The organism is Turicibacter faecis (genome assembly GCF_037076425.1).
Lineage (GTDB): Bacteria > Bacillota_I > Bacilli_A > MOL361 > Turicibacteraceae > Turicibacter > Turicibacter faecis.
In genome coordinates this window covers 1,800,172-1,857,842 of the sequence record NZ_AP028127.1, presented here as the reverse complement: position 1 = coordinate 1,857,842, position 57,671 = coordinate 1,800,172, and the positions used below count along the sequence as shown (strand labels likewise).

The 57,671-nt window shown below is 37.7% G+C and carries 41 protein-coding genes and 1 riboswitch (2 of these 42 only partly in view); of the genes, 34 read left to right on the top strand and 7 right to left on the bottom strand.

Annotated elements, in window-relative coordinates:
- The 8 genes from AACH31_RS09100 to AACH31_RS09065 form a co-directional block, all read left to right on the top strand.
- On the top strand, positions 1-821 hold the 3' portion of the coding sequence (locus AACH31_RS09100; protein ID WP_237658993.1) for an AAA family ATPase. Its footprint begins 466 nt before the window's first position; the window shows 821 of its 1,287 coding nt (coding positions 467-1,287); its start codon lies off the left edge, out of view; its stop codon occupies positions 819-821.
- A gap of 4 nt (positions 822-825) precedes the next feature.
- Positions 826-1,458 carry a hypothetical protein gene (locus tag AACH31_RS09095; RefSeq protein WP_262950134.1) on the top strand — a complete coding sequence of 211 codons (633 nt, stop codon included), beginning with the start codon at positions 826-828 and terminating at the stop codon, positions 1,456-1,458.
- Between the two features lie 199 nt (positions 1,459-1,657).
- On the top strand, positions 1,658-2,737 hold the full coding sequence (locus AACH31_RS09090) for a Fic family protein (protein ID WP_161832817.1): 1,080 nt from the start codon (positions 1,658-1,660) through the stop codon (positions 2,735-2,737).
- Positions 2,738-2,919: 182 nt separating this feature from the next.
- Positions 2,920-6,159, top strand: coding sequence for a DEAD/DEAH box helicase (locus AACH31_RS09085; RefSeq protein WP_338617434.1), 3,240 nt, complete (start codon positions 2,920-2,922; stop codon positions 6,157-6,159).
- A gap of 801 nt (positions 6,160-6,960) precedes the next feature.
- Positions 6,961-11,586, top strand: a complete 4,626-nt coding sequence (locus tag AACH31_RS09080) for an NPCBM/NEW2 domain-containing protein (protein ID WP_338617432.1) — start codon at positions 6,961-6,963, stop codon at positions 11,584-11,586.
- Positions 11,587-11,882: 296 nt separating this feature from the next.
- Positions 11,883-13,022, top strand: a complete 1,140-nt coding sequence (locus tag AACH31_RS09075) for a YibE/F family protein (protein ID WP_161832776.1) — start codon at positions 11,883-11,885, stop codon at positions 13,020-13,022.
- 143 nt (positions 13,023-13,165) lie between these two features.
- Entirely contained in the window at positions 13,166-18,199 is a 5,034-nt protein-coding gene (locus AACH31_RS09070) for a CehA/McbA family metallohydrolase (RefSeq protein WP_338617430.1), read from the top strand.
- Between the two features lie 325 nt (positions 18,200-18,524).
- The gene (locus AACH31_RS09065; RefSeq protein WP_161832778.1) at positions 18,525-18,929 is read left to right on the top strand and encodes a hypothetical protein; all 405 of its coding nucleotides are present in this window, start codon (positions 18,525-18,527) and stop codon (positions 18,927-18,929) included.
- Positions 18,930-18,997: 68 nt separating this feature from the next.
- On the opposite strand, the gene galU is transcribed toward AACH31_RS09065, so the two are convergent.
- Entirely contained in the window at positions 18,998-19,882 is an 885-nt protein-coding gene (galU, locus tag AACH31_RS09060) for a UTP--glucose-1-phosphate uridylyltransferase GalU (RefSeq protein ID WP_161832125.1), read from the bottom strand.
- Between the two features lie 464 nt (positions 19,883-20,346).
- Between galU and AACH31_RS09055 the strand changes: the two genes are divergently transcribed.
- The 14 genes from AACH31_RS09055 to AACH31_RS08990 all read left to right on the top strand — a co-directional run bounded on the left by AACH31_RS09055 (position 20,347) and on the right by AACH31_RS08990 (position 37,994).
- Positions 20,347-22,629, top strand: a complete 2,283-nt coding sequence (locus AACH31_RS09055; RefSeq protein ID WP_338617429.1) for a bifunctional diguanylate cyclase/phosphodiesterase — start codon at positions 20,347-20,349, stop codon at positions 22,627-22,629.
- Positions 22,630-23,064: 435 nt separating this feature from the next.
- Positions 23,065-23,853 carry a hypothetical protein gene (locus AACH31_RS09050; RefSeq protein WP_338617428.1) on the top strand — a complete coding sequence of 263 codons (789 nt, stop codon included), beginning with the start codon at positions 23,065-23,067 and terminating at the stop codon, positions 23,851-23,853.
- A 24-nt stretch (positions 23,854-23,877) separates the two neighbouring features.
- Positions 23,878-24,573: a polyphosphate polymerase domain-containing protein gene (locus tag AACH31_RS09045; RefSeq protein ID WP_262953540.1), complete on the top strand. Its 696-nt coding sequence runs from the start codon at positions 23,878-23,880 to the stop codon at positions 24,571-24,573.
- A gap of 18 nt (positions 24,574-24,591) precedes the next feature.
- A complete protein-coding gene (locus AACH31_RS09040; RefSeq protein ID WP_262953539.1) occupies positions 24,592-25,260 on the top strand; it encodes a DUF4956 domain-containing protein in 669 nt (222 codons plus the stop codon).
- Between the two features lie 10 nt (positions 25,261-25,270).
- On the top strand, positions 25,271-26,767 hold the full coding sequence (locus AACH31_RS09035) for a CotH kinase family protein (RefSeq protein ID WP_262953538.1): 1,497 nt from the start codon (positions 25,271-25,273) through the stop codon (positions 26,765-26,767).
- A 16-nt stretch (positions 26,768-26,783) separates the two neighbouring features.
- Positions 26,784-28,862, top strand: a complete 2,079-nt coding sequence (locus AACH31_RS09030) for a hypothetical protein (protein WP_161832096.1) — start codon at positions 26,784-26,786, stop codon at positions 28,860-28,862.
- Between the two features lie 15 nt (positions 28,863-28,877).
- Positions 28,878-29,969, top strand: coding sequence for a HEAT repeat domain-containing protein (locus AACH31_RS09025; protein ID WP_262953536.1), 1,092 nt, complete (start codon positions 28,878-28,880; stop codon positions 29,967-29,969).
- Positions 29,970-29,981: 12 nt separating this feature from the next.
- The gene (locus AACH31_RS09020; RefSeq protein ID WP_161832098.1) at positions 29,982-31,391 is read left to right on the top strand and encodes a glycosyltransferase family 2 protein; all 1,410 of its coding nucleotides are present in this window, start codon (positions 29,982-29,984) and stop codon (positions 31,389-31,391) included.
- Positions 31,392-31,629: 238 nt separating this feature from the next.
- Positions 31,630-32,139 (top strand): hypothetical protein, encoded by a 510-nt coding sequence (locus AACH31_RS09015; RefSeq protein ID WP_161832099.1) that lies wholly within the window; start codon positions 31,630-31,632, stop codon positions 32,137-32,139.
- The gene (locus AACH31_RS09010) at positions 32,136-32,690 is read left to right on the top strand and encodes a hypothetical protein (RefSeq protein WP_161832100.1); all 555 of its coding nucleotides are present in this window, start codon (positions 32,136-32,138) and stop codon (positions 32,688-32,690) included. Before AACH31_RS09015 ends, AACH31_RS09010 begins: the two co-directional genes overlap by 4 nt.
- Before the next feature lie 244 nt (positions 32,691-32,934).
- Positions 32,935-34,605: an FAD-dependent oxidoreductase gene (locus AACH31_RS09005; protein WP_262953535.1), complete on the top strand. Its 1,671-nt coding sequence runs from the start codon at positions 32,935-32,937 to the stop codon at positions 34,603-34,605.
- A 147-nt stretch (positions 34,606-34,752) separates the two neighbouring features.
- Entirely contained in the window at positions 34,753-35,397 is a 645-nt protein-coding gene (locus tag AACH31_RS09000; RefSeq protein ID WP_338617424.1) for a thioredoxin family protein, read from the top strand.
- A 169-nt stretch (positions 35,398-35,566) separates the two neighbouring features.
- On the top strand, positions 35,567-37,045 hold the full coding sequence (locus tag AACH31_RS08995; protein ID WP_338617421.1) for a glycosyltransferase family 39 protein: 1,479 nt from the start codon (positions 35,567-35,569) through the stop codon (positions 37,043-37,045).
- Positions 37,038-37,994, top strand: a complete 957-nt coding sequence (locus AACH31_RS08990) for a glycosyltransferase family 2 protein (RefSeq protein WP_161832104.1) — start codon at positions 37,038-37,040, stop codon at positions 37,992-37,994. The genes AACH31_RS08995 and AACH31_RS08990 overlap by 8 nt, the downstream gene beginning before the upstream one ends.
- A gap of 51 nt (positions 37,995-38,045) precedes the next feature.
- On the opposite strand, the gene AACH31_RS08985 is transcribed toward AACH31_RS08990, so the two are convergent.
- From AACH31_RS08985 to AACH31_RS08975, 3 genes are all read right to left on the bottom strand, one after another.
- The gene (locus AACH31_RS08985; protein ID WP_161832105.1) at positions 38,046-38,435 is read right to left on the bottom strand and encodes a GtrA family protein; all 390 of its coding nucleotides are present in this window, start codon (positions 38,433-38,435) and stop codon (positions 38,046-38,048) included.
- Positions 38,436-38,553: 118 nt separating this feature from the next.
- Positions 38,554-39,561, bottom strand: coding sequence for a hypothetical protein (locus AACH31_RS08980; protein ID WP_262950155.1), 1,008 nt, complete (start codon positions 39,559-39,561; stop codon positions 38,554-38,556).
- 68 nt (positions 39,562-39,629) lie between these two features.
- On the bottom strand, positions 39,630-41,183 hold the full coding sequence (locus tag AACH31_RS08975; protein ID WP_262950156.1) for a ClC family H(+)/Cl(-) exchange transporter: 1,554 nt from the start codon (positions 41,181-41,183) through the stop codon (positions 39,630-39,632).
- Between the two features lie 148 nt (positions 41,184-41,331).
- Between AACH31_RS08975 and AACH31_RS08970 the strand changes: the two genes are divergently transcribed.
- The 4 genes from AACH31_RS08970 (at position 41,332) to tnpA (ending at position 45,843) form a co-directional block, all read left to right on the top strand.
- The gene (locus AACH31_RS08970) at positions 41,332-42,900 is read left to right on the top strand and encodes a spore germination protein (protein WP_262950157.1); all 1,569 of its coding nucleotides are present in this window, start codon (positions 41,332-41,334) and stop codon (positions 42,898-42,900) included.
- A 2-nt stretch (positions 42,901-42,902) separates the two neighbouring features.
- A complete protein-coding gene (locus AACH31_RS08965) occupies positions 42,903-44,072 on the top strand; it encodes a Ger(x)C family spore germination protein (protein WP_338617416.1) in 1,170 nt (389 codons plus the stop codon).
- 17 nt (positions 44,073-44,089) lie between these two features.
- Positions 44,090-45,214, top strand: coding sequence for a GerAB/ArcD/ProY family transporter (locus tag AACH31_RS08960; RefSeq protein ID WP_262950159.1), 1,125 nt, complete (start codon positions 44,090-44,092; stop codon positions 45,212-45,214).
- 173 nt (positions 45,215-45,387) lie between these two features.
- Positions 45,388-45,843, top strand: coding sequence for an IS200/IS605 family transposase (gene tnpA, locus AACH31_RS08955; protein ID WP_161832950.1), 456 nt, complete (start codon positions 45,388-45,390; stop codon positions 45,841-45,843).
- A gap of 144 nt (positions 45,844-45,987) precedes the next feature.
- Here tnpA and AACH31_RS08950 read toward each other — a convergent pair whose 3' ends face one another.
- Positions 45,988-46,644, bottom strand: coding sequence for a hypothetical protein (locus tag AACH31_RS08950; protein ID WP_161832110.1), 657 nt, complete (start codon positions 46,642-46,644; stop codon positions 45,988-45,990).
- Between the two features lie 64 nt (positions 46,645-46,708).
- Entirely contained in the window at positions 46,709-47,647 is a 939-nt protein-coding gene (locus AACH31_RS08945) for a YihY/virulence factor BrkB family protein (protein ID WP_262950161.1), read from the bottom strand.
- Between the two features lie 155 nt (positions 47,648-47,802).
- Between AACH31_RS08945 and pdaA the strand changes: the two genes are divergently transcribed.
- Positions 47,803-48,600: a delta-lactam-biosynthetic de-N-acetylase gene (gene pdaA, locus AACH31_RS08940; protein WP_338617413.1), complete on the top strand. Its 798-nt coding sequence runs from the start codon at positions 47,803-47,805 to the stop codon at positions 48,598-48,600.
- 532 nt (positions 48,601-49,132) lie between these two features.
- On the opposite strand, the gene AACH31_RS08935 is transcribed toward pdaA, so the two are convergent.
- Entirely contained in the window at positions 49,133-50,719 is a 1,587-nt protein-coding gene (locus AACH31_RS08935) for a Na+/H+ antiporter NhaC family protein (protein ID WP_338617410.1), read from the bottom strand.
- Positions 50,720-50,858: 139 nt separating this feature from the next.
- Positions 50,859-51,031: riboswitch (Lysine riboswitch) on the bottom strand.
- 189 nt (positions 51,032-51,220) lie between these two features.
- Here AACH31_RS08935 and rlmD point away from each other — a divergent pair.
- From rlmD to AACH31_RS08900, 7 genes are all read left to right on the top strand, one after another.
- A complete protein-coding gene (gene rlmD, locus AACH31_RS08930) occupies positions 51,221-52,612 on the top strand; it encodes a 23S rRNA (uracil(1939)-C(5))-methyltransferase RlmD (RefSeq protein ID WP_262950163.1) in 1,392 nt (463 codons plus the stop codon).
- Between the two features lie 161 nt (positions 52,613-52,773).
- Complete coding sequence (locus AACH31_RS08925; RefSeq protein WP_338617408.1) at positions 52,774-53,286, top strand: GNAT family N-acetyltransferase; 513 nt, start codon at positions 52,774-52,776, stop codon at positions 53,284-53,286.
- 339 nt (positions 53,287-53,625) lie between these two features.
- Positions 53,626-54,576, top strand: coding sequence for an ABC transporter substrate-binding protein (locus tag AACH31_RS08920; RefSeq protein WP_161832116.1), 951 nt, complete (start codon positions 53,626-53,628; stop codon positions 54,574-54,576).
- The gene (locus AACH31_RS08915) at positions 54,569-55,552 is read left to right on the top strand and encodes a FecCD family ABC transporter permease (RefSeq protein ID WP_161832117.1); all 984 of its coding nucleotides are present in this window, start codon (positions 54,569-54,571) and stop codon (positions 55,550-55,552) included. The genes AACH31_RS08920 and AACH31_RS08915 overlap by 8 nt, the downstream gene beginning before the upstream one ends.
- Positions 55,552-56,553: a FecCD family ABC transporter permease gene (locus AACH31_RS08910; RefSeq protein ID WP_161832118.1), complete on the top strand. Its 1,002-nt coding sequence runs from the start codon at positions 55,552-55,554 to the stop codon at positions 56,551-56,553. Before AACH31_RS08915 ends, AACH31_RS08910 begins: the two co-directional genes overlap by 1 nt.
- Positions 56,554-56,572: 19 nt before the next feature.
- Entirely contained in the window at positions 56,573-57,358 is a 786-nt protein-coding gene (locus AACH31_RS08905) for an ABC transporter ATP-binding protein (RefSeq protein WP_262950168.1), read from the top strand.
- 22 nt (positions 57,359-57,380) lie between these two features.
- Positions 57,381-57,671, top strand: the 5' portion of a protein-coding gene (locus AACH31_RS08900; protein WP_161832120.1) for an MFS transporter. Its footprint extends 978 nt past the window's final position; 291 of the gene's 1,269 nt are visible here — the first part of the coding sequence; it begins with the start codon at positions 57,381-57,383; its stop codon lies beyond the right edge, outside the window.

Below are 57,671 nucleotides of genomic sequence, written 5' to 3'. Positions count from 1 at the left end.
GACAGAAAAAAAATAATACCCAAGATATAAGATTAACGAGGCAAAATGGATATGTGGATTGTTTATCTTCAGCGGCAAATGAAAAGTTTATGTTAAAGTGGTTTGAGGAAATGACCTATTATCAGTTAGAGGAAGGAAGAGAGATTGCTGAACTTTCAGCCGTTAAACGTGCACTAGAGTGTTGTTGCAAAAGGGTATACCCCGATGCACAGAAAATTACCTTTAATTTTAATATTAAAACTAAAGACTTAGAGATTTTTATTCGACGAGAGAACGGAGAAGAGGAAATCCTACCGACACGATTATTAAGTGATGGAATCAAGGGAGTTTTAGGGTTAGTTGCTGATATAGCTTATCGAATGGCGTTATTAAACCCTCAATTATTACATCGTATTAACGAAACACCTGGGGTTGTTCTAATCGATGAAATTGATATGCATTTACATCCATCATGGCAAAAAACAATTATTAACGATTTAAAAGATGCGTTTCCAAATGTTCAGTTTATTTTTACAACACACTCGCCAAGTATTCTAAGTAATGTTTATCAAGAGCATATTCTTATCCTCGATGAGTATAAAGTTTATCATCCAACGGATAAGACATATGGACGTGATGTGGATTCTATATTAAAACAACTTATGGAAGTTGATGTTCGTCCAGATGGGGTGGTTCAAAAACTAAGAGATTTTTCAGATTCTCTTGAAGAAGGAAACCTATCGTTAGCACGTCGCCTACTCGACGAACTAGAACTCATATTAGGAAGCAATGACAGTGAGATTATTAGTGCGAAAGTAGCCTTAGACTTGGAGGAACTTTAATTCAATGATAGAGATTAAGAAAGGGAAGTCACCTAATTTTTTAATTAAGTATGGGAAAGAGCCATTATTCGAGACGTTAACGTCAGAAGACAAGGCAACGTTACGATCGCATTTATTAAACGATCAAGGCTATCTTTGTGCCTATTGTATGTGCCGAATTAAAGGTGAAAATGATACTAAAATTGAACACTATGAACCTAGAAATCGCAAGAATCAGCTAGCTTATAGAAATCTTCTCATTGTATGTAGGGGGAACGAGGGAGAGCCGGAAAGAAAAACGACTTGTGATACTAAAAAGAAGAATAAAGCAATATATGTTGATCCCCAGAATGTGAATCATATTAGGACGCTAAGTTATACGCGAGAGGGGTTCATCAAATCAAGTGATGCCCAAATTGACGAAGATTTAAATAAAACTTTGAATTTAAATGAAGCAAGATTGTTGAGTGTTAGAAAAGCAGCAATCAGAAGATTAGAAAAATGCTTACATGGTAAAAGCGAAAAGGAAGTTATAGGAACGCTCAAAAAAGCAAAAAAGAAATACGAAACATTGAATAAAAATGGGCAATATGAGCCCTATGTAGGCACGATTCTTCACTGGATTAACAAAAAACTTAGACAAAAGGGATGCCTTTAACGGCAATTTTATTTAACCTTAACTTTTATAGAGTTAAGGTTTTTTTTATATGTTAAGCTCATTATTTCCTTAACAATGTGTTTTAAAGACTATAAAAGTTTAATTTTTAATGAAAATTGATCTATTCTTGATATATAATAGAGGTAATGTTCATTTTTATGGATAAAAGCTGTTTTAACCAATCAGAAGGAGTGGTTGTATGAATCCTTATAATGTTCCTGCTTTACCATTAAAATATAAGGTTGATCAAGAGTTATTATTTTTATTAAATGAAGCTTCTGAAAAGTATGGGGAGTATAAGGCTCTTTTAAATACGTTAGACTTTGAAGCAGAACTCTTCTTAAATTCGATTTTAATTAGTGAGAGTTATAAGTCGACGCAGATTGAAGGAACTCAGATTTCATATGAAGATATCTTTTCGTTGGAATTAATGGGGGAAAGCGACGATAGTATCGAAATAAAAAATTTAAAACAGGCGGTTGAATATGCGTATCAAGCAGTTTCGAAAAAAGGAATAAGCTTAAATTTGGTTAATGAAATGCACCGAATTATTTTAAATAGTGGCCGTGGTTCAAAAAAATCTCCTGGAATTATAAGAGATAGACAAAATTGGATTGGCCCTCGAAATGCTGGGATTGATCAGGCAACATTCATTCCACCCAAACCGGAGGATGTTATTGAATCATTAATGAATTTATATGAATATATGAATGATGCTTTTTTGGATCCAATTTTAATTAATGTTGCCATTTCTCATGCTCAGTTTGAAACGATTCATCCTTATCAGGACGGGAATGGCCGTCTAGGGAGAGCCTTAATTCCTATTCAAATGGCGTATTTAAAAGGTGATCGCCCCATGCTTTATCTTTCTGAAATTATCGAAGTGAATAAATTAGGTTATCAAAGGGCGCTTATGCAGACTAGACAGGGAAATATTGAGGCGTTTATTAAGTTCTTCTTGCAGTGTGTTATTGATCAATGTGGAAACTATATTCGCAAATTAGAAATTATTAAGAAAATTTATCGTGAAGATATGGAGGCTATTAAAGTTATCGGAGGAAGTACGATTTATCGAATTGTTCCATTAATGATGAAGGAAGTCGTCTTTACGAAAAAATATATCGAAGAACAGACAGGTGTCTCAAAAAATACCTTGACGAAAAACATTAATAGACTCATTGAATTAGGGATTTTGGAGGATATTTCAAAAGGTCGCTATAAAGAGTATAGATACAAGAGAATATACGAGGTGTTTATTGGTAATAGTTTATATTACTAAGCGAGTTAGAAATTGCTAAATAGATGATTGATTTAATGAACTGAGGGGATATTTCTTGATTAGTGTAGAGAGACCTTTAGTCTTAAGAGCCTTGAAAAGGTTCTTTTTTTATGGAATGATGTTTGAATTTGTCATGAAGGAACTATAATTGATATAATGGAGATAATTTAGGAGGAATTTGAATGAAATTAAAGATTACGGAACCCATCATTAAGCAGGTGGCAGGCAGCGAGTTGACCTATGTGGAGGGACAGATTCTCTTAGAGAATGGTGCTATTAAAGAGTTTTATGCCGTTAAAGTTAATGAGGATTCTATTTATAAATATAAAATTCTCGCGTATATCGAAGACTGGGGTCACCGTTTGGAGGTAGAGTTACAGTTTGATAAATCGGGTGATTTAAGGACGCTCTGGTGTGGTTGCCCGCTTTATGGAGAAAATGGGGAGTTTTGCCGACATACGGTTGCCGTGTTAATGTATGCTAAACAACAACAGACATCTCCAAAGAAAATAAAGTGGGAATCGTTAGAAACATTTTTACAAAAACGGCTAGTTACTGAACTATTTAATGAGTATGAAGAATCGCTTTCTAGTGTTACATCAATTAAATATTCTGATGAGGAGTTAGTTCAGTTAGTTCCAAGATTACGATTTGAGAATAATGAAGTTCATTTAGAATTACAGATTGGTCGCAAACGATTGTATGTGGTGAAAGATATCTTTAAATTTATTCAGTATGTTGAGAATCAACAAGAATTCCATTATGGGAAGGAATTAACGTTTAATCATCAGCTGGATTTATTTACGCCGGAATCATTGACCCTGTTAGAGTTTGTTCGAGGGATTGTTGAAGATCAACAATCGTATGCGGATCAATACGATTTACACTTGCCAGCCCGTCGAGGGGTCTTTTTAAGTCAAGCCAAATTAGTAGAATTTCATCAGTTATTTTTAGGAAAGCGTCTTACGTGTCTGGTTGAAAAACATGAATTTAAGTCTGTTTTGATGAGCAATGAAGCACCCAACCTAGGGTTTAAAGTGGAGGCGATTAAAGGAGGGGGCATTGTACTGTCTCCTAACCAGACAAATTTTTTATTCCATGGACTAAAAGGAATCCCATTTATTGTCACACAGGAGGTATGTGCTCCATTTAGCCGGGATTTTTCACGGGATGCATTCCCTATCCTCAAACAGGTAGTTGCTTTAGGGGGAAAATTAAAGATAATCAAAGATCAACTTCCTGAGTTTTTGTCGCTCGTATACCCCAAAATTAAACCTTATTTAACAGAAGAAAGTATTGCTTATTTAGAACAGAGGTATAGCGTTCCTCAGCTTGATAGTAAAGTTTATCTTGATTTGAATGAAGCGTTAGAGGTCGAGGCTAAAATCGAATATGATTACAACAAGCGGACGTATCACCCACTGACCGAAGATATTCCATCGAACGTGATTCGAGATAAGGTAAAAGAAGCAGATTTAATGAATACGTTGAATGCCTATGCGTTTGAGCGAGAGGAAGATAAGCTCGTGTTACGTGATGATGCCCAAATTTATCAATTTGTAAGACTTGGGGTTACGGCTTTAATGACGCGTCATGAGGTGAATGTCACGGATAAATTTAAAGGGATGAGCGCAAAAACAACCTCTAACATTTCGGTGGGGGTTCGTTTACAGAGTGATTTGATGACATTTAAGCTAGAAGATTTATCTTTTGATTTAGCAGAGTACAACGATGTGTTGGCCCAATATCGATTGAAAAAGAAATATCATCGCTTAAAGGATGGAAGTTTCTTACAATTAGATTCAGAATCGATGCAATCTTTCTTTAATTTAGTAGAAGATTTAGAGTTAACTGAGGAGGATTTAAAACAAGAGGAAATTAAGCTCTCAAAATATCGTGCCCTTTATTTAGAACGAATTCTTGAAAAAAATGGGATTAAGTCGAAGAAAAATAAGGCCTTTCGACAACTAGTCAATGATTTTGAACAAATAGATGAAATGGAATATGAGTTTCCTAGTGGATTAAAGGCAACGCTAAGACCGTATCAAGAAACAGGATATCGATGGTTGAAAACACTGGCGGACTATGGAATGGGCGGTATTTTAGCAGATGATATGGGGCTTGGAAAGACGCTTCAGGTTATTGCTATGTTGTGTGCGGAGTATGAGGGCGGTCAAGAGAAACCGAGTTTAATCGTGATGCCAAGCTCGCTTGTGTTTAACTGGGCTGCAGAGTTTGAACGATTTGCGCCGGATATGCGAGTGCTAACACTTACGGGAACCGCTACGCAACGGAGTGAAAAATTACAGAATTTAAATGATTATGATGTTGTTTTAACGTCATACGATTTATTAAGACGAGACATTAAGGAATATCAATCCGCCTTCCGTTACGTCATTTTAGATGAGGCCCATTATATTAAAAATCAAGTGACCCAAAACGCCAAAGCGGTGAAAAAGTTAGAAGGTGACGTTCGATTCGCGTTAACAGGAACACCGCTTGAAAATTCGATTGCGGATGTCTGGTCGATTTTTGATTTTATTTTACCAGGGTATTTATTAAGTTACTCGAAGTTTAAAAAGCAATACGAGAATCCAATTATTAGGGATAAAGATGAGAAGTTATTAACCCGTGTTCATCAACTTGTGGCACCGTTTATTTTACGACGCTTGAAAAAAGAGGTGTTAACCGAGTTACCAGATAAAGTAGAGTCAGTTGTTTATTGTGAGTTAGAAAAAGAGCAACGCAAGTTGTATGAGGCGACGCTTGTTAGTATGAATCAGGAACTGAAATCACAGTTAGGAGAAAGCGGCGATGGAGCAGGCCGTATGAAGATGCTTTCTATGTTAACACGACTTCGCCAACTTTGTTGCCATCCTGCCCTTTATTTAGAGGACTATCATGCTGAAAGCGCGAAATTAAATTTATGTTTAGAACTTATTCAAGAATGTAAAGAAAGTGGCCATCGCATCTTATTGTTCTCACAGTTTACATCAATGTTTGATTTAATGGCACCGAAACTTGATGCGTTAGGAATTTCATATTTTACATTGACGGGTGAAACAAAATCAGAACGACGCATGGAGTTAGCCACTCGTTTCAATGATGGGGAAGGAGACGTCTTCTTAATTTCCCTAAAAGCAGGTGGAACGGGGCTCAACTTAACGGGAGCTGATGTCGTGATTCATTATGACCCATGGTGGAATATGAGTGCCCAAAATCAGGCGACAGACCGTGCGTACCGAATGGGTCAACAGAATAAGGTACAGGTGTATAAGTTGATTGCGAAGGATACGATTGAAGAGAAGATTGAGAAGTTACAACAACAAAAGTTAGAGTTATCGGATTCACTCGTCAAAGAGGGTGAAACGTTTATTACACATCTTTCAATGGAAGATATCGAAGGGTTATTTGAGGCTTAGGCGGTAGAAAAGCCTTTGGGTAGCCGATACTTTTTTTGAAAATTAGTCTTTAATTTTTCAGTAAGAAAAGTCTATCCATTAGAAGGGAGATTAAATGAGGATAAATATTGAGTTCCCTTCGTTAATGACAACTAATCATAACTATATTTGAAACATTTTGATTAGAGAAAAAGTTCTCGTCTTTATATCGACGAGAACTTTTTTGTTTAAACCCATTTCTATGGAAGATAGTATTCTCTTATTTAAAAAATTGTGCTAAAATATTCGATGGAATTAGACAAAATCTGATACGCTCGAACTAGGATTTTTGAGGAAATGATTCTTTATATCCTCTCGGGAGTTTGCTGAACGAAAAGCTAAATAATGGCTAGCTAGTCGGTGAAAATCTGCGGTGATTCATCTCGATGAACACGAGTGGTTTCATGGATTCTTTCTTGGTGCATAGGAGTTGTTTGTTGAAGAACGTTAAAAAATGAATTTGCTGTAGAAAAAGATACACCCATTTTTTAAGAGAAATTTGACTTGAGGGTAAAGGGGATATTATTAATGAAAGGTATTATTTATAGAGGGGGGAAAGTAGAATCTTCACTCAAAAACTAGAGGTACTAAATTTATCATTGAATCTATGGTGATCAACCGGGCGATATGTTAAATAGAGGGTGTTGTCTCTTTACTAAGAAGGTGATACGTGAAAACAAAGAGCGAGTTACTCAACTTGTGAACAGATGATGTTTCTAAGTGATGGTCAATCAGACGAATTTGCAAAAGTTTTATCATAAATTCATAAAGGAGGATTGCACTATGAAAAAACTTAAAAAGAAAACAGTTGCCGTTGTCATCACGACCCTTTCGACAACAACGTTAATTAATAATAAACAGGTAGAGGCGCATGCTATTCCGTATAAAAATAATGAAGTTAGCCTATCAGTGAATACACCAAATAATAATACTCAATTTATGTATTTATCAGATATGGGCTATATGTCGAATTTATCTCATACTGCATGGGGGGACATAAAATTAGATCAAACTTTAGAGGGTGGAACCATTAAGCTTAATGTAGATGGCGAAGCACTAGAGTTCAATAAGGGGATAACGGCACATGCCACATCAACTGTTGTATTTGATGTCTCTCATTATTCAAATCAATATTCACGATTTACGACTTATGTTGGGGTGGATAAATCTCAAGGCGATAGAGGAAATGGAGTAAAGTTTAAAGTTTTAACTTCTGTTGATGGTCAAAATTGGGAAGAAAAGTTTGAGACGGATGTTCTTAAAGGGAATGATCATGCAGTCTTTATTGATATTGATATTACAGGGGCAAATTATTTAAAACTTTATGCTGATGATAATGGTTCAAATGGAAACGACCATTCTGTTTATGCCGCTCCACGTATCATGGTACCTGATTATGATATTTCGTCTGAGTACCTTCAAGGGGTTAAAAGTGTTTCAGATTATGATAAAATCATCCGAGAAAAGTACAATGAAAGTCATCAATTGACGGATGAAATTAAAGAATTAGTCTTAAAAAGAACGCTGACGCAACGAGTAGGATTTTATACCCTTCAAAAACTTATTGCTAAAAGCGATGATCATAAAAATACGATCACTTGGCTTTTGAATCACCCGCATGTTTTAGAATTATATATTATGGGGGGTGAAATTGAGAAATCTGGATCTTATGTTCAATCCATGGATGTGCTAACTCAGCTATACCATGAATATAAAGATGATTTTGAAGACCCAGTAAATGGAGAATTTTATTTAAAATTAGCGCTTTCTCTTTCGTTGAGTCATGCACAGACTATAAGATTGTGGACAGGAAATGGTACTCCTTCGAATGCCGTTGAGCGATATAAAATTTATAAAGAAAATTATTTAAATGGACGTATAGCCGAAGGTGGAGATGCCAAATTATTTAAAAATTTACCGATTGAATTAATGCGATGGGTGACAGATAACAAAATTGACGATGAAGAAATTAATTGGTTGATTGATACGGCTTTGGCAAGAAAAGTAAACGGTAAAAATCATTTAGATGCTTATGAATATATTGAATATACAGATGGTTATAATTATAATGATGAAAAGTTTTATTTAGAAGAAAATTATGAGATGTGGAACAATAAATATAACATTAGCTCGTTAACAGGATATGGACAAAGAGGGGTTCATAAGCTTTGGATGGTGTTTGAAGATGGTTCCGTTTGTGGGGGACTAGCAAAAACGTATGCTAATTTGGGACAAGTATTTGGAATCCCTTCTGCCGGAATTGGTCAGCCAGGCCATGGAGCAACGCTATCTTATAGAGAAAATAGTAATGGACAGGGAACCTGGGTTATCCAAAATGATATTTCAGGTTTTAGAGAATCTGAAAAGGGTGAACGCCTACTTTTAGGATGGGGATCAAAAACAAGCAAGTGGGTTTCTTATTTTAATGTCAGTTACGTACTTTTAGCCCAACACGCCTTAAATCATTATGCGGATTATATCACAGCCTCTTATTATAATTTATTAGCTAAATCATATGAATCTGAGCCAACAAAGCAGGAAGAAATTTATGAAAAGGCACTCCAAGTTCAAAATTATAATTTAGATACATTAGTAGGATTAATTGAGACTTATAACAAAGTAGACAGTAAAACAAGTGCAGATTATTTACGATTAGCTCAAAAGGTAGCGAATGGTTTAACTTATTTCCCGTTGCCATTTGTTGATTTAATGAATTTAATGGACCCCTTTATGACAGATGATACGGATAAAGTTGTCTTTGATATGTTAAGAACAACAACGTTACAAAGAGCTACTCAAGCAACAGCTTCAGATTCAACTCAACCTAATGAATGTATAAGTGTCGCTAAATATTTATTAGGTGATTATACAACGGAGTTGGCTTCATTTTCATTTGATGGAGAAAATGCTGGGAAGATTAAGATTGATGAAGCTTATGCTAATTCAAACATTCGTTGGGAATATAGTTTAGATAATTGGCAAACGAAAAAGGAAACGGGTGACAAAGAGGTTACATTATCAGAAAAAGAGTTACAACAAATTAATGCGACTGATGATATTCAAATTTCACTTGTAGGGACATCAGAAATTTATACGATTGATATTACTAAGCAGCAAACCCCTAACATTTATGTCAATGATCTTGAAAATCAAATTAAGGGAGCTATTGTTCCGCTTGAATACAGTGAGGATGGCGGTCAAACATGGACTTTATATGAAGATGAACGTTTGACAGGCAATCGAACATTAAAAATTAGATATCGTGCCTCGGGAACAGCCCTACAAAGTGAGATGACGGACTGTCAGTTTACAGAAGATGTTGAACAAGCAGATAGAACGTATATTCCATTAGAAAATGTCTCACTTTATTTATATTCTTCTCAAAATAATGATACGGAACATGCGGCGATTAATATGCTTGACGGAAATATTTACACCGGTTGGCACAATTCATTTAGTGGTGAAAAAGATAAGTATTATTCAGTTCAATTTAATCAGCCTAAATATTTAACGTCTATTGATTATTTTGGTGACGGTGGAAATGGAAAACTAAAAGATGTAGATATCTATACGAGTATGGATGGTGTGAATTGGGAAAAGAATACAGAAATTCGTCATTTACCAAATACTAATGGATGGAAGACTTTAAATTTAAATGAGCCAACGTTAACAAAATATGTCATGTTCCATGCAGTGAGTACGCATGGTGCGCGTCCGAATGAGTTTGTTTCAGGTAGAATGTTTAATTTCTTTGAAGATACAACGAAAGAGGTTGAACCGCAAGTATCAGTTAACTATAATATCGAGCAGTTAACGAATCAGGATGTCTTAGCAACTCTTCAATTACCTGAAGGCTATACGGTAATAGGAGAGGCTACCCATCTATTCACTCAAAATGGAAGCTATACTTTTACTTATCAATCACCGACTGGAAAACAATTTACATATGAAGCGACAGTTGATTGGATTGATAAGGTAGCCCCAACGGCGACGATTTCATATAATTGTGAGCAGAAAACAAATCAGAATGTGACTGCAACGCTAATGAGCGATGAAGAGATTACGGTTGAAAATAATAATGGGGAATCGACGTATGAATTTACAGAAAACGGAGAATTTACGTTTATTATTAAAGATAAGGCTGGTAATAGAAGCGAGTTTACCGCAAAGGTCACATGGATTAATAAAGAGAAGCCAATATTAGATGTGACTTATAGTACGATGGAGAGTACGACTCAGCCGGTTACAGCAACGTTAATAACTGAGGATGTGCAAGTAAAAGCGATTAACGGCAAAGAAATTACAGTGACAAATAATGATGGATCGGCATCATATGTTTTCACTGAAAATGGTGAATTTACGTTTGAATATGTAGATGATTACGGAAATGAAGGAACAACAACAGCTAAAGTAGATTGGATAGTTGCAGATACGGTGAATGACTACTTCATTCCGGATGAAATAGTGGATCTTATTAATTTAGATCTTTTAATTCCGGTGATGGGAAATGCAACGGCAGATGCCCCTTTGCATTTCAATATCAATGAGCTTGCGACGGTGGATGATTTATCCCAAATGATAGATAACATGTTAGACCGTTATACGTTAAAAGTAAGTGTCCTAGAGGTAGAGAATGATTTATGTTACGCCTTAGAGTTAAGCAACGGCCATGAAACGTACTATTTCGTATTTCATGTTAAATCGGAGCAAACGGCAATCTTGGATTACTTAGATTCACTTGTTGAAAATTCGAATCAACCTGAAAATCCAGGGCAACCAAGTGAACCGGAACAGCCTGAAAATCCAGGGCAACCAGGTGAACCGGAACAGCCTGAAAATCCAGGACAACCAGGTGAACCAGAACAACCTGAGAACCCAGGACAGCCAAGTGAACCAGAACAACCCGAAAATCCAGAACAACCTGAAAATCCAGGGCAACCAAGTGAACCGGAACAGCCTGAGAACCCAGGGCAACCAGGTGAACCGGAACAACCAGGTGAACCAGAACAGCCTGAGAATCCAGGGCAACCAGGTGAACCAGAACAACCTGAAAATCCAGGGCAACCAGGTGAACCAGAACAACCTGAAAATCCAGGACAACCAGGTGAACCAGAACAGCCTGAAAATCCAGGACAACCAGGTGAACCAGAACAGCCTGAAAATCCAGGGCAGCCAAGTGAACCAGAACAACCTGAAAACCCAGGACAACCGGGTGAACCAGAACAGCCTGAGTTACCAGGGCAACCAGAGAATCCAGGGCAACCAGGTGAATCGGAACAACTTGAGAATCAAGATCAAGGCATGCCACCTAAGACAGGATTAAATGGAGCACTTGGAGTAGCAGGGGCTTTATCAATCATTTCGGGACTGATCGGAATGAAAGGTCGTAAGAATAAAAGGAGAGGTTAAGTCCCTTTCTTAACTAATCTCATGAGGATTAAAAAATGGAATTCATTTTCTATCCAGTGAAATTTTAAAACGAGTTTGGAGCCTTCCCATTAAATATCTAGATGCGGGGTCTCTGGACTAGCAGATGATCGAAAAGTATTAATATTTTGAAGCAGTTTTCTAAAGTAAGTGCTTGAAATTAAATTAAATGTCGTATTTTGTTTATTAAAGGAATGTTGTATACTTAAAGGGCAACATTCCTTTTTTTAGGATGTTAGAGGACAACAGGAATTTAGGAACTAGGAGGAGCAGTTTTTATGAAGCGGTATTTGAGAGAGTGGTGGCCGATTGCAGTTGTATTGGTCGTGTGTGCAGTAATGGTCTGGGTCTCAGGTTTAATTTTTGAGGGAGGATATTTACCGAATCGGTTAAATCGTGATGTGCAGTATTATTCTGCGACCGTCCTTGATGTGGTGAATGAGGATTTAGGACCAGATAATTACACGAAAGAGTTTACGGTCGGGGTTCAAGAGATTCAAGTGAAGTTGACGGATGGCCCTTATAAAGGAGAGGTCCATACGTTTAAAAATCATATTAGTCGTTTGTATAATACGATTGTTCAAAAGAACACGGATATTATTGTGGGAACGTATATTCATGAGGGCGAGATTTTAGATTTAACGGTGAGCAGTTATCAACGCCATTCGGTTTTAGGCCTGCTCGCGCTTATTTTTTGTGCGTTAGTGGCCTGGATTGGAAAGTTAAAAGGGATTAAATCATTAGTGTCGTTATTTTTTACCGGCGTGTGTGTCATTTATTTAATGTTGCCTCTTTTATTATCAGGAATGAATCCGGTGTTAGCGGCGATTCTCATTGTCTTCTTAAGTACGTTTGTGACGCTTTGGTTAGTAGCGGGACTTAATAAGAAATCAATCACAGCGATGATTGGAACATTGGCCGGGGTCTTAATTGCAGCGTTAGTGGCGTATGTCTTTAGTGAGCTCGCCCATTTATCAGGGGGGACGATGCAAGATACGGAGGCGTTGCTTTATGTCTCAGAAACGAGTCACTTACAAGTGAAGGGACTCTTGCTTGCGGGAATTTTAGTAGCGTCCCTTGGGGCGGTCATGGACGTGGCGATGTCGATTGCGTCGGCAATGTTTGAGCTTTCGAGTGTGAATGAGAAGTTATCGTCTAAAGAATTGATCCGCAGTGGAATGAATGTCGGAACAGATATGATTGGAACGATGACGAATACGTTAATTTTAGCACTAGCGGGTGGCTCATTATCGACGGTTATTTTGATTTATGCGGCAACGATTAGTCCATTACAACTCATTAATTTAGATGTCCTTGGAACGGAGTTAATTCAAGGGATTGCCGGGAGTATTGGAATTGTCATTACAGTACCAGTCACGGTTTTAGTGGCAGCCTTCTTCTGTATGAAACAAAAATAAGACAAAAGATGGAATTTTCCGTCTTTTTTTTACATTTTTACCGAAATAATGTTAAAAGGACACAATTTTATGGTATAATCCGGACGAGTTGTAAGAAAAAGGCCAAAATAGATTGCAACTAGAATTTAGACTTGGAGGGTATTATGAGGAGTATAGTTTTAAAGAAATTATTAAACGGAACCTTAGCCTTTAGCGTGCTTGCTTCAGGATTTGTTGTTCCAAGTCCAAAAGCTTATGCACAAGTGGTGCAAGAAGCAGAAAATCAACAACAAACGGAATTTTTAAGTGTTGATTTTAGTCAATATCCAACATTAGCAGAAGGATGGGAGGCCAAAGCGGATAAAAAACCTTATTCGGGTGGTGTCACTTCATCTAAATCATTGAAGTTAAATAAAGATGGATATTATTTAAAAACGCCAGTCTTTGGGTTGAAAGAAGAGGCAACATTATCATTTTCAACAAAAGGGTATTCAGCAACAGGAGAAGGAGATTCTGTTTTAAAAGTTAAAGCAGCGATCAACGGTGAGTGGCAAGAGCTACACACATTAACGTCATTTGAGACAAGCTTTGTTCAAACAGAAGTTCTTGTTCCAAAAGAAGCGACGCAATTACAAATTGTGTTAGAAAAGCGTGGTGCTTTTAATGTTGCGTTAGATGGTGTTAAATTAACGGGGGTTGGAAGCATTGTTGAAGGTGGCGATCAATTACCGGATGCACCAGAAACAGATAAACCTGAACAAGGAGAACCGGATCAAGGGGTAAAACCACCGGCGAACGATGAGACGCAAAAACCTGAGGTTGATGCGTATGGAGAGCTTGTCGTATCAGGGGCATCAAGTCTTGAAGTAGGAATGACTTCAACCGTCCAAACGACTACAAAAGAAGGAGACATCGTCTCAGATGTTAAATATGAGTCAACCAATCCAGATGTTTTAACGATTGATGACTCAGGGAAAATTCAAGCGTTAAAAGAAGGAATTACCCAAATTGGAGCCGTGGCGATCATCAATGATAAGAAATATGTCGGTCAAAAACGTTTAGAGGTCACGACAGCGACGGATTATCCAATTACGGTTTTTGAAGAGGGATTCAAAGAGTTCCCGACGTTACAAGAAGGATGGCAAACGAATTTATCAGCCGATGATAAATACTCAGGTGGAAATGAAGCCGGTCCAGCATTAAAGTTAACAAAACAAGGACAATTCGTTGAAACGAGTGAATTCCGTTTAATCGGGAATGGATTATTAAAGTTCGCCGCTAAAGGGAACGCTTCACAAGCAAGTGGAACAACGGTATTACGTGTTCAATATCAATCAAACTTTAAAGATGAGTGGAAAAACTTAGCGATGTTTAACTCATTTAGTAGTAAGTTTGAATCATTTGGAGTGCGTATTCCTGAAGATGCGACACGTCTTCGCATTTTTGTTGAAGAAAAAGGGAAAATGAATATTGCATTCGATGATATGCGTTTATTCGCTCAAGAACTGGGTGAAAAAGAAGCGGATACGATTGCTCCTGTCATTGAAATGATTGACGAAGTGACGTCAGGAAATTTAGATGAAGAAGTGATCATTAAAGCCAACGTGACAGATAATCGTAAAGTTGGCAAAGTGACGTTATATTATCGTGTCGTAGGTGAAACTGAATTTAAAACGATTCCGATGGGATTAACAAATGGCGTTTACCAAGGGATTATTGGAACACAGGAATTATCAGCCCAAGGAATCGAGTATTATATTCAAGCAACAGATGTTGAAGGAAATGAAGCGACGACAGATTTAATGACGATTTCAATTTCTGCAGAGGATTATACGAAACCAACGATTACCTCAATCTCACCTGCCGATCAGGCGAATGTAGGAAAAAATAAAACACCTAAAATTTCAGCTAAATATAGCGATCGTTCAGGTGTGGACGTGGATTCTGTTCAGTTAATCGTTAACGGTGAGGATGTCACGAAAGCGGCGACGGTTTCTGAAACGGAAGTTGTTTATCAAGTGGAGCAAGCGTTAGAGAATGGAACGCACACCGTTCAATTAACGTTAGCCGATCTAGCAGGTAATGAGTTAGTTAAAGAATGGTCGTTTAAAGTATCAGATGTTGAGCGCCAATTATTCTTTGGACAGTTACACTCACATACGAATTTATCAGACGGTGCTGGAACGATTGATGATGCGTATACGCATGCACGTGAAGTTGCCGGTGTTGATTTCTTGGCCGTAACAGATCATTCAAACTCATTTGATAATGATACGCAAGCGAACATTGCGGATGGATCGATGAGTGAAAAATGGCAAACGGGATTAAATGCAGCGGATAAGTATAACGAAGATGGAGCTTTTACTGCGATTTATGCGTACGAGATGACATGGTCAGCCGGAACAGGTAAATATGGACACATGAATACGTTCAATACGGCAGGGTTTGAAACGCGTACGAATTCAGCGATGAATTTACGTAACTACTATTCAACGTTAAAAACACAACCGCAATCGGTTTCACAGTTTAACCACCCAGGAACAACATTCGGTGATTTTGCAGACTTCGGATTCTATGATGAAGACATTGATCAATTAATCACGTTAATCGAAGTTGGTAACGGGGATGGACCGATTCGAAGTAGTGCGCACTTCCCATCTTATGAATATTATACACGTGCATTAGATAAAGGATGGCATGTGGCTCCAACGAATAACCAAGATAATCATAAAGGGTTATGGGGGAATGCCAATACGGCGCGTACAGTTATTGAGGCAGAAGCGTTAACACGCGATGATTTATATGAAGCGATTCGCGAGCGTCGTGTTTACTCAACAGAAGATGAGAACTTAGAAATTTCTTATGAGTTAAACGGAGCAACAATGGGATCGATTCTATCTGAACAAGACTCAGCAGAAGTTTATGTTAAAGTTAAAGATCCAGATGCGAAAGATACGATTGATAAAATCCAATTAATTACAGATGGTGGACGTGTGGCACACGAGATTACAGACGTTGACCAAACAGAAAAAGAATGGACATTATCATTTACACCAGATGCTTCATCGACGTATTACTATGTAAAAGTGACGCAAAATGACTTAGATATTGCGGTGACGGCACCGGTTTGGATTGGTGAAAAAGAAAATGTTGGAATTTCAAAAGTAACAGCAAGTTCTTCAAAAGTATTAGTGGGTGACGAAGTTAAAGTCGATACGGTGGTTTATAACAATGAATCAACACCAGTGACGAATGTTTCAGTTGAATATTATGTAAATGGTGAAGAAAAACCAGCCGGTAGCGATGCCATAGCAACGATTGAGCCATCAGATACGAAGACGTTAAGTGCAAGCTTCCCAATCACGAAAAAAGGTAAAAATGTAATTGAGGCTAAGATTACGTTAACGGTTAATGGGGCGACACGTGAGTATACGGAACGCCTTGAAGTCAAAGCGTTTGATTCAAGTGAAGTTAGTCATGTTTTAATTGATGGTAGTCACGAGAATGCTTATGTTGCTGATGCGAAATATCCAAATAATATGAAGTATGTAACGGAACTTGTGGCACAAGAAGGTGGAATTGTTCATGTGAATGACAAGCCGATTACAACAGACGTCTTAGCGGGAATGGATGTCTTAATCTTGACTGACCCATCGAATAATTTTTATTATACCGATGATGAAGTCTTAGCGATTAAGGCTTATATTGAAGCAGGCGGACATCTTATTATTACGTCAAAAGCCGATTACGGTGATAAAGAAGGCGAGTACGGAAATGCTGCTCAAGGTAATAAGGTGTTAGAAGCGATTGGTTCAGCGTTACGATTTAACGATGACCAAGTTATTGACGAGAAGGAATATAGTAACCAAAATTATCGATTATACTTTGATGATTATAATGAGGAAAGTCCTTATACGAAGGGCATTGATTTTGGAAAAATTGAGCAAGGAAATGCCAATAACCAAGATTATAAGTTTAGTTTCTATAGTGGAAACTCGGTTTTAGTTAAAGATGCGTCAGCAACGGTTGATTTAGTTGTTCGCGGCCATGAAACAACGAAGAACTCGGATGCTGATAAGCAGGGTGATTTTGAAGCGTTAAAAGAGGGAGAGGTTATTGCTTTAGCGGTTGAGACGTTAGAGAACGGAGCAAAAATTGTTGCTTCTGGGGTGACTTTCTTCTCAGACTTCGAAATGGATCCAACGCGTGATTATTCAAACCGTACGATTATGACAAATATTATTAATGAGGTGGCGCCAGCGAAAGAGGCGGAAATTACTCCAATTGCGACGCTTCATACGGATGTTGATGGAGATAATCAACCGGATTTAGCGGGTGAAACGCATACGATTGAAGGAATTATTACGGCAGGAAATACGAACCCGTTAAATACATTCTTTGATGTTGTTTATGTGCAAGATGAAACAGGTGGAATTACAATTCACCCAATCGCAAATACAAAGTTAAAACTTGGACAAAAAGTTCGTATTACCGGAATTGTTGGTTCATACGAAGGGGATACACAGTTAGGTGAGGTTCAAGAGTTAACAGATGTTGAAATTATTGATCAATCCATTCAATTAGTGGATCCAACGAACTTATCAACGGCGGATAGTATGTTAGAAAAATATGAAGGATTGTTAGTTCGCGTGCAAGGAACGGTTCAATCGATTGACGCGGCGTCAGGAAAAATCATCGTCAATGATGGTTCAGGAGATGCTCGTGTTCATATCCAAGGGTACATCGGTGGTGGAGAATCACAAGAGGCTGTTGGAAAATGGGTTGAGCGTATCAACGTTGGTGAAACGATTTCAGCCATCGGATTAGCTGCCGAAGATGCGGAAGGTAAACGAATTCGCGTTCGTAATACAGATGAAGTGGTCGTCGTTGCTGGCGACACACCAGATCAACCGGGAACACCTGAAGAGCCAGAACAACCAGATCAACCGGGAACACCTGAAGAGCCAGAACAACCGGATCAGCCAGGAACACCTGAGCAACCGGAACAACCAGAAAACCCAGGAACACCTGAGCAACCAGAAAAACCGGAAAATTCGGGAACATCTGAGCAACCGGAACAACCAGAAGGATCACGACCTGTGACAGGACAAGCATTAATGGGATATTTATTCGTGGGCTTAACACTTATCGGGTTAGGATTCATCTTCATGAGAAAACAGCGTTTCATGAAAAAATAATGAAGTTAAAAATTGTTTAAGAAATTAGATCATGAGTGAAGTAAAGGCTAACTTGTCCCTTCTTAGTAGGGGATGGGTTAGCCTTTTTTCGTTGATGCATAAAAAAGTGGCAGCCAGGGGGGAAGGCTACCACTTAGGGAGAGAATAATATGAAGTTTTTAGGGGGAGTAAGTTTATTACTTACCTTTATATGATGGTTAAAAGGACGATTTTTATTCAGTAAAATTATATTAAATTATAAAATTTTATGAGTTATTGGGATAAAGATTATTTTTTACAAAATATTCTATAATGAATATAGCATGGAATAAAGGAGGTGACGCAGATGGAACGGCAAGTGGAGTGTTTTATCGGTAATTCCTTTTTGAAATCGGAGGACGATCAGGAAAAAATCTATTTTTTAGGAGCTGAGCGCATCGGAAAAGGGGAGTGGATGATTAAACTCCTTTTTGAAAAAAACTCGTCATTCGCTCTCACGCCTGATGAGGTACTCCCTGTTCAAATAGGACAACATCCGATCAATCTCCCCGTTAAGGTTGGCGGATGTATTCCATTTTCTCATCATCTGGGGAATGAGATTGAGGTGGAGCGAGGGTTTATTATTTCATCGACGGATACTGAATTTTTCCCCATTGATAGCATCACGTTTGATAAAATTTCCCCGGCCCATGTGGAGCTAACGTGTGAGTACTTAGAGGATGGAGGGGAATATCCTTCTCATATCTGTTAACAAGGATGACGGTATAAAAAAAGAACGCCAATCATTAGCATTTAATGATTGACGTTCTTTTTTATTGATTACGCTTCGTTTAACTCTTTTAAGTAAGCTTGAACTTGATCACGTAAATCTTTACGATTTAATGAGAAGTCGATTGTTGCTTTAATAAATCCGAATTTATCTCCAACATCATAGCGTTGTCCTTCGAAGTCATAGGCATAAACGGCTTGACGATCCATTAAACGGTCGATCGCATCTGTTAACTGGATTTCTCCTCCAGCCCCAGCTTCTTGCGTTTCTAACATTTCAAAAATTTCTGGTGTTAAGACGTAACGTCCCATAACGGCTAAATTTGATGGGGCTTCTTCTTGTTTTGGTTTTTCAACCATTCCAGAAAGTTTAACTAAACGTCCGTCTGCTTGGTGTGATTTTGAAGGTTTCATGATTCCGTATTTAGAAACATCTTCATCAGCAACAGTTTGAACACCCATGATTGAGCATCCATTTTTTTCGTACGCTTTAATTAATTGAAGCGTTGCTGGATTTTCATCGTTAACGACAATATCATCTCCAAGTAAGACCGCGAATGGTTCATTACCAATGAATGTTTTGGCACATAAAATGGCATGTCCTAATCCTTTAGCCTCTTTTTGGCGAATATAGTGAATTTGAGCCATGTTTGAAATGTTTTGTACCATTTCAAGCATTTCAGTTTTTCCTTTTTTCGCTAATGTATCTTCAAGTTCGTATGATTTATCGAAGTGATCTTCAATTGAACGTTTCGTTGAACTTGTAACAATTAAAATTTCTTCAATACCAGAAGCAATCGCTTCTTCAATAATATACTGAATCGTTGGTTTATCAACGATAGGTAACATTTCTTTTGGTTGTGATTTTGTTGCAGGTAAAAAGCGTGTTCCAAATCCTGCAGCTGGAATAACGGCTTTTCGAACTGGTTTTCTCATCTACATCTAACTCCTTTTCTCTCTTCTCATTAATGATAGCAAAATTATACCATGAAATGAAAAAACTGTCGACATATCATTCATATTTTACATAGCGTGGACTAGATTAACAGGGGTAAACTACTATTAAATTTAAATGGGAATTTATCCTTTCAAGAGACAGGAAAATCGATAATGACGTTTTAAAATAATCGGGGAATTCAGGAGATAGTTAAAAGCATCTATCGGCATTTACCTTTATAAGTTTCTACATTAGGAGTTATAAGTGTCGTTTATTGACGAATACTAAGATAATTTCTGTGGGATGATAAATTGTTTGAAAAGATAAGTTATTGATTTGAAAAATACAGGGGAGAAGTAAAAAAAACGTATAATTGAGAGATCAATATATGATATAATTTTCATGATAATTAACTCACGTTTTGATAACAAAATGGCTAGTTGAGGGGAGGCGAAGCCAAATAATGGATTTATCAAAAAAAATTAATTATAAATTAATTACTATTTCCTTATTATTTATGCTTATGTTTGTTTTATCGACCAATATACTTATTGGTAAAATATTAGATAGTGTTATTACCCTAACAGCAGATGTTCATTATAATCAGGTCAGTCATCAATTAAGAAAAGATTTCGAAATTCTTAAGGATAGTGTTGAAACAATAGCAACAGATAAACAAGTGATTGGTATTTTAGAGGGGAATAAAAGTGTTGAGCAATTAGATCAAGCAGATAAAGAAGTTATTTCTTGGTCAGAGAATCTGTATAATGATATTTTAGAGGCTATGCCATTTATTAAAAGCCCAATAGGGATTGTAAGTTTCCCGGGACATTACGCTTTTAGTAATGGTACTTTATATGAAAATTATGATTTCTTTAATCGCGAGTGGGTAAAGGAGGCAAAGGGACATAGGGAATCTCAAAGTTTTGTGACAGGAATTTATAGTGATTTCATTACAGGGAAAGAAACAATTTCGATTGGTTCATTGGTCTACGGAACTAATAAGAAAGAACCGTTAGGGGTCATTATTATCGATATTTATGCCGATTCGTTTCTTGACTACGTCAGTAATACATTTTATAGTGGCCGGCTGGAGGTCGAGTTTTTAAAAGAAGATGAAAAAAGTGAATCATTTATGATTCAAAATATTCAAAAGGGTTATTATACGAGGGAACTGAACGGGTTATTACCCGATTATAAATTGATGTTTTCATTTGATAAGGAGAGTATAAAACAGAACGATTTGATTGCGGGAAGTGTTGAGGTAATCGAACTTGTCATTGTCTCTGTAGGAATTTTTGGGGCAATCTGTCTGATTGTGGCTATTTACATTGCGTTTGAACCAGCGCTAAAATCGATTAGAAAATTAAAGAAAATTATAGTTCAGTTAAATCAGGATAATGATTTTTTAAATGAAAAAAATGAATTTGTTCAATTGGAGTTAATGGCAGATGTTTTAGGGAAAACATTTGATGATAAAATAGAATCACTTATTTACTATGATTCTCTGACTGGACTACCTAATCGTAAGAAACTGCATTTACTTTGCGAGGAATTAATTGAACAAAATCAACCATTTGCTCTTATTTTCGTGGATATGAATAAGTTTAAAATGGTAAATGATATTTTTGGGCACACCATTGGAGACCGATTACTTATCCGATTTAGCCATATTACTCAAAGGGCATTGGGGAAACGTGGAATTGTTACACGATATTCTGGCGATGAATTTGTTATTATTTATAAGAATTATACGAATGACGCTGAGTTTGAGTTTTATTATCGCAATAAAATTGTTCCTCTCTTTCATTTGCCAGTGGAACTTATGCCAGACGTAAAGGTTTTTATTGAATTCTCTATTGGGGCCGCTGTGTTTCCTAGAGATGGATTAGAAGTTTCGGAGTTAATTCAAAAAAGTGATTTAATGATGTATAAAAATAAAAGCGCTGGCTTACGCGATAAATTGATTTTCTTTAATGACGACGTATACAAAGATTTAGTTTATATTGAAAATTTAAAGAATGAACTACGTACGGCGCTTTTAAAGGATGAATTAACGATTGTTTATCAACCGATTATAGACCAGCAACAACGGATTGTTAAGGCGGAGGCCTTACTTCGGTGGAAAAATAAAAAACTTGGAAACGTATCTCCGCAAGATTTTATTTCCTACGCTGAAGAAACACGGGAAATCATTCCAATTGGATGTTGGGTTATTGAAGAAGTTTGCCGATTTATTAGAGATCATCAAAGTTCTATTGAGATTAGTATTAATGTTTCTCCAATTCAATTGTTGGAGGTTGATTTCTTTAATTGTGTGGAGGCAATGGTTGAAAAGTACCAAATTCCTTTTGAAAAATTATCTTTCGAGTTGACAGAGTCCGTTCTTCTTGAAAAAAGTGAAGCACTTACTCAAAACCTTCATAACTTACGTCAAAAGGGATGTAAAATTCTCTTAGATGACTTCGGAACAGGTTATTCATCATTTAGTTACCTTAAAACATATCCAATAGATTTCTTAAAATTGGATAGGGTCTTTTTATCAAATACTGATAATAGTGATTTTATGATTATTAGTTATATTAATAAAATTGCTGATTTGTTAAATATGGGGGTAATTGTTGAAGGAGTTGAGACGGAGTTTCAATTTAAGACACTCACTAAAATTGGATGTGAGTTGTTTCAAGGGTATTATTTTTCACGCCCATTGTCTGAGCAAAATTTTATTAATTTAATTAAACCTTAGGCAATAGTGTTTCATCGATTTGTTTAATAGACTAGGAGGTATAAAATGGTAAAAGGCAATTGGAATTAATCTAATTGCCTTTTACGTCGAGAAAATGATGCTATCTTCTTAGGGCAAATAAAAGCTTAAAAAATTTTAATACTAAAACTGATTTAATGGATGGACGGAAGGGGGCGATAGCTTTAGACGAGTTTTATATGCATGAGAAGTTTCTCATTTTTATGGAATTTGGATTATAAGGAGGAGAAAGCATATTCCTGATGGATCCAATTCCATTACCTATATTGTGGGATGTCCGATAAAATTTCAGACAAAAAGAGGGTAACCAATTAACCGAAAAGACGGAAAGAAGAATTAAGCTATCATTTAGTTTTCAAAGAACAATTAACGCCCATAAAGAAGGGCATAAACTTATTATACGAGGGAGGAGAGATGATGAAAGAAAGGTTCATAAGAGGTGTGTTATTGTCTATCTTGTGTTTAACAGGATGTAAACATTTGAAAGGAGATGAATTTTCTCATTATAAAACGCGATATGAATTAAATAATTATACCTTTGCGGTGAAGGATTCGCAAGGCGAGCGTGTAGGACCTCGATTGAATGTGTTTTCAGATGATGAGGATGTGGTGTTTCAAAGTAAGGATGGGATACACTTGCAGCTAATAGAAAAAAATAATCAGATTTTAGCTGCCGAGATTATTAGTATTGATGCTAAAGGCTTAGGTCGATATGAGTTTGTCTTAGAGGGAGGTGTCGATCGGATTCCTGCTGAAGTGATTGTCAGTCCGTTTTTATATGCTGATGATGAAAATGAGGTAGATATTGAGTTTTCGTCATGGGATGAGGAAGATAATGCTAATGAGAGTCCTTGGCTAAGGGAGGGAAATTATCAATTTGTTGTACAACCTTACTATAAAAGGGGGAATTCTAATCGTCCAACTGAGAAATTAGATTTAAATAGAGGTGAAAAGGGTGGAATGACACGTTATCGTATCGATAATTTTACTGATAAGGTTAGAATTGAAATCTACGATATGGGGGATTCCAATCATAAACCCCTTGCGACATGGGAGTATCCGCGGGGGATAGCCAAAGGTGATGAGATGAGATTTCGGCTAAATGTCTATTTAAGGGATGAGGAGGCTGTTCAACGTGAAGGTTTATCAGAACCTATAAGTATTATACTGAGGGAGTTTAAGTTTACTAAATTAAAAGATTTATAAAGTGATTAGTGGAGGAGTGGTTTTTTGATTGTTGTTAATAGGCGGGAGATTAAATATTCTATTAGTGATGCGGACTATTATCGTTACTTAAATTTATTTAACGAAATTTTGAAAAGTGACCCACATTCAAAAAACGGGGGATATACGATTCGCAGCCTATATTTCGATACTTTTACGGATGACGATTATTACAGTAAAATGAACGGTGAAGAGGTGAGAAAAAAAATCCGTCTTCGTTTATACGATGTAAATACAAAACGAGTGAAATTAGAACTGAAACGAAAAATTAATGTTAATCAGGTGAAAGAAACGGTTTGGATTTCATCGGATGACGCCAGATCGCTTATTAATTGTCAATACGACGTTCTTTTAAAATATAAGGAGAAAACAGCCCAAACGATTTACAATATTATGACACTAGGGCAATACCGACCTGTTGTTCTGATTGATTACGATCGTCGTGCCTTCTATCATGAGGAGAATAACATTCGACTTACGTTAGATAGTAACATTAGAAGTAGTGAAACAAATTTTGATATATTTTCGGAAAATATTCCGATGGTACCGGCGTTTACAACGTATCATGCCATTTTAGAGGTTAAGTTTAATGGTGATTTATTTTGTTGGATTGCGGAAGTTTTACGGGGGCGCGATACGATTAATCAATCTTTGAGTAAGTATTGCGTTTCAAGGTCATTGTTTGATCAGTATTTAGCATAAATTTTAGGAGAAAGAAAAATGAAAGAGACTTTGTATGAATATTTGGTGACGCGGAGTGGAGAGGTAAACTTATTTGAGGCATTCGAGATTTTAATTATTGCTTTATTATTATCGATGGTTGTCTTTTGGACTTATAAGTTTACATTCAGTGGGGTACTATATAACCGTAAATTCAATGTTTCCTTAGTCATGTTAACATTAGTGACAACGATGGTAATGATTGTTATTAAAAGTGATATCTCACTATCCCTTGGGATGGTCGGGGCACTATCGATCGTACGTTTTAGAACGGCTATTAAGGATCCCCGGGATACAGCCTACATTTTCTGGTGTATTGGAATTGGACTTTGTGCAGGAACGCAAAACTATGCTATAGCTTTAATGGGATCTATTTTTCTAGCCACTGTTCTCATTTTGTTTAGTTTTGGAAAGTTTGGTGTAGAAAATAGGTATTTATTGATTATTCGAGGAGAAAACCGTTGTGAACAGGAGGTTATGTCTTATTTGTTTAAACAGTTTAAAGGGGCGCAATTACGTGGTAAAAATACAACGACGCAAAGCATTGAAATGGTTTATCAAATCACGTTAAAAAATGAGGCGCAACAAACAATGCTTGATCAATTCTATCGAATTGAGGGGGTTCAAAGTGTAAATATAGTGGCGCAAAATGGGGAAACCATTGGCTAGGAGCATGACGATGAAAAAATTAGTCGCATTTATGATGGTTCTTTTATTTTTAATGATAAGTTGCTTGGTGATGGTCGAAAGTATTGATAAATTAGATCAGAAAAAACAGAAGCAAATTAAATCAACTTTAGGCTTACCTGGTGATGTCCTAGAACATTCGGATTTGCCGATTGTTGTAATAGATACAAATGGTGAAGAAATTCATTACGTAAGAAAGGGAGAGAGTTTGGGAGAGAGCATTTTAGCCGAGTTTAGTCTTTACCTTCCTGAAAACTTTAAAAATGGAGATTTAAAGGCAAAGGTTGAGACAATGGTTGATATTGGCGTGAGGGGAAATACGTCTCGGCTTCTTCCCAAAAAGCAGTATAGTTTGACGTTATTAAATAAAAAAGGGGATGAAAAAAAGGCGTCCTTATTAGGAATGCCTAAAAGTGCAAAGTGGATTCTAAATGCCTCTTTTGAAGACCAGTCTTTATTGCGAAATAAATTAGCCTATGATATTTCTGGTAAAATCATGCAATACGCCCCCCGTGTTAAATTTTGTGAGGTTTACTTAGTTGATGATAATCAGCCACTTTCTTCACAGCACTATAAGGGGATTTATTTACTGGTTGAAAAGATAGAACGCCATGATAAACGAATTAATATTTCTAAAACTCAATCGGCCTCTTCTGAAACAAGTTTTATTGTAGCGAGAAATCGTTTAAAGCTTACAGATATACTATTAGATAACTATGGGTTTGAAACATATCTCTACGATTACAATATGGTTGTAGAGTACCCTAAAACAAATTTAACAGACGAGAAAAAAAATTATATTACCCAAACGGTTAGTGAATTTGAACGAGTTTTGTATTCAGATCGTTTCGATGACCCGCAAGAGGGGTATGCAGCCTATATCGATGTGGATTCATTTGTCGATTATTTTATTATAAATGAATTTTTTAAGAATACAGATGCGGGTATTTTTAGTACGTACTTACACAAGGATTATGGAGAGAAGATTAAAGCGGGTCCTGTTTGGGATTTTGACTCAGCCATGGGAAATAGTACGCATTTATTCCCTTATTATGACGAAACGGGGTTTTATATGCCTCAAACAGCGTGGTTTAGTGAGTTATTAAAAGATAAAAAATTTGTGAATCAAGTTATTAGCCGTTACCACCAACTTCGCTTAACCTATTTAAGTGATGATTATCTTATTCAACAGATTGATGATTATGTCAGTGAATTGGGGGAAGCGATTGAGCGTAATTTTGAAAAGTGGCCTGTTGAGTTATGTAATCAATCTGAAATGCTTAAAAAGTATTACTCCATTATCCGACCTTACGAAAATGATGTTGACGCATTGTTGAATTTTTTTAGGGAACATCCACAATATACTGCCGAAGTTGAAAATCGAGCTAATAATTATGATGAGGAGATTGCGAAGCTTAAGCTATTTATTCGTGAGCGTGGTGCTTGGATTGATAAAAATATTGATAGTCTTTTAAAATGGGCAGAGTAGGAGAGGAGGAGAGATTATGAAAAGATTTCTTATTTTGAGTACCCTTGTTTTTGCCCTCTTTTTTCTAATATTCCTTAGGATTATTCCTCCCTTTTTAAATAATGGTGGAGGTGATGAGAGCCCATTTACTATTAGAGATGGGCAACTATATACTTCATTTAATAAAGAAACGACTCCTTTTCAATTTATTGGAATGAATGTTACTTCAGCACTTCCTGGTAGTTTTCCTAATGAAGTAGATTTAGGAGAAGAAACTTATTTAGAGTGGTTGCAGTTAATTCAAGAGTTAGGCGTAACGGTTTTAAGGGTACCAGATTTAATGCCACTAAATTTTTACAAGGCATTGGACAAATTTAATGAAAACCGGCAGGAGCCTCTTTATCTTTTACAAGGAATTTATATGGATGACGTTGCATTAGCGGATGGTGCCGATCTTCAGCAATTAGAGCAGTCTTATATGGGTAAGATAAAGAAAATCATTGATTTTATGTACGGCGGGGCGTATCCAGGTAATGATCTTGGTGTTTCTTTACAAAAAGGGGTGAATCTTTCATCTTACTTAATAGGATATAGTCTAGGTATGGAATGGGCAAATCAGGATGTTATTTTTTCGGATATTATGAATGAGTCGTACGCGTATGAAGGGGATTATTTTTATACATCGGATTCGGCGTCTAATGTTGAGGGATTGTTAGCTAAACTTATGGATAAATTAGTTAGTTATGAGGTTCAACGTTATGGAATTCAACATTTGGTGACGGTCGTAGGGTCTAATATAGAGGATTTTTTAGTTTATAAAAATAGTCAATTAAACGCAGAGTCAGAAAAATATATTGGCCAAACAACTAAGCGAAATATTAAGCCTGTTGTTGATTTAAATGAGATTAAACCGACGCAAAAGCTAAAAAGTGGCTATTTTGCATCGTATTATTTATATCCGGTTTATAGTGATAAAATGGGAGAGTCCATAAGAGAAGTGATAACGGATTTACAAAGGTTTCATGAAATACCGATTATGATAGCGGAGTATAGTCTTCCCTCGGCAAAGGTAGTTTATGAGGAGATGTCGGGACAGTTATTAGGGATTAATGAAAGAGAACAGGCGGAAGGCCTGGTTACTATTTATCGCACACTTCGACAATTATCTATTTTGGGCTCTTGTTTGTCTGAGTGGCAAGATCGATGGGATCGAACATCCTTTACGACAGTTGATCGGGTTATCCTCGATCGTAGCCCTTACTGGCCAAATAAATTAACGGATTTACAATCGAGGGGAATTTATACCTTTGATGCTTCAACTGACTATCCTGATCACCAAATAGATGAGTGGAAAGATAAAAATGTTTTATCCACCCACGATGGATTAACCTTATCTGTAAAGACGGATGAAGAGGGAATCTTTTTTCTTATTCAGTCAGAAGAGCAAATAAATAATCAGTCAAGTTATTGGATTGATTTAGATGTGACTCCTAATTCAGGAACTAAATCTTATACGGAGAAGGGATTGACCTTTGAAGATCCGGTAGACTTTGTCATTAATATTAATCCTAATAATCAAAGTCGTCTATTAGTTCAACGTTATTATCACACGTATGAATTTTTAAAGGAGCGAACGAATTTACAAATCCATCCCGATGAAATTAAAGTTCTTCCGGATATGGATGAGTTCACGCCTATTTTAATCGAGGTTAAGTCGAAAGCATATAATCAGGAAATAAAAGAATTTGAGGAGGCTATTGTACAAGAAGCAGGACGATTAATTGAGGGGAATGCTAATCCGAATTCCAATCAATTTAATTCCCTGGCTAATTATTATGTGGGAGATAACTATATAGAGATAAAAATCCCATGGGGACTTTTAAACTTTAGTGATCCTACTAATTTAAAAATTCATGACGACTATTATCAGCGATTTGGAATTCATTCCATGTCTATTAATCATTTAAATATTGGATTGACGGTAGTGGAAGCAGATCATTCGAGTGTTCGATTACCATCTGAAAAATATCGTTTAATGCCATGGGTTAATCCAACATATAAATCACGATTAAAACTTGCCTATACGCTATTACAAAATGAATTTAGGGACAAATAGAAAGGACGCGGTGAGATGCAGGTCTTTATCATTTCCTTAATGATTACCTTTTTTATTTATTTAATCTTTTGTATGAGGCTTTACTTATCTTATAGAATTCGAAAGGATCAGCGCCATCAGAAGCAATTAATGAAGCATGCCTCTTTTAAAGTTGAAATTAGAGAGCAATTTGATACATTAAGGATGGGAAATCGGTTAAGTCAAGAAACAATCGACCAAACTGAGAAATGTTTAAAAAGTAATATTTATTTTGATTTATTTAATCGAGTAATTGAAGAGTTATTTCTGATAGAGGAATATAGGCCTATCCTTAAAGTCTATGTAGAAATTTATATTGGCTTTTTACAGCGAGTGATTAAATTGGATAAGAGAAAGGGTGAAATTGAAGAGTTAAAGCTTGCCAAACTCTTCGGGTACTATCAAATGGATTTACCCTTTATCAATCAATGGTTATTAAAAAAGTTGAATAAAAACTCTATGTATTTAAAATTGAACGTTTTAACCTCCTTAGCTCAAATTGGAAATAGTTCGATTTTTGCTAAGGCCTTGACTAGTAGCTATAAAGATTTTGAATTATATAATAATAAAGTGCTAATAGGTATTATGCAACAGTTTAGTGGAGATTACGATGAATTAAATCGTTTTTTAATAAGAAACTTTAAAGAGGCTGAAGATGATTTTCAACTCTTATTGATTCAGTATTTTACCGTTGTTCCATGTCCAATGGTTGAAAAGAAACTCTGTGAAATTTTATCGGAAGGCAGAGATTCTCACAAGGAAATCTGTTTAAGTATTATCAAATATTTTGCGAATCATCCGAATTTAGAGAGTAAATCAATACTATTAGATTATTTAAAGCATAATGAATGGGAGTACCGTGTGTTAAGTGCTAAGGCCTTGCAGTATTTCTCTGAGGAAGATGTTATTAATCAGTTATTTATAGCTACGGGTGATTCTAATTGGCATGTTCGTTTTAACTCGGCCATGGCCCTTTGTAACTTTAATATCAATCAACGAATAAAAGAATATATTTTACAATCAAAGGATTATTATTCAAGGGATATTTTGCAATATGCATTATCCTTAAAGGAAAAATCTTTTCAATAAGGGGGCGGTGCAGTGTTAGAGTTTTTGGTTGATAGTATTAATAATTTTTTCATGATATATATTGCCATTTACGCTATTATATTTTTTATTTCCACTCTCTCTGCCATCTTTGTTATTGAAAAAAATCAATCTTATCGGAAATATCAACATGAGATAGATTCAAAGAATGAGGATAGTTTATTACCAATATCAATATTGGTTCCTGCCTATAATGAGGAACAGACTATTATAGATTGTATTGAGTCTAACTTATATTTAGATTATCCAGAGTTTGAGGTCATTGTTATTAACGATGGATCTAAGGATCGAACAGGTGATTTGGTTCAAGAACATTTTAAGTTAAAACGTGTCAATCGTCCGATTCGTAGGGTTGTACCTTGCCAAAGTGAGATTGATATTTATGAGGGAATCATTAATGAGAAGATTAAGTTAACCCTCGTTAATAAGGTAAATGGTGGGAAAGCTGATGCTTTAAATATGGGAATTAATTTAGCAAGATATCCGTTAATTACGTCGTTGGATGCCGACTCAATTTTACAATATGATTCTCTTCGTGAAATTGTAATGCCATTTAATCGGGATAATCGAACGGTAGCTGTTGGTGGTAATATTAAAGTTTCTAACCAGGTAATATTAGATAGAGGGCGAGTCGTTAAATATTTGACTCCAAAACGATTTATCGTGATGATGCAGCTCATCGAATATTACCGGGTGTTTTTAAATACGAGGGTCTGGTTAAATTTATTTAATGGTAATTTAATTATTTCTGGTGCATTTGGTCTTTTTCGTAAGGATGCCGTCATCTCTGTTGGAGGATATGATACTAAAAGTATTGGCGAAGATATGGATTTGGTATTAAAATTACATTCTTTTTATCGCCAAAATCAGATTCCTTATCAAATTAGTTACGAACCTTATGCGGTTTGTTGGTCTCAAGTTCCATCTAAACTAAAGGATTTGAAGAATCAGAGGAGAAGGTGGCAAATTGGTTTAATGACTTCGATGTTTAATCATCGGCAAATGGCATTAAATCCTCAATACGGCTTAACGGGATTCTTTTCCTTTACATACTTTTTTATCTATGAGATGATGTCATGCGTATTTGATAGTTTAGGAATTATCATTATTGTTCTTGCCTTTTTTGCTGGTTTTTTAAACATGACCTTCTTTTTAACTTTTATGTTAATCTATGTTTTTTATAATACGGGTTTATCTATTATGGCGATAAAATTCGAGGAGTATATGTTTAGGGAGTCGCTATCGTTACGGGCACGAATTAAGTTAATTTTATTTAGTTTGATAGAGAATTTTGGTTATCGACAATTGATTTCCTTGTATCGATTTAGTGCTTTGATTGGATATCGTAAGCATAAGCATCAATGGAAGAAAATTAGTCGTGTTAAGCATAATAAACTACATTAAGTTGAATCTTCTTTATAAATGAGAGTGGTAAATTTAATAAGAATGAACGTGCTAAAGGTGTTCCTCTTCGACGAGGAGACACCTTTTTTTGTCGCCTTATTAATGGGTTTGTCCAAATGGTGGTCATTTTAGGGGAGCAAGCTAAAACAAGACAGAAGTAGTGTTATTTTTTGGTTAATATATGGCAATTTTCTTTAAGGAGGTGTGTTATTTTTGTAGTATCGGGGGGTGATAGAGGTTGAAGAAGCGTTATCTGCTTGTCACCTTTTTAGCTATGTTGGTCGCTTGTGGGGATAGTGGACTAGCAAATCAGGCAGTTAAAGAGGCGAGGGAGGCTTTTGAAGACGGATCCTATCAAGAGGGCGTCGGTTTTTTAAAGTTAGCAACTGATGAAAGTTCAAATAAAAAGTATCAGATTTGGCATGAGCAAGGGGAGGCTCTACTTAAGATGGTTGAATATGATCAGTTAGAGGACTTGGATAAACTGCTGTTGGCTTGGACGGATTTAAACTTAGTTGATAGTCAGCCAAGTTTTGTGAAAGATGAGGCCATTAATTATGTACGGTCTCAATTAAATTCTCTTGAGGAAAAAATTAACCGAGCCATTGAAGCAGAGAAAACGTCAGCTTATGATGAGTTAATTGCGTTAATTCGTTTCGTGGAAAAAAGGATGGGATCATTAAAACTATTTAGGGGAGAAATAGAGACGTTGATCGCCTTAAGAGATGAAATGGAGGGATTATCATGATGAAGAGAATCAGTGTGTTACTTGCACTTATGATCGCACTTTGTGCATGTGCAAATGAGACAGATGGGGAGAACGATAATCATAAAGAAGATATTTTGCATCGACCACGTTTGACAGAAAACGGGACGAATTTAAGCGAGCGTTCACTTGAAGAAGGGCTCAATTATATTGAGGCACTTGTGGGAGTCGATGAATTAGCAGCCGCTAAAGGTGTTTTAAACGAATTATTAGTCGAGTTAGATGATGAGGGAACCGATGAGCAACGAGAGCGTCTGAACGTTTTAAAAGAAACGCTACACGAAGTGGAGGTTCATGATCAGGAGCATAACCATGAATTTACAGGGGTTGATGCGGTTGCCTTAGCCGTGGATCGTTATGGATCTGACGAAGATATTGTCTATATGTATGACGAAAATCACGAACATTACGGCGATAATCAAATCGGTTATTACGTGGCCTTAAAGTCAAAAGTATTGCAAGAGACGGAAGGTGGCGATGGCATTATTTTGATGCTTTTCGTCGCTGAGGATGGCACGATTACAGAAATCTAAGAAGATGAGGAGGCAAACCGGGGAAGGTGGCCTCCTTTTTTATTTGCATACCTTTTATCAATAAAGAAATACTATTAATAACTATATTATTATTTTATAAGAAAACGCATTGACTTTCTTTCACGATAGTTTTATAATAATATCAGTAATTATTACTACTTTTAAAAATTAATTAGAAAAATTTAGGAAAGTACATCAAATAACCATAAAAATGAAGTACAATAGAGGAGAAGGAGGAGTTTCAATGTCAAAGAAAATTTATGATGTAATTGTAATTGGTGGCGGGGCTGCCGGAATGTCTGCAGGGATTTATTCAGGGCGCGCAAAAATGAAAACATTAGTGCTTGAGCAAGGATCAGTAGGTGGTCAAGCAAAAACAACAAATGAAATTGTGAATTACCCAGGGATTCGTCATACGACAGGGCCAGAATTAATGGAACAAATGCATCTACAAGCTGAAGATTTTGGTGTAGCTTTTGCTCAAGCTGAAGTGTTAGAAGCTCAACTTGAAGGTGAAATTAAAGTGTTAAAAACAACAAACGGGGACTATGAAACTCGTTCAGTGATTATCGCAACAGGTGCGACACCACGTACACTTGGATTCCCAGGAGAAGCAGAGTACCGTGGACGCGGGGTTGCTTACTGTGCAACGTGTGATGGGGAGTTCTACACAGGACTTGAGGTGTTTGTCATCGGTGCTGGATTTGCGGCAGCAGAAGAAGCAATTTTCTTAACTCGTTTTGCTCGTAAAGTAACAGTTATCGCCCGTGAGCCAGAGTTTACATGTGCAAAAACAATTGCGGATAAAGTTTTAGCTCATCCAAAAATTGAAGTTAAATTCAATACTGAAGTGGTAGAAGCAACAGGGGATGAATTATTACGTCGCGTTAAATTTATTAATAATCAAACAAATGAAACATTTGAACATGTGGCGCAAGATGATGAAACATTCGGAATCTTTATTTTCGCTGGATACGTGCCACAAACAAAAGTATTTAATGGTTTAGTTGACATGGATAAATTCGGATACATTATCACGGATGAAAACATGCACACAAGTGTTGAAGGGGTTTATGCAGCCGGAGATTTACGTCCTAAAGTATTACGCCAAGTGGTTACTGCTGTGGCTGACGGAGCGATTGCTTCTCTTGAAGCTGAAAAATATGTGGCGCATGAGAAGGAACGTTTAGGAATTGTAGAGGAAGAGGTAGAAGTTGCTCCACAACCTAAAGAAGTGAAAGAAGAAAAAGCACCAGCTAAAGAAGTAGCAAAAGGTGGACAATCTGCTTTATTAAATGATGCGTTACGTGGACAAATCGCTGGAATTTTAGGGCGTATGGAAAACAATGTCACACTTGTGACGATTGTTGATCCTGCTAATGCAAAATCGATTGAATTACGTGACTTAGTGATGGACATTGCGAATTTAGGAGATAAATTAGAGGCTATCGTCAAAACAAAAGGTGAAGATGTGGCGTTAGAAGAAAAAGTGAATGCCGATAAATTCCCAGTTGTTGCGTTACTTGACCAAGATGGAAATTATGCGGGTGTGAAGTTCCACGGTGTTCCTGGTGGGCATGAATTAAATTCATTCTTACTCGCGATTTATAACTTAGCTGGACCTGGACAAGCTTTAGATGCTCAAGTATTAGAAGCGATTAAATCACTTGATAAAAAAGTAAATATTAAAGTGGCGGTTTCTTTATCATGTCACTTATGTCCAGATGTTGTTGTTTCAGCTCAACGTATTGCGATTGAAAATCCAAATGTAGAAGCTGAGATGTTAGACATCGCCAACTTCCCAGAATTAAAAACAAAACATAAAGTGATGTCAGTTCCATGTATGATCGTAAATGATGAAAAAATCGCGTTTGGATCAAAATCAATCCAAGAGATGTTAAACCTAATTGCTTAATGAGTCTCATAAACACAAGTTGCACACACACAATGTTAGAAAAAAATGCACGGAATTTTCCGTGCATTTTTTCAATGGTTGTCGAAAGTAAATGAAATGGTTTCTTGTGGGAACACTAATCTAAAAACGAAAAGAGGAGGCTTTTAAATGAATGTACAATCTCATTTATTGAATGATACTTTACGTCAACAACTGGCGACGGTTTTAAAACGGATGGAAACAAAGGTGACTTTGGTAACCATCGTGGATCCTCATCTAGAGGTGTCTCTTGAGTTACGTGATTTTGTGCTCGATCTTGCGAATTTAGGGGATCAGTTAGAAGCGATTGTCAAAATGAAGGGGGAAGATGTGTCTTTAGAACAGAAGATAAGGGCGGATAAGTTTCCTGTTGTTGCTTTGCTTGATGAGAAGGGGCGTTACTCAGGGGTGAAGTTTCATGCCGTTCCTGGGGGCCAAGAGATTAATGCGTTTTTATTGGCGATTTATAATTTGGCTGGACCGGGACAGGCCATCGATGAGCGAACGCTAGAAGCCATCCGTGCGATTCGTCAACACGTGAATTTAAAGGTTGTTGTTTCATTATCGAGTCGTTTATGCCCGGATGTCGTCGTTGCAGCGACGCGAATCGCTATTGAAAACCCCAATGTCGAGGCGGAAATGATTGATTTAGCCCATTTCCCACACCTTCAGGCGCACTATCAGATTACCGCAGTTCCATGCCTCATCCTTAATGATGATCACGTTTATTTTGGGGCAAAAACCATAGATCAACTGCTTCAACTCATTTCATAAGATTAAATCACCTCAAGCCGTTACGGTGGGATTCCCCACGCCATGGCTTGAGGCTTTTTTTTGTTGAGGGAGCGTACGGAGTTGAAGAAAAAAAGAAAAAGTGATAAATATTAGAAAAATTTTGTAGTATAATAAAAAATATGTATATTTTATGAGGGAAGGAAGCTAAATGGTTATAAAAATAAAGTCGATATTACTGCAATTATTTTTACTTGTATTTACCGCAACATTTGCATTTATTTTTACGGATGCGCTCATTCATCCTAATGCAACCTTTTTGCAGATGAGTGGGTGGAAAGTAGGCGGGCTCGCTTGTTTGATCGCTGCTTTTTTCTATTTTGCTTATCGGGGCATGAAGAAATTATCAACGCGTGGATTAATGATCGTAAGTCTTGTCAATCTAGTGCTTTTAGTGCTGTTACAACTTTTCTTTATTCGTTATTTTCAAGTGAATCCCACGTGGGATGTCGGGGATGTTTACCGAGCCGCACTTGAACAAAAAGATAGTTTTTACGCCTTGTCGGATTATTTTACGATCAAGTATCCGAATAACATTCCGTTGCTCATTGTTTTTATTCTCGGGATGCGGTTTTTAGATTTATTCGGAGTCACGAATTATTATTTTTATTTTACGTTTGTTAATGCCCTTGTCATCTTATTATCGATGGGGGGACTCTATTGGTTGATTCATCGCCATTTTGGCCTCGTCTCAGCCACATGGGCAAGTTTATTGATGTTATTTATGACGCCATTATATATGTACGTTCCTATCGTCTATACCGATACATTGGTCATGATTTTCCCAATTCTAGGGCTTATCCTTTATGATTTATTTTATCATTCGACGGATAGGCGCCGTTATGTCTACTTAATTTTATTAGGGCTTGTCTTATCGATTGGTGTATTAGTGAAGACAAATGCGATTATTTTAGTAGTTGCCATCCTGATTCATTATTTGATGATGAATCCAATGAAAAGATGGATTCAGTTGTTGATCGGTATTGCACTTCCATTTTTTATCGTGAATACAATCTATCAGTCACGAATCTCGCCCCTTTATCCGACAGAGAAATCAGAACTTGGATTTCCAATGACGCATTGGGTAATGATGGGGTTAGACGGAAACGGTGGATATTTTCATGAAGATGCCGAATATACGAATTCCTTAAAGTTAGAAGGGTTGACGAATGATCAAATTAAAGACATTCATCTAGATAGAATTAAACAACAGTTATCAGAGTATGGGGTTAGAGGGTTTCTTAACCATCTCCATCAGAAGATGAATTTCACTTGGGCTGAGGGGACCTATTTTATCCCTGAAAAGTTAAGCCGTCAGCCGCTTGAGACGAATGTTTACCAAGCTTACGTGTTTGGTGATAAAAATCATCCGTATCTTTATGCCGTCCAGGCAATCCAGTTGGTCATGCTTGGATTAATGACGATCTCCGGTGTTTATTTATTTAAAAACCGTCACGCGTTTGTTCATGTGATGGCCATCACCCTCTTCGGTAACTTCCTATTTTTACTGATTTGGGAAACCCGCTCACGGTATTTGGTGCTCTATTTACCGTTAATGATGATGCTTTGCACGTATGCCATGGCATCTTTAAATAAAAATTCGATGAAGGGGAGTAGAGAACATGTCTAATATCATTTACTTTGTTGTTCCTTGTTATAATGAGGAGGCCGTTTTAGAAGTGACGGCACAAAAGTTAATGGAGAAAGTGGAGTCGTTAATTCAGCGGGACGTGATTTCTCCTAAAAGTCGAATTACTTTTGTTGATGATGGAAGTAAAGATCAAACGTGGCCAATGATCAAAGAGTTATCAACGACTCATCACTTAATCAGCGGGGTCAAGTTATCACGCAATCGGGGTCACCAAAATGCATTATTAGCCGGTCTTATGACGGTTAAAGATTTATGTGATGCAACGATTTCTTTAGATGCTGATTTACAAGATGATATTGATGTTATTGACCAATTTATTGATAAGTTTTTAAATGAATCATGTGATGTGGTTTATGGTGTGCGAAACGATCGGACAACAGATACGGGATTTAAACGACATACGGCACAAATGTTTTATAAAATAATGAATCAATTAGGGGCCGACATCGTTTATAATCATGCGGATTATCGATTGTTAAGTCGTCGGGCGTTAAATGGATTATCCGAATTTAAAGAAGTTAATTTATTCTTACGAGGATTAGTGCCACTTGTTGGGTATAAATCGGATGTTGTGTATTATGAGCGACATGAGCGTTTTGCAGGGGAATCGAAGTATCCGTTAAAGAAAATGATTGCCTTTGCGATTGAAGGGATTACTTCGCTTAGTGTGAAGCCGATTCGTTTAGTCACCACACTTGGGATTAGCGTTTTTGTTATTAGTTTAATTCCATTGCTATACTCTCTCGTCCAATGGATGAATGGGAATACGATTAAAGGATGGACGACGTTAATTTTATCGATTTGGACGCTAGGTGGATTGCAAATTCTTTGTATTGGTGTGATTGGTGAATATATCGGAAAAATTTATTTAGAATCTAAACAACGCCCTCGCTTTATTGTCGAGGAATTTATTAATGAAGTTGACTAATCAAAAAAAGTGCAGCTATCATTTCGGATAGGTGCACTTTTTTTTGTAGGGTTATTTTTTTAAGGCGAATCGTACCATGAAGAAGTTAATGATGATGGCGATTGGGAAGACAAAGACTGGGGCGATTCCTCCAGGAATACCGATGAAGATAAAGAAGTTGAGTAAAAACATATGAACGAAGTAGTTGATGAGGTGTGCGCCGGCAAATTTAATTCCATTTTGGGCGTTTGCCTCGGATTGGAAAGTAAAGAAGGTTGAAGCAAAGAAGTTAAAAATAAAGCTTAAGAGATAGCCGATCGTGTAGGCCATGTTGTAATTCAGTCCGATTCCGTATTCAAGGGCGAGGTAAATTCCGTAATGGAGGGCAGTTGCCAAAACCCCAACGATGATAAAGCGGATAAATTCAGCTAGTTTTGGATTGGTTTTAAGTTTATCAATCATGTTTCATTCTCCTTTTTTCTGATTGGTTTTATGATACGAGATTTTTCTTTCCTAACAAAAGGGTTTGATCAAGACTAAAGAAAAACACCGAAGAATCGGTGTTTTTTTGCTGTGAAACTTACGCAACGTAGTCAATTTTAAAGACAGGTGTCTGGTTGATCGTTGTTAATGTACATTCTTTAACGTCACGGTGAGCATTGAAAACCGGTGCAAGTAATTGCGCCAATTCAAAATCTTCTTCACCTTTTAAGGCAAGTGTTTCTGATTTATTGGCTTGATCTTGAGCCGCGAACTGTTGTTGGCGTGCTTTAATATAGGCATTTACTTTTTGCATTAAGTGTTCTTCATTTACTGTTGGGTTTGCGAACAGGAAGTTTAATACTTGGCTGAATGATGGATAACGTGGTTCTTCTTTCACTTGATTAAATAAATCAGTGTAGACTAAGCGGTCGTTTTCACGAAAGATGAATAAGTTTCCTGCTGCGTATTCTTTAATGTATTGATTGACCAATTTTAAAACTTCCATCATGTCAAGGTTACTAAACGCATCGACAACGCCTAACTCGTAAGCATTAATGACCATACAGTATTTTTCAGATGGTGTTAGTTGGTCAATATTCATGTTTTTTTCAAGTGGATAGGCCCCGATAAAGGCATTTTTTGTAAAGTCTGCTGGTTCTAAGTTTTCCCCTTGATCAACCGTCCAAATCGCTTGGTTTTCAATAATGAGTAAATCTTCTTTGGCGATATAGATCCCACATTGTTTGATATAGTCCGTGAACGGAAGGCAGTCGTTTGCGACGTAGATTGCAATGTTATTTTGTTCATAGTCTTCAAGATGTTGCTTAATAAAGTGGATGACGTCTTCTTTTTTCACGTTCGTATACATGGTTTGTTGCGCCGGTGTACAGTGGGCGATCGTATATACGTGTGATTCTTCTAATTCGTACACTTGTTTTTGTGAGGATTGTAAATAAACACAATCGACAGCGTTTGGTTGAAGTGCGAGTTGTTGCAATTCTTCGTGTGATGTCATAGGGAAGAATGTTTGGTTTTCAATCGATACTAAGATATCGGTCGCCATTTCTTTATCTTTAAACCCTAAAAGGTGCATTAGTTCTTTCATAAAGTGTTAACCCTCCATTTTTTACGATCAATTTAAGGCTATTATATCACATAAATCGAGGAAGGGGGCTAGTACATGGGAACTTTTTGAGAGGTACTTTTTAGGTGCTCTTGAAGGGTGGCCGCCAAGTTTTCTTTCATTAAAATAATGAGGTCGTCACCCGCCATCAGTTGGGTATTTCCCCGTGGGATAAGCTCGTCATTTCCGCGTTTGATGGCGATGAGTAGGCAATCGGTTGGCAGGTCAAGGGAGCGAACGAGGCATCCATCCATGCTAGAATCGGCGAAGACTGGAATTTCAACGAGGATATTTTTTTGACCGACGGTTAGGCTGCTTTTTCCACGCAGTAATCGGTGTAATAGGAAATCGTAGACTGGTTCATTTCTCAGTCCTTCCGCCACGGTGTAGGCGATAAGGCAGGTGAGAGAGAGCGGGAGAAGGTTTGTTAATGATCCCGTCATTTCGGCAATGAGAATGCTTCCGGTAATTGGGGCACGGACGATGGCGCTGAAATAGCCGGCCATCGCCAAAATAATAAAGTTTTGAATGAAGATTTCATCGACAAGATGGAGGCTTGCGAGAAGATGGCCAAAAATTGAACCGGTGAGCGCCCCGAGGACGAGGAGCGGAAAAAAGATTCCTCCTGGAACACCAGACGCGAAGCTCACCATGGAGAAAGCGAATTTGACAGTCAATAAAAGAAGTAAGGTCTTCATTGAAAAGAGATCCGCTGTTAATTTTTCAATCAATCCGTGCCCGCCCCCTAATACATCCGGTAAGATCCAAAGGAGGATCCCCGCAAGGAGGAAGGGGATAAGGGGATGATACTGTTTTTTTAAGAAGGTTAGTTTATCATACCCGTTTAACGTAGAGGCGAGTGTTTTATTATACAGGACGCCTAAAATTCCGGTTAAAAGTCCTAAGGCGACAATCCATCCATAGTGATGGAGGGGCAAGTTATGGATGAGGTCAAAGCGGAAGACCGGTTTTAAACCAAAAAAGTTTTTTGAGACAAAATCAGCTGTTAGCGCGGCGGACATGGCACCGACTAAAACGAGGGGTGAGAAGTGTTTGTGCACCTCTTCAAGCGCGAACATGACCCCAGCGAGTGGAGCATTAAAGGCGGCGGCTAGTCCAGCACTCGCCCCGCTTGAGAAGAGATACTTTTCTTCTAGCTTAGTTCGTTTGGTTAGACGGCTAACCCATTGGGCGGCGACGGCACCGAGTTGAATAGAAGGACCCTCACGTCCGACGGATAATCCCGCTCCGATACAAATCGTTCCTCCAATGAATTTGTTCATTAAGACGGAGAGGGGATTCATTTTAATTTTATTGGCTAAGGCGCCTTCTACTTGAGGGATTCCGCTCCCACAGATCATTGGTTCTTTGACCATGAGGCGACCGACGAAAAGAGCCGCTAGGATGAGGATGATGAACCAACCAAAAAACGCGAAGGGCGTCGGTTGATTGGTAACCCATTGTCTTAGCTGCTCCGCATACTGCAAAATGAGGCGGTAAAAGACGACGACAAGACCTGAGATGAGGCCGATGAGGATTCCCTCAAAAGCTAATTTAAGTTTAAGTTGTTTTAAGTAAGATAACGGTGTTTTTAATGATGACATCATACTCCTCCTTAAGTGAAATTAAATGGTTTGTTCTTTATAAAAAAGGGGGGCCTCCTATCAGGGAGGATGAGGAAATTTATCCTCTGTATGGACGTATAACTTTTTTAAGTTTACGGATAATAGTAGAAAGGTAGGTGGGTCATTCATGGATATTTTTAAGGTATTTAAGGGTAAGAAAGGAACTAAAAAGCCTGTTTCAGAACCGACGCCACATCGAATTCATCACGCATTAGATGAAAATTTACAGACGATTAAAACGAGGTTAGGAAACGCCAACGATTTGTTAGTTCGCACGCTGACATTAAAGGGTGCTGAAGATGTTTCGGTCGCCATTTTAGGAATCGACGGTATTATCGATACGAACCAAGCTGAACAGTTTATTGTTCATGTGTTAAGTATTGATCTTTCTTTAGTTAAGGAATCGAATACTCGAAGTTGTGGCGTTTTCCAGACGATTTTTGAGTCTCGAATCAGTATGTTAGATGCGAAATGTGGACAGTCGTACGAGGATCTTTACACGAATCTTATTAACGGCCATATTATTGTTCTTGTCGACGGTGTCGACCAATTTATGATGTTTGACTGTAAGGGATGGCAAATGCGTTCGATTAGCGAGCCACAGACGGAACAGTCGCTTTATGGTCCGAAAGATTGTTTTGTTGAAACGATTCGTACGAATACGGCGACGCTTCGTCGGCGAATTAAGGATCCGAATTTGCGATTTGATGCTCATGTGGTGGGAACGGTGACTCAGACGGATGTTTTTGTGGCGTATATTGAGGGAATTGCGAATAAAGAGTTGGTTCATACGGTGAATAAACGGATTGAGAGTTTAGATATTGATGGGATTGTGGATTCGAGTGAGCTCATGCAGTTAATTGAGGATCATCATATCACGTTATTTCCGCGGTTGATTCAAACGGAGCGTCCGGATAAAACGGCGGCCGCTCTTATGCAGGGAGAAATTGCGATTTTTGTTGATGGTTCACCTTTTGTGACCACGGGGCCAGCTTATTTTGCTTCGATGTTTCAGGTGACGGATGATTATTATTCGCGACCTTTTATTGCAACGGTCACTCGTTTATTACGATACGCGGCCTTTTTTATCGTTCTCCTCGTTCCCGGCTTGTACGTGGCTATTTCGACGTATCATCAGGAGATGATTCCAACGGTGTTATTGATTACGATTATTAATCAACGGAGTGCTAACCCGTTTCCAACATATATTGAAACATTAATTATGTTAATTTTGTTTGAAATTATCCGGGAAGCGGCGCTTCGTAAGCCTAGTGTAGTTGGGGATTCGATGACGATTGTAGGATCGTTGATTATCGGACAGACGATTGTTCAAGCAGGATTAGTTTCGTATATTGTCATTATTATTGTTTCGATTACATCGATTGCAGGATTTATTTTATCAAGTACCCGTTTGTCGAATGCGATGCGTGTTTTAACGTTTGCCTTCTTATTTTTAGGAGCTGCTTTTGGACTTTACGGAATAACGATTGGTGTTATTTTATTGATTTTACACTTGTCTTCTTTAACGACGCTCGATCAACCTTACTTAGCTCCGATGGCGCCATTAAACTTACATGATCAGGAAGATCAATTTTTACGCTTACCCCTTTCTTGGATGAAGTATCGTCCAAAAATTTATAAAACGACGAATCGGGTCCGTCATAATCTTAATCAGGAAAAAAGGAAGGAGGAGTAGGCGTGAGACGTTTGATGTATGTCATGGTCATGTTAATGGCCATTAGTTTAAGTGGATGTGGCCATAAAGTGGAGATGAGCCAAATTGGAATTGTAGCGGGTCTTGGGATTGATCAAACGGAAAATGGGTATTTAATGACGGCCCAAGTTGTTAATCCCTCTTCTATTGCCGGGAATCAGCATGATACGTTATCCGTTTTTTCAATCTCGGGTGAAGGTGAGACGTTATTCGATGCTTATCGATCACTAAATTCACTAACAGCTAAGGTGTTGTACTTGCCGCATTTAAGTGTGATTGTGGTTAATGAAGATATAGCACAATCGGGAATTGATCCCGTTGTTGATTTTGTCTTACGTAATGTGATGATTCGCCCCAATATTACGTTAGTCGTTGCGAATCATACGACGGCCCGTGAGGTATTGAATGTTCTTACTCCAAGTGAACAAATTCCGATTAATCAACTCAATTCGTTATCTAATCTCTGTTTGACGTGTACGGGACGAGAAGTCAATTATAACCTCTATCAGGTCAGTGGAATGGTTAATGATCCAAGCTCTAATATTGTATTAAATAGTGTATCAATTGATTCTAAGGAAAAGAGCGAGGAGGGAGATATTCAAAATGTTTTACAGATGGAGGCGCCTTCTCAACTCAAAATTGATTCATTAGCTGCATTTCAAGGGGATCAATTGGTTGGATACTTAACGAGTAAAGAGGCTCAATATTATAATTTATTAGTTGGAACGAGTAAGCGTTATGTTGTGACAACAGTACTTGATGATGAATATAAGCTTTCTTATGAGGTGCGTGAATCGAAAGTAGAGATAAAACCTGATTTAGAAAAAAATAAGGTAATGGTAGATTGTTCAGTTAAAGGAGTTTTAATGGAGAATGGGTATCCTATAGATTTAATGAATCCTGTCAATGTGAGTGATTTAGAAGCAGCATTGGGGAACCAACTGAAACAAGATATTCAGTCCTTTATTGATAAGACTCAAAACGAGTTAGCGTCAGATATTATCGGTGTTGGTGGAAAGGTCCATCAAAAGAATCCAAAGAAATGGGCAGAAGTCAGTGGATATTGGGAAGACATTTATCCAGAGTTAGAGTTTGACGTAAAGGTTAAATTAGAAATTACATCTGTTGGTGATGCGGCTAATTTGAAGGAGTAGAAAGTAGGTGATTTATTTTGAAGACGTCACGCCTTAGTTTAAATCAATTTTCGTCATTATTGGTCTTGTTCTTATCGAGTAGCGCTACGCTTGTTAATGTGGGGCGTTTTTCTGGGGCCGATGTTTGGATTTCGTTATTAATCAGTGCGGTTCTTGGGACGCTATTGTTTACGATGTATTACCGGATTGGAAAGTTGCATCAGTTTGATAGCTTGTCGGGCATTTTGACCGATTTATTTGGGAAGTTTTTCGGAAGTCTTATTTTAATCGCTTATAGTGGTTACTTTTTATTGATGACGGCAAGTCTTTTAAAAAGCACAGCAGACGTCATTGAGGTGACCTTAATGGTCGATGCAAATATGATATTAATTATGCTATTATTGATGGTTCCGATTGTTTACGGATTAATCCTTGGGGTCAATGCAATTGGACGTTCATCGGAGTTGCTTTTTTATGTGGTAATTCTTTGTTTTATTCCCCTCGTCATTGCAGTATTTACTTCTGATATTTTTAGTTTTGATCGCTTTTTACCTGTGTTGGAAAAAGGATTTTCCCCATTGAAACAAAATATTTATACGATGACGCTGTTTCCTTATGGAGAGTCCATTGTCTTTCTGACGATTTTTCCGCTCTTACCGAAGGAGGGAAAAGGGAAAATTTTAAGATATAGTTATTGGGCTATTGTGTTAGCAACGATTATTTTACTCGCCGCCGATGTGATGTGTGTGGGAATTTTAGGTGTGGGATTAATGAAGAATTTTATTTATCCATTCTTCAATGCCATGAAAATGGTAGGGGTTAACGTTTTATTTGAACGGCTTGATCCGTTAGCGATTATCATTGTCATGATGACGTGTTTTTTTAAATTAAGTCTTTATTTTTATGCGGGATTAAGTTGTATTGAAAAACTGATTCGTCGATTTAGTTATCGTCAATTAGCCTTTCCGTTTAGTGTTTTAATCATCTTTATAGCCATGCATTTAACAACAGGCGGAGTTGAGGATATTTATCAGGCAATTCTTAATCACCCTAAAAACTTACTCCCTATCTTTCAATTAGTGATTCCTTCTATCGTCTGGATGCTAAGTGAATTTAAATATCACAATCATGTGAAACAATTAAAAACTGAGGCTCATAAATAGAGCCTCAGTTTTTTTATTAGAGACTTTAGTCTGTTGAACACGCAAAGCGTGTGAAACATAAAACCACCCGCTATGCGGGTGGCGAATAAAAGTTTATAACTCCATTAAAAAATCACCTTTTTTCCTATAATAGAGTTGTTCAAGCTACTATTTTAGAAGAGAAGGTGATTTTTATGGCGAATCAAACAAATAGTTTATCGCACACAAAATGGATGTGCAAATACCATATTGTGTTTACTCCTAAGTATAGACGAAAAATAATATATAATCAATATAAAACAAGTATAAGAGATATTTTAAAACAACTTTGTGCCTATAAAGGAGTTGAAATTATTGAAGGGCATTTAATGCCAGATCATGTACATATGTTAGTAAGTATTCCACCTAAAATGAGTGTATCTAGTTTTATGGGATATTTGAAAGGAAAGAGTGCATTGATGATGTTTGATAAACATGCAAATTTGAAATACAAATTTGGAAATCGGCATTTTTGGGCAGAAGGATATTATGTCAGTACGGTTGGCCTAAATGAGGCAACGATAAGGAAATATATTCAGGATCAGGAAAAGCATGATATTGCGATGGATAAATTAAGTGTAAAAGAATATGAAGACCCCTTTAAGGGGTAGCCAGTAGAACGAACACTCCTTTAGGGGTGAGCAAAGGTGGCAATGGCAAGTAGCTTGAACAAAGTGAAAGCTAGCGCCTTGAGACGCTAGCCGGTAATCAGGGCTTATAGCCCTGGAGAAAACTACCCGTTTGACGGGTAGTTTTTATTTACGATCGTACGTTGTTTCTGATAGACGATCGATTTCTGCCCATGCTAAGGTGATGTACTGTTTAGCCAATTGTTCCTTTTCTGCATTGGCATCGAGTAACACTTGGCGGTCTTCTAAGCTCTCAGCTTTAAAGACTTCGTACTCCTCTGACTTGTAGTCGATGTTGTATTCATAGGCTTTAACGACATAGTCGTGAAGTTTATCGACCTCTTCTGTTGGCGTCGATAATTTTTCGATGGCTTCCATTTCACTTGTCGTTTGTTTGATGAGGTTTTTTCGAATAGAAAGTTGAGCAGCTTCCTCATCTGTTCCTGTTACGGAGTAAACTTGTGTTAAGTTTGAGTCGAGTAAAGAAATCGTATCTTCTAGCGCTTTTACTTTTTCATACATACAATCAACGAATTCTTGTTGTGTGGAAAATGTTTTTTCTGTCCCTGACTCAGTTTGAGTATCTGAGGCATTTGAAGAATCGTTTGTTGTTTGTTCAGTTGATGCGCTTGTTTGATCACTTGTAGCAGGTGCGGTCGTGTTAGGTGCAACAGATAAATTTTGAAGGGTTTGAGGTGTGGAAATACTTTTTGCTGTCTCGTTATTGTTGGCGCAACCTGCTAAAGTCACCGCTAATCCAGCTATTAGACATACTCTTTTCATAATATTCACCTCAATTGTAAGTATGGTTCATTGTATTCAGTAGAGGTTTGATTCATACGAAAAGTTAGTGCTTTTCTTTCAAGTTTTGTTCGCCATTATCTGAAAAATTCACCCATTTGGATAGAAATTTAAATCTTTGAATAAAGGATAGGCGTGGGGTGTATTCGACTCCGCCGAAGTAATCGCGTTTTAGGACGTAGTTGACTTGGAGACCAACGGTGATGGCGTAGCCGAGGATGTAGAGCCAAAAGAGGAGGATGATGATGACGGAGAGGCTTCCGTAAAATTTATTGTAGTTTGCGATTTTGTTCGCGTAAAAGCTAAAGGCGATGGAAGCGACGCTCCAACCAATTGAGGTGACGAGGGCACCGGGAATAATTTCGTGTATTTTGATTTTGATGGTGGGAGAGAGGTAAAACAGGAGTAGAAAGAAGGTGAGGTAGGCAAAGAAACTGATGCTTGTTCTGAGAACGGTAATGATAATCATGAGGTGTGGGCTCAGGGTGATGTTTAAGAGGTGGAAGATGGCGGTGATAATGGCCTGCCCGAAGAAAACAAGGATGATGGCAACAAGAAGGAGGACAACCATTAGGCAAAGCATGATAAAAGAAAAGATGCGTTCTAAAAAGGCGAATTTTAAAAGGGGGACTTGGTAGGTGGTGTTTGAAGCTGTTGAAATTCCGTAAAACCCTTTTGAGATAATCCAACAAAAGGAGAGGGCCGTTGCAATGACAAAAAAGGTGCTAGATTGAGGAGCAGCGGATGTATCGAATAAGTAAAGGAGTAGTTGTTGAACTTCTTGTGGAGCGTAGGCGGTAATAAAGTATTTAACGGCATCGGTGTTTAACGAAAAATAAGTCCCGAGTTGGACGATGACAACGAGGAGCGGGACGATAGCCATGATTAAGTTGAAGGCAATCTGTTCAGGTAGACCTTTAATTTCACGATGTGATAATTGTTCTTGAATTTTTTTTATAAATTCTATGCTAAAAATATGTTTCATACTGTTTCCTCCCAAATAGAGTAATTACTTCATCCTATGATACTTTTTGTTAAGAAATGCCTTGAGACATCGATCGTTTTTGTTTGTTAATGTATATTTTGTACAAAAAAACGACAAATTATTAATGATAATTTTTATGATGAGAGGTGAACAACATGAAACTAGCGCTTAACTTTAGGTTCTTGAAGTTGACGGTTCTAACGTTCCTCTTATGCTTTATCTCAGTTTATCACGCCGAGGCGAAAGATATTGGCTGGGGTATTCCAAAAGGAGAGAATCATGAACAACCGTGGCCAGGTAAAGAGTTTGATGAAATCGTCCGTCAAAATGATGCCTATTATATTGGCTCAGCCGATGAAAAGGTCATTTATTTAACCTTTGATTGCGGTTATGAGAATGGGAATACCCCATTAATTTTAGATGTTTTGAAAAAACATGAGGTGCCCGCTTTATTTTTTGTGACCGGTCATTTCCTTGATGAAAATGCCGATCTCGTCAAACGAATGGCTAACGAGGGACACATTGTTGGAAATCATACGTGGCATCATCCTGATTTAGCCAAAGTAACGAAAGAAAAATTTAACGAGGAGCTCCAACTTGTTGAAGATAAATATAAAGAGATTACGGGTCAAGAGATGGTTCGCTATTTAAGACCCCCAGAAGGCCATTTTAATCAACAAATGTTAGATTTTGCGAAAGAGCGAGGTTATTACACGATTTTATGGTCATTAGCTTATATGGATTGGAATGTTGACCAACAAAAAGGCGCTGACTATGCGTATAATCAGATTCTAGCACGCATTCATCCTGGGGCAATTATTTTAATGCATAGTATTTCAAGTGATAACGCCGAATGCTTAGATAAGTTAATTCCCGAACTTCAAAAGGAAGGTTATGAATTTAAGTCTATTCAATATTTAATGACTGAGGATGCCCCTGTTCCGTTTGAGTAAAAATGTGGAAAAAAGAGGATGTTAACGAGATAAGGTCATGTTTGGATTATCTACTAATTAGTGGAAAAAAAGAACACAAAATAGACACATTTCAATCATTTTTTGAACATAACCTTATGTAATAATAACTGAGGATGAAAATGATAATAAATTTTCTCCCCTTTGATTTTCTTATTCATTATGTTTTCTCACTCCCTAAACGGATCGTGTTCCCCCACGACCGTTTACCAACCTTAAGAGTTCCCCCTCTTAAGGTTTTTTTTATTTTTTTAAAAAAAAGAAAGGAGAGTTGTTTAAAAATAAAAGCTTCGCCCCATAATAGGGGTGAGTAGAGATGACTCCCCCCAAGTTAATAGTCGTCCGGCTATACTTTAAATGATGGTTTAAAGTTCTCTATTTCAAAGATAAGTCATTTATAATTATCCTTTTCTGATAGTTATAAATATTTTTTCTCCAATTCTCTCAACCTCTCTTTAATATAAAAAAAGGAACCGACTTGCAGTTTCCCCCCTGCGATCGGTTCCTTTTTGATTTATTTTGAAATTTCTTCCCTTGATTTTCTGTTTCGTTTCGCATAGAAGATAACCGCGATTAAGCAAACGGCCATGACTCCGTAGGCGATGAGTAAGCTTTGACTCAGTCCAAATACTAAATACCCGATGGCAGCAATCGTTGCTGATAGTAGGGCGTAAGGAAGTTGAGAGTTAAAGTGTGCGCCGAGGTCACATCCCGCTCCTGTTGCAGAAAGCAATGTGGTATCTGAAATGGGTGAGGCGTGATCTCCGAAGATCGCTCCTGATAAGACAGCGGCCATAATCGGAATCATGAGATCCATGTCTAGGGCAGCAGCGACTGAACCCGCAATTGGAAGTAAGATACCGAATGATCCCCAAGAGGTTCCCGTCGCAAATGCCATGAAACTAGCGACCATAAACATGACCATTGGAATGAGTCCTGGTGCAATATTAGCCTGTGTAATGAGTGAAGCAAGATACCCACCTGCATCAAGTGTACCAACGAGGTCACAAATTGCCCAAGCTAATAATAAGATGATGATGGCTCCGACCATTGATTTCATCCCTAGGAAAAATGCTTTTGTATATTGAGCGAATGAAATTTCGCGTGCCATGATGTGGCGGCAAGTCAGTGCCATTGAAACAACGAGTCCAGCTAATCCTCCGATGCGGAGTGAAGTCGCTAAACTAATGTTTTCTAGGATGGCAAAGAAGAGATTGAAGTCTGATTCTGAGTTGATTGCTCCTGTGTATCCCGTATATGCCATGGTACAAACGGTCACGATAATTAAAGTTAAGATTGGGGCGATTAAATCCCATACGGATCCTTTAGATGATTGAGCATCCATTTCTTGAGCGGTCGCCTCAGCATGAGTGAGTGAGGTGTCTTGCTGATTGAGGGCACTTTCTTCATAGGTTTTCATTAATCCAATATTGAAGTTATATTTAATGACGATGAAGACCATGATGACCGTTACAAGAACATAGAAGTGGTAAGGGATTGTTGTTAAAAAGGCAGAAAACGTATTATAAGTCGCTCCTGTGCTTGCAAAAATAACCGCCATCGATCCCATGATTCCTGTTGACCAGCTTGAAATAGGTGAAATAACACAAACAGGTGCTGAGGTTGAATCGACGATATAAGATAATCGTGCCCGTGAGACACGTTGTTCTTTTGCTAATGGTTTAGAGACGTTTCCAACAACAAGGGCGTTAAAGTAATCATCGACAAAGATAAGAATTCCTAAGAGGGCTGCCGTATATTGAACACCCTCACGTGATTTAACGCGTTTAATAATGGCATTGGTGAAGGCTGTGGCTCCCCCTGATAAAACAATATAAGCGGTGATGACCCCAAGGGCAAGTAAGAAGAAAATAATGGACATGTTCCAGTCATTTAAGAATCCGAAGAGTCCATTTTCTTCAACGATAAGTCCGCTAAATGACCTCATTAAGATTTCTAATGTTTGAAGCGGGTTAAAGTTGGCCAAAATAAAGGCGGCTGATAATGCCCCGACCCCAAGTGATAAAACAACACGACGCGTTAAGATGACAAGGGCAATGGTCAGTAACGCGGGAATTAAAGAATAGATTGTTCCAGTCATATAAAATCCTCTCCCTTTGTTTAATTTGAATAAGTAACTGTCCTTTTGATAAAAAAAAGAGTCATGTTGAGTTAAACTCTAACATGACTCTTCAGGCCTACGAGAAGTAGACGTCAGATGACAGGTATCATTTAACTCTCCGATCATTAGTCCTCCACTACTTTCGTAGTGACAGTGTTAAGCCTATTTAACGTAACACCAGCACAAGTTTGATTGACACAAACAAGACTTCGGCATGGACACCTTTTGGAATTTGTCATGGACGTCACTCTCGAAATTCCTACTCATTGGCCATGCGCCTCTAACTCATCAAAGAGAACAAGCAACGTATTCAATTAAGCCTATTGTAGCACCTTTTAAAAGATAGTCAAGTATTACCATTTAATTTTTTTTAGGGAAGAGAAAGGGTTGTCGTAAAATGTAGAGATTTCAGTGTAAAATGTGAGCGAATGTGGTAAGATTAAAAGATAAATGAAAAAATACAGTTGGAGGTTTAAATAAATGAAGATGTCTCCTTTAAAGGTTGGTCAAGAATTTTTAGTTACCATTAAACGTATCGGTATTAACGGTGAAGGAATCGGCTATTATAAAAAGCAAGCCGTGTTTATTCCAGGAACACTAGTCGGCGAAGAGGTTGTCGCGACGTGTACACGCGTGGCAAATGGTTATGCAGAGGCTGAAGTGGTTCGTATTAAGCGTAAATCAAAACATCGCGTTCAACCGGCGTGCGAAGTTTATGGGCAATGTGGTGGATGTCAATTACAACATATGTCTTATCAAGAGCAATTACGTATTAAACGTGATGCTGTGTCTCAGGCCATTGAGCGCTATACAAGTTTAGATCCAGATGAGTGTGATATTCGTCCGACGATGGGAATGAATGACCCTTATAATTATCGTAATCGCGCGCAAATGCCGGTCGGTTATGATGAAGATGGAATTATGGTCGGATTTTATAGTATGAACTCACGCGAGTTAGTAAATGTGACGGATTGTGATGTTCAGTATGAGGAAATTAATAAGGTTATTAATCATGCGGTTGATTTATTAGATGATTATAAAGTATTTGCGTATGCACCGAAGACGCGTAAAGGGACGGCACGCTATATTGTGGTTCGCCGCGGGTTTAAAACGGGTGAGGTTCAGGTGACATTTGTTTTTGCGAATAATGATTTTAAAAAGATGTATTCGTTGGCGAAAGATTTAATGAAATACTGCCCAGATGTTAAATCGGTGTATGTGAGCATTAACGGCGAAGATACGCACGAGATTTTAGGAAAAGAGTTGCAACATGTAGCGGGTGAGAAGTTTATTTCGGATGAGTTAGGACGATTTAAATTTAATTTATCACCACGTGCCTTTTATCAGTTAAACCCAGAACAAACGGTTAAATTATACAATCAAGTGAAGTATGCGGCGGCTTTAAAGGGAACAGAGAAAGTCGTTGATGCTTATTGTGGGGTTGGAACGATTGGTCAATGGGTTGCGGATAAAGCAAGCGAGGTTCGCGGGGTTGATATTACGCGTCAAGCGATTAATGATGCGAAGGAAAATGCGAAGTTAAACGGATTAACTAATACGTATTACGCAGTTGGAAAGGCTGAGCAAATTGTTCCAAAGTGGGCGAATGACGGATTCAAACCGGATGTTGTGATTGTGGATCCTCCACGTACAGGATTAGGGGAAGAATTAATTGAAATGTTAAAACGCGTTCAACCGCAAACGATTGTCTATGTGTCATGTAATCCTTCAACGATGGCGAAAAATTTAAAAGAATTAACGAAAAAGTATCGCGTTGATTACATTCAACCGATTGATATGTTCCCTCAAACGTCTCACGTGGAATGTGTCGTACGTCTTGTTCGTAAAAACAAACCATTAAAACGAAAATAAGAGGATGTTGGTTGCCTACGTTAGCTTCGGCTCGTAGGCAATTTTTTATGGTGCCGTTTGATGAGGGAGTATTTAAACGATGGGAGGAGAAGAAGCTTGAGGCCTTAACGCTACAACGGTATACTTAGTTTAAATGAATTAAATGTGATGGAGGGATTATGTTGTTGATAAGAAAACAGACGACGAAGGATGATGAAATCATCCATACAGTGATTAAAGCGGCGTTTGAGCAGGCAGAACACACGGATGGGAATGAACATGAGCTCGTCAAGGCATTAAAGAAGGGAGAGGCGTTTATTAAAGATTTATCTCTCGTTGCCGAGATAGATGGGAAAATTGTAGGTTATATTTTGTTTACCGAGGCTAAGGTGGGACGCGAAACGGTGTTAGCACTAGCCCCGTTAGCGGTGCTTCCTGATTATCAAAGGTCGGGCATTGGGCTTGCCTTAATCAACGAGGGACATAACAGGGCGCGTGAATTAGGTTATGATTATTCGGTTGTCTTAGGCAGTGAAACTTACTACCCAAAGGCCGGTTATTTACCAGCAGCTACCTTTGGAATTAAGCCACCTTTTGAGGTGCCAAGCGAGAATTTTATGGCGTATCCACTAAAAGAAGAGGTACCGAAGGTGTGTGGAACGATCAAGTATGCCAAAGAATTTGGAATTGATTAATCCAACTTCTTTTGGCCGAGCGATGGATTAAATGAAAGACTGTTAAAGAGTCGGCTCCGGCTCTTTTTCATTTTTTAGCCTAAAAATTTGAGCGAGACTTAGAGATTTGGAATAAGATAGGTGTTTTTTTTACATATTAAACATAGTTGAGATTAAAGGGAGGGAATGACAGATAGGTAGATTTGTGTAAAGGAAAGATAATGGAATCGGATGATAAAATAATGAAATGAGATGCAATTCTTGTGTCCAAGAGGTTAATTTTGTATAATCATCCTATAAGTTAGCTTATGCTAACCATTTGATGCGAGATGGTTAAATTTAAAGGAGGACGAGTCAAACATGAAAAAAGCATTTTTATCTTTTATGAGTTTTTTTGTTTTAGTTGGATTACTTGTTGGATGTTCTAAGTCACCAAAGGAACCGGATCAACAAGAGACAGTTGAAATGGTAACGGTCACAGATGTGAAGGGTGACGTTGAAATTCCAAAGGACCCAAAACGTATTGTTGATATTAGTGGAGCTAGTGATATTTTATCGTTAATCGGATACGAGGTTATCGGGACAGCTAATAGTGATGGATATGATTACACAATCTTACCAACCTATTTAGAAGAGACGTTAGCTGATGCTCAAATTTTAGGATATAGTATGTTAGCGGAGATGGATGTTGAGGCGATTATGGCGCTTAATCCGGATTTAATTATTATTTCTACGGTGCAAGAGAAGATGTATGATCAGTTATCAAAAATCGCGCCTGTTGTGATGGTTGAGATGAAACAAGTGGATTGGAAAGAGGATTTCTTACATGTGGCAGGGGTATTTGGAAAAGAGGCCGAGGCACAAGCTTGGATTGATAATTATTTAGCGAAAGCAAAAGAAGTCGGTGAACAAATTAAAGCGACTTATGGAGCGGATAGTACGTATCTTTCATTTTTAGCGAGTGCGGGAAGTTTATTCATTTTTGATCAAGCGGGACTTGGATCGATTTTATATAATGATATGGGATTATTAAAACCAGTCGGAATGCCAGAGCAAGAAGATATTAGTTTACCAGTTGTTTCTTTAGATGGATTAGCATCTATTGAGGCAGATTATATTTTTGCAGTGGGAACAGATGAGGATTTAAAAACGTTAGAAGAGAGCAGCATTTGGAAAGGAACAAAGGCAGTAAAAGAAGGGAATGTTGTGATTTTACCGGCAAGTCCATATTTTAATCAAGGTTATAGCCCAATTGGACGTTTAGCATTTGTTGATGAAGTACAAAGTTTATTAGCGGGTATGCATGAATAAGAAAGTAACCCTTTTAGTTACGTTATGCAGTTTATTCGCAATAATCGGGCTAATTGTTGCGATTTGTGCGGGTGCGAAAAGTATCCCGTTGCAGACAGTGATCGATAGTATTTTTCATTATGAAGATATTTTAGATATGCAGTTAGTTAGAGATGTTCGGATACCAAGAGCTATTTGTACCGCCTTTATAGGCGGTCTTCTTGGTATTACGGGTGCAATGATGCAAGGGGTGACAAGGAATCCTGTTGCGGAACCGTCACTTATGGGGATTACTCAAGGGGCGACATTCGCCATCGCTTTGATGGGGGCAAGTTCAGGGTTATTAGGTCTTTTTGGTTATATGTTTGCGGCATTTATCGGAGCGTTAGTGAGCGGAACCCTCGTTTTACTTTTTAGTATGAAGAGTGCGCGTCATATGAATATGTCAAAGCTATTACTTGCAGGAACTGCCTTGAGTACTTTTTTTATTTCCATGGCAACTGTTATTGCCCTATTAACGAATAAATCTCAGAATCTAGCGTTTTGGTTAGCGGGTGGATTCCGCGCGACGACATGGGCGAGCGTCCAACTCGTGTTAATCGTGGGTGTGTTGACGACGATTCTCGCTTTGTTTTTAGCACCTAAAATTAATGTTGTTAATTTAGGAGAAGATGTTTGTATTGGATTAGGGGAAAATCCTAATCGAATTCGCATGCAAACGTTACTCTTAATTATTCCGATGTGTGCAGTTTGTGTGGCAGTCGCCGGAAATATCGCATTTGTTGGACTGATTGTTCCTCATATTATTCGACGATGGGTGGGACAAGATTATCGGGTGATTATGCCTCTTTCTTTCCTATTTGGATCAACGCTTGTTATTTGGGCGGACGTGTTAGCACGGTTAGTTAATCAGCCTTACGAAACACCGATTGGTTTATTTACTTCATTAGTCGGGGTTCCTTTATTTATTTGGATGGTGAGAAAGGAGGGCGCTTAGTGAATAAACGATTGATTGTCATCAGTTTAAGTTTAAGTCTTCTGTTAGTGGCCATTTTTTTAGTCGCTATTAGTCTTGGAAGTTATCAGATGTCTGTTTACGAGGTGATAGCGACGCTCATGGGGAATGGATCGAAGCTTCAAAACGCCACTATTTTTGATATTCGCCTCCCACGTCTTTGTGTCGCCCTTGTGGTCGCTGTTTGTTTAGCCACATCGGGTTGTGTGTTGCAAAGTGTCACAAGAAATGAGTTAGCTGAACCGGGGATGATTGGGATTAATGCAGGTGCCGCTCTTGCGGTTGTGTTGCTTATCTCTTCGGGACAACGGACGTATTATAGTGAGATTGGAAATCTTTCACTCTTTATCATGCCAATCGTCGCAATCATCGGGAGCTTTGTGAGTGGGGTTCTCATTTATCGATTAAGTTATAAAAAAGGAATTGTACCGACTCGGTTAATTTTAACGGGGATTGGAGTAAATGTTGGAATTAATGCGTTTATTTCTCTTTATCAGTTAAAGATGTCACAGGGCGATTATAACCAAGTGTTGACGTGGACGAGTGGGAGCCTTTGGGGAAGTAGTTGGAAATTCTTCTTTTTAATTTTACCGCCTGCTCTTTTATTTTTAGGGCTCACCCTGTATAAATCAAAGATTTTAGATGTTTTAGACTTAGGCGATGAAATTTCAACAGGGCTTGGAGTTAAGGTTGAGGCGGAACGTAAACGTCTATTCTTTTTTGCGATTGTGTTATCTGCATTAGCAACAGCTGTTGCAGGTAATATTGCCTTTTTAGGGTTATTGGGGCCCCAACTGGCAAAACGCTTAGTCGGTCCAGTTCATCGAAGACAATTGCCGATTGCCTGGTTGGTGAGTGGTGTTATTATTTTAATAGCGGATTCGATTTCAAGAAATATGTTTTCACCGATTGAGATTCCGGTCGGAATTACTATTTCAATTGTTGGTGTTCCTTATTTTATCTATTTAATGTTAAAAGAATAGTGTTGTGGGAGGTGTTAGAATGGAAGCTATTAAAGTTTCACAGTTAGACGTAGCCTATGATGATAAATACATTATTAAAAATATGAATCTTGAAATTCCTAAGGGAAAGATAACGATGATTATTGGATCGAATGGGTGTGGAAAGTCGACCTTATTAAAATCGATTGCGCGTATTATTATGCCGAAAAAAGGGGATATTTTATTAAATGGTGTCGCGTTAAAAGAGCAGGCTCCAAAGGAAATTGCGAAAAAGATGGCCGTCTTGCCACAAAGTCCATCGGTTCCATCAGGACTTTTGGTGAAGGAATTAGTGTCGTATGGTCGCTTTCCTTATCAAAGTGCGATGGGTGGTTTAAAGCAAAAAGATATTGAACTCATCAATTGGGCGATGGAAGTGACCGGCATTTCTGATTTCGCGAATCGTCCGGTCGATCGTTTATCGGGTGGACAGCGTCAGCGCGCATGGATTGCGATGGCATTAGCACAAGATACGGAAATTTTAGTCTTAGATGAACCGACGACGTATTTAGATATGGCGCATCAGCTTGAAATTTTATTATTACTAAAGAAATTAAATCAGGAAGCTAATCGGACGATTGTCATGGTTTTACACGAACTAAATAATGCCACAAAATTCGCTGATTATTTGGTTGGGGTAAAAGAAGGAGAAGTGGTTTTCGCAGGACATCCATTAGAAGTAGTGACAACGGATCATTTGAGAACGTTGTATGGGATTGAGGCAACGCTACAATTAGATGAAAGTAAGCAATATCCTATTTGTGTAGATTTTAATATCGCGCGATAGAAGTTATTCATTAGGAGACATCATGGGAAAAACGTTATATGAGAAAAATTTTAATATTTTAGTTTTAGGGCAAGTTATTTCGTTGTTTGGAAGTTCGATTCAACGATTTGCTTTGTCTTTGTATTTGCTGGATTTAACGGGATCGGCCGGGATTTTTTCAGCTATTTTGGCCCTTTCAATGGTTCCTGTTGTCTTGATTTCACCGATTGCGGGAATGTTAGCTGACCGGGGGAATAAAAAACGGTTAATGATAGGGCTTGATAGTTTAAGTGCTTTATTATTGCTTGTTTATGTATGGATTGTTTTTAACGGC

What these genes read in the sequence shown, in the direction of transcription:
- AACH31_RS09095 (WP_262950134.1), top strand. Translation starts at nt 826, where the DNA reads ATGATAGAGATTAAGAAAGGGAAGTCACCTAATTTTTTAATTAAGTAT.
- AACH31_RS09090 (WP_161832817.1), top strand. Translation starts at nt 1,658, where the DNA reads ATGAATCCTTATAATGTTCCTGCTTTACCATTAAAATATAAGGTTGAT.
- AACH31_RS09085 (WP_338617434.1), top strand. Translation starts at nt 2,920, where the DNA reads ATGAAATTAAAGATTACGGAACCCATCATTAAGCAGGTGGCAGGCAGC.
- AACH31_RS09080 (WP_338617432.1), top strand. Translation starts at nt 6,961, where the DNA reads ATGAAAAAACTTAAAAAGAAAACAGTTGCCGTTGTCATCACGACCCTT.
- AACH31_RS09075 (WP_161832776.1), top strand. Translation starts at nt 11,883, where the DNA reads ATGAAGCGGTATTTGAGAGAGTGGTGGCCGATTGCAGTTGTATTGGTC.
- AACH31_RS09070 (WP_338617430.1), top strand. Translation starts at nt 13,166, where the DNA reads ATGAGGAGTATAGTTTTAAAGAAATTATTAAACGGAACCTTAGCCTTT.
- AACH31_RS09065 (WP_161832778.1), top strand. Translation starts at nt 18,525, where the DNA reads ATGGAACGGCAAGTGGAGTGTTTTATCGGTAATTCCTTTTTGAAATCG.
- galU (WP_161832125.1), bottom strand. Translation starts at nt 19,882, where the DNA reads ATGAGAAAACCAGTTCGAAAAGCCGTTATTCCAGCTGCAGGATTTGGA.
- AACH31_RS09055 (WP_338617429.1), top strand. Translation starts at nt 20,347, where the DNA reads ATGGATTTATCAAAAAAAATTAATTATAAATTAATTACTATTTCCTTA.
- AACH31_RS09050 (WP_338617428.1), top strand. Translation starts at nt 23,065, where the DNA reads ATGAAAGAAAGGTTCATAAGAGGTGTGTTATTGTCTATCTTGTGTTTA.
- AACH31_RS09040 (WP_262953539.1), top strand. Translation starts at nt 24,592, where the DNA reads ATGAAAGAGACTTTGTATGAATATTTGGTGACGCGGAGTGGAGAGGTA.
- AACH31_RS09035 (WP_262953538.1), top strand. Translation starts at nt 25,271, where the DNA reads ATGAAAAAATTAGTCGCATTTATGATGGTTCTTTTATTTTTAATGATA.
- AACH31_RS09030 (WP_161832096.1), top strand. Translation starts at nt 26,784, where the DNA reads ATGAAAAGATTTCTTATTTTGAGTACCCTTGTTTTTGCCCTCTTTTTT.
- AACH31_RS09025 (WP_262953536.1), top strand. Translation starts at nt 28,878, where the DNA reads ATGCAGGTCTTTATCATTTCCTTAATGATTACCTTTTTTATTTATTTA.
- AACH31_RS09010 (WP_161832100.1), top strand. Translation starts at nt 32,136, where the DNA reads ATGATGAAGAGAATCAGTGTGTTACTTGCACTTATGATCGCACTTTGT.
- AACH31_RS09005 (WP_262953535.1), top strand. Translation starts at nt 32,935, where the DNA reads ATGTCAAAGAAAATTTATGATGTAATTGTAATTGGTGGCGGGGCTGCC.
- AACH31_RS09000 (WP_338617424.1), top strand. Translation starts at nt 34,753, where the DNA reads ATGAATGTACAATCTCATTTATTGAATGATACTTTACGTCAACAACTG.
- AACH31_RS08995 (WP_338617421.1), top strand. Translation starts at nt 35,567, where the DNA reads ATGGTTATAAAAATAAAGTCGATATTACTGCAATTATTTTTACTTGTA.
- AACH31_RS08990 (WP_161832104.1), top strand. Translation starts at nt 37,038, where the DNA reads ATGTCTAATATCATTTACTTTGTTGTTCCTTGTTATAATGAGGAGGCC.
- AACH31_RS08985 (WP_161832105.1), bottom strand. Translation starts at nt 38,435, where the DNA reads ATGATTGATAAACTTAAAACCAATCCAAAACTAGCTGAATTTATCCGC.
- AACH31_RS08980 (WP_262950155.1), bottom strand. Translation starts at nt 39,561, where the DNA reads ATGAAAGAACTAATGCACCTTTTAGGGTTTAAAGATAAAGAAATGGCG.
- AACH31_RS08975 (WP_262950156.1), bottom strand. Translation starts at nt 41,183, where the DNA reads ATGTCATCATTAAAAACACCGTTATCTTACTTAAAACAACTTAAACTT.
- AACH31_RS08970 (WP_262950157.1), top strand. Translation starts at nt 41,332, where the DNA reads ATGGATATTTTTAAGGTATTTAAGGGTAAGAAAGGAACTAAAAAGCCT.
- tnpA (WP_161832950.1), top strand. Translation starts at nt 45,388, where the DNA reads ATGGCGAATCAAACAAATAGTTTATCGCACACAAAATGGATGTGCAAA.
- AACH31_RS08950 (WP_161832110.1), bottom strand. Translation starts at nt 46,644, where the DNA reads ATGAAAAGAGTATGTCTAATAGCTGGATTAGCGGTGACTTTAGCAGGT.
- AACH31_RS08945 (WP_262950161.1), bottom strand. Translation starts at nt 47,647, where the DNA reads ATGAAACATATTTTTAGCATAGAATTTATAAAAAAAATTCAAGAACAA.
- pdaA (WP_338617413.1), top strand. Translation starts at nt 47,803, where the DNA reads ATGAAACTAGCGCTTAACTTTAGGTTCTTGAAGTTGACGGTTCTAACG.
- AACH31_RS08935 (WP_338617410.1), bottom strand. Translation starts at nt 50,719, where the DNA reads ATGACTGGAACAATCTATTCTTTAATTCCCGCGTTACTGACCATTGCC.
- rlmD (WP_262950163.1), top strand. Translation starts at nt 51,221, where the DNA reads ATGAAGATGTCTCCTTTAAAGGTTGGTCAAGAATTTTTAGTTACCATT.
- AACH31_RS08920 (WP_161832116.1), top strand. Translation starts at nt 53,626, where the DNA reads ATGAAAAAAGCATTTTTATCTTTTATGAGTTTTTTTGTTTTAGTTGGA.
- AACH31_RS08915 (WP_161832117.1), top strand. Translation starts at nt 54,569, where the DNA reads ATGAATAAGAAAGTAACCCTTTTAGTTACGTTATGCAGTTTATTCGCA.
- AACH31_RS08905 (WP_262950168.1), top strand. Translation starts at nt 56,573, where the DNA reads ATGGAAGCTATTAAAGTTTCACAGTTAGACGTAGCCTATGATGATAAA.